At 72.2% G+C, this 55,147-nt stretch carries 58 protein-coding genes and 1 pseudogene (1 of these 59 cut by a window edge); 28 read left to right on the top strand and 31 right to left on the bottom strand.

All coding sequences use genetic code 11. The features are described from left to right. On the top strand, positions 1–799 hold the 3' portion of the coding sequence (locus tag L6E10_RS10640; RefSeq protein WP_236219245.1) for a glycoside hydrolase family 2 TIM barrel-domain containing protein. It extends 2,948 nt beyond the left edge of the window; the window shows 799 of its 3,747 coding nt (coding positions 2,949–3,747); its start codon lies off the left edge, out of view; the stop codon is at positions 797–799. Positions 800–894: 95 nt separating this feature from the next. Here L6E10_RS10640 and L6E10_RS10635 read toward each other — a convergent pair whose 3' ends face one another. From L6E10_RS10635 to L6E10_RS10615, 5 genes are all read right to left on the bottom strand, one after another. After that, a complete protein-coding gene (locus L6E10_RS10635) occupies positions 895–1,518 on the bottom strand; it encodes a DUF1345 domain-containing protein (protein WP_236219243.1) in 624 nt (207 codons plus the stop codon). Between the two features lie 141 nt (positions 1,519–1,659). After that, complete coding sequence (locus L6E10_RS10630; RefSeq protein WP_236219241.1) at positions 1,660–2,463, bottom strand: alpha/beta fold hydrolase; 804 nt, start codon at positions 2,461–2,463, stop codon at positions 1,660–1,662. Between the two features lie 9 nt (positions 2,464–2,472). Next, positions 2,473–3,345: an alpha/beta fold hydrolase gene (locus L6E10_RS10625; protein ID WP_236219239.1), complete on the bottom strand. Its 873-nt coding sequence runs from the start codon at positions 3,343–3,345 to the stop codon at positions 2,473–2,475. Positions 3,346–3,385: 40 nt separating this feature from the next. Next, positions 3,386–6,136: an AAA family ATPase gene (locus tag L6E10_RS10620; RefSeq protein ID WP_236219237.1), complete on the bottom strand. Its 2,751-nt coding sequence runs from the start codon at positions 6,134–6,136 to the stop codon at positions 3,386–3,388. A gap of 569 nt (positions 6,137–6,705) precedes the next feature. After that, the gene (locus L6E10_RS10615; protein ID WP_236219235.1) at positions 6,706–7,002 is read right to left on the bottom strand and encodes a hypothetical protein; all 297 of its coding nucleotides are present in this window, start codon (positions 7,000–7,002) and stop codon (positions 6,706–6,708) included. Between the two features lie 219 nt (positions 7,003–7,221). Here L6E10_RS10615 and L6E10_RS10610 point away from each other — a divergent pair, with 219 nt between their 5' ends. The 11 genes from L6E10_RS10610 to L6E10_RS10560 are packed head-to-tail and all read left to right on the top strand — an operon-like array spanning position 7,222 to position 18,530. Further along, the gene (locus L6E10_RS10610) at positions 7,222–8,472 is read left to right on the top strand and encodes an ATP-grasp domain-containing protein (RefSeq protein ID WP_236219233.1); all 1,251 of its coding nucleotides are present in this window, start codon (positions 7,222–7,224) and stop codon (positions 8,470–8,472) included. Continuing rightward, complete coding sequence (locus tag L6E10_RS10605) at positions 8,469–9,263, top strand: Rossmann-like domain-containing protein (RefSeq protein ID WP_236219231.1); 795 nt, start codon at positions 8,469–8,471, stop codon at positions 9,261–9,263. Before L6E10_RS10610 ends, L6E10_RS10605 begins: the two co-directional genes overlap by 4 nt. Further along, positions 9,260–10,318, top strand: a complete 1,059-nt coding sequence (locus L6E10_RS10600; RefSeq protein ID WP_374236298.1) for a PLP-dependent cysteine synthase family protein — start codon at positions 9,260–9,262, stop codon at positions 10,316–10,318. The genes L6E10_RS10605 and L6E10_RS10600 overlap by 4 nt, the downstream gene beginning before the upstream one ends. After that, positions 10,315–11,343: an enolase C-terminal domain-like protein gene (locus tag L6E10_RS10595; protein WP_236219229.1), complete on the top strand. Its 1,029-nt coding sequence runs from the start codon at positions 10,315–10,317 to the stop codon at positions 11,341–11,343. Before L6E10_RS10600 ends, L6E10_RS10595 begins: the two co-directional genes overlap by 4 nt. After that, complete coding sequence (locus L6E10_RS10590) at positions 11,340–12,512, top strand: MFS transporter (protein WP_236219227.1); 1,173 nt, start codon at positions 11,340–11,342, stop codon at positions 12,510–12,512. The genes L6E10_RS10595 and L6E10_RS10590 overlap by 4 nt, the downstream gene beginning before the upstream one ends. Then, positions 12,509–13,294, top strand: coding sequence for a trans-aconitate 2-methyltransferase (locus tag L6E10_RS10585; protein WP_236219225.1), 786 nt, complete (start codon positions 12,509–12,511; stop codon positions 13,292–13,294). Before L6E10_RS10590 ends, L6E10_RS10585 begins: the two co-directional genes overlap by 4 nt. 11 nt (positions 13,295–13,305) lie before the next feature. After that, complete coding sequence (locus L6E10_RS10580) at positions 13,306–14,832, top strand: ABC transporter substrate-binding protein (RefSeq protein ID WP_236219223.1); 1,527 nt, start codon at positions 13,306–13,308, stop codon at positions 14,830–14,832. Continuing rightward, on the top strand, positions 14,829–15,773 hold the full coding sequence (locus tag L6E10_RS10575; RefSeq protein ID WP_236219221.1) for an ABC transporter permease: 945 nt from the start codon (positions 14,829–14,831) through the stop codon (positions 15,771–15,773). The genes L6E10_RS10580 and L6E10_RS10575 overlap by 4 nt, the downstream gene beginning before the upstream one ends. Then, entirely contained in the window at positions 15,770–16,543 is a 774-nt protein-coding gene (locus tag L6E10_RS10570) for an ABC transporter permease (protein ID WP_236219219.1), read from the top strand. The genes L6E10_RS10575 and L6E10_RS10570 overlap by 4 nt, the downstream gene beginning before the upstream one ends. Continuing rightward, the gene (locus L6E10_RS10565) at positions 16,540–17,958 is read left to right on the top strand and encodes an ABC transporter ATP-binding protein (protein ID WP_236219217.1); all 1,419 of its coding nucleotides are present in this window, start codon (positions 16,540–16,542) and stop codon (positions 17,956–17,958) included. The genes L6E10_RS10570 and L6E10_RS10565 overlap by 4 nt, the downstream gene beginning before the upstream one ends. Next, the gene (locus L6E10_RS10560) at positions 17,955–18,530 is read left to right on the top strand and encodes a GNAT family N-acetyltransferase (protein ID WP_236219215.1); all 576 of its coding nucleotides are present in this window, start codon (positions 17,955–17,957) and stop codon (positions 18,528–18,530) included. The genes L6E10_RS10565 and L6E10_RS10560 overlap by 4 nt, the downstream gene beginning before the upstream one ends. Positions 18,531–18,573: 43 nt before the next feature. On the opposite strand, the gene L6E10_RS10555 is transcribed toward L6E10_RS10560, so the two are convergent. Beyond that, a complete protein-coding gene (locus tag L6E10_RS10555) occupies positions 18,574–18,933 on the bottom strand; it encodes a metalloregulator ArsR/SmtB family transcription factor (protein ID WP_236219213.1) in 360 nt (119 codons plus the stop codon). Between the two features lie 40 nt (positions 18,934–18,973). On the opposite strand from L6E10_RS10555, the gene L6E10_RS10550 reads away from it, so the two are divergent. After that, the gene (locus L6E10_RS10550; protein WP_374236292.1) at positions 18,974–20,848 is read left to right on the top strand and encodes a heavy metal translocating P-type ATPase; all 1,875 of its coding nucleotides are present in this window, start codon (positions 18,974–18,976) and stop codon (positions 20,846–20,848) included. 27 nt (positions 20,849–20,875) lie between these two features. Here L6E10_RS10550 and L6E10_RS10545 read toward each other — a convergent pair whose 3' ends face one another. Genes L6E10_RS10545 through L6E10_RS10535 form a run of 3 tightly spaced genes read right to left on the bottom strand, consistent with a single transcriptional unit; the run spans position 20,876 to position 23,641 of the window. Further along, on the bottom strand, positions 20,876–21,688 hold the full coding sequence (locus L6E10_RS10545) for a class I SAM-dependent methyltransferase (protein WP_236219211.1): 813 nt from the start codon (positions 21,686–21,688) through the stop codon (positions 20,876–20,878). Continuing rightward, the gene (locus L6E10_RS10540) at positions 21,681–22,505 is read right to left on the bottom strand and encodes a class I SAM-dependent methyltransferase (RefSeq protein WP_236219209.1); all 825 of its coding nucleotides are present in this window, start codon (positions 22,503–22,505) and stop codon (positions 21,681–21,683) included. Before L6E10_RS10540 ends, L6E10_RS10545 begins: the two co-directional genes overlap by 8 nt. Beyond that, positions 22,502–23,641: a GTP-binding protein gene (locus L6E10_RS10535; protein WP_236219207.1), complete on the bottom strand. Its 1,140-nt coding sequence runs from the start codon at positions 23,639–23,641 to the stop codon at positions 22,502–22,504. Before L6E10_RS10535 ends, L6E10_RS10540 begins: the two co-directional genes overlap by 4 nt. Before the next feature lie 80 nt (positions 23,642–23,721). Here L6E10_RS10535 and L6E10_RS10530 point away from each other — a divergent pair, with 80 nt between their 5' ends. From L6E10_RS10530 to L6E10_RS10515, 4 genes are read left to right on the top strand one after another with little or no spacing between them, the layout of a single operon-like run. Next, positions 23,722–24,720 carry an ABC transporter substrate-binding protein gene (locus L6E10_RS10530; protein ID WP_236219205.1) on the top strand — a complete coding sequence of 333 codons (999 nt, stop codon included), beginning with the start codon at positions 23,722–23,724 and terminating at the stop codon, positions 24,718–24,720. Next, on the top strand, positions 24,717–25,700 hold the full coding sequence (locus tag L6E10_RS10525; protein ID WP_236219202.1) for an iron ABC transporter permease: 984 nt from the start codon (positions 24,717–24,719) through the stop codon (positions 25,698–25,700). Before L6E10_RS10530 ends, L6E10_RS10525 begins: the two co-directional genes overlap by 4 nt. After that, positions 25,697–26,710, top strand: a complete 1,014-nt coding sequence (locus L6E10_RS10520; RefSeq protein ID WP_236219200.1) for an iron ABC transporter permease — start codon at positions 25,697–25,699, stop codon at positions 26,708–26,710. Before L6E10_RS10525 ends, L6E10_RS10520 begins: the two co-directional genes overlap by 4 nt. After that, on the top strand, positions 26,707–27,495 hold the full coding sequence (locus L6E10_RS10515) for an ABC transporter ATP-binding protein (protein WP_236219198.1): 789 nt from the start codon (positions 26,707–26,709) through the stop codon (positions 27,493–27,495). The genes L6E10_RS10520 and L6E10_RS10515 overlap by 4 nt, the downstream gene beginning before the upstream one ends. Before the next feature lie 3 nt (positions 27,496–27,498). On the opposite strand, the gene L6E10_RS10510 is transcribed toward L6E10_RS10515, so the two are convergent. Continuing rightward, a complete protein-coding gene (locus L6E10_RS10510; RefSeq protein WP_236219196.1) occupies positions 27,499–28,728 on the bottom strand; it encodes an MFS transporter in 1,230 nt (409 codons plus the stop codon). Between the two features lie 254 nt (positions 28,729–28,982). On the opposite strand from L6E10_RS10510, the gene L6E10_RS10505 reads away from it, so the two are divergent. From L6E10_RS10505 to L6E10_RS10495, 3 genes are all read left to right on the top strand, one after another. Then, positions 28,983–29,867: a universal stress protein gene (locus L6E10_RS10505; protein WP_236219193.1), complete on the top strand. Its 885-nt coding sequence runs from the start codon at positions 28,983–28,985 to the stop codon at positions 29,865–29,867. Positions 29,868–30,043: 176 nt separating this feature from the next. Beyond that, positions 30,044–31,063, top strand: a complete 1,020-nt coding sequence (locus L6E10_RS10500; RefSeq protein ID WP_236219191.1) for an NAD(P)/FAD-dependent oxidoreductase — start codon at positions 30,044–30,046, stop codon at positions 31,061–31,063. Next, positions 31,030–31,317, top strand: coding sequence for a DUF3040 domain-containing protein (locus tag L6E10_RS10495; RefSeq protein WP_236219190.1), 288 nt, complete (start codon positions 31,030–31,032; stop codon positions 31,315–31,317). The genes L6E10_RS10500 and L6E10_RS10495 overlap by 34 nt, the downstream gene beginning before the upstream one ends. Positions 31,318–31,323: 6 nt before the next feature. Here the strand turns inward: L6E10_RS10495 and L6E10_RS10490 are convergent. Both L6E10_RS10490 and L6E10_RS10485 read right to left on the bottom strand, forming a co-directional pair. Continuing rightward, positions 31,324–31,668: pseudogene (locus L6E10_RS10490) on the bottom strand (TrkA C-terminal domain-containing protein); the annotation flags it as partial. Then, complete coding sequence (locus L6E10_RS10485) at positions 31,578–31,820, bottom strand: hypothetical protein (protein WP_236219257.1); 243 nt, start codon at positions 31,818–31,820, stop codon at positions 31,578–31,580. The gene L6E10_RS10485 and the pseudogene L6E10_RS10490, both read right to left, overlap by 91 nt. Before the next feature lie 159 nt (positions 31,821–31,979). On the opposite strand from L6E10_RS10485, the gene L6E10_RS10480 reads away from it, so the two are divergent. The 3 genes from L6E10_RS10480 to L6E10_RS10470 are packed head-to-tail and all read left to right on the top strand — an operon-like array spanning position 31,980 to position 34,304. Continuing rightward, positions 31,980–32,588 (top strand): TetR/AcrR family transcriptional regulator, encoded by a 609-nt coding sequence (locus L6E10_RS10480; protein WP_236219188.1) that lies wholly within the window; start codon positions 31,980–31,982, stop codon positions 32,586–32,588. Continuing rightward, positions 32,585–33,835: a glycosyltransferase gene (locus tag L6E10_RS10475; protein ID WP_236219186.1), complete on the top strand. Its 1,251-nt coding sequence runs from the start codon at positions 32,585–32,587 to the stop codon at positions 33,833–33,835. Before L6E10_RS10480 ends, L6E10_RS10475 begins: the two co-directional genes overlap by 4 nt. Beyond that, entirely contained in the window at positions 33,822–34,304 is a 483-nt protein-coding gene (locus tag L6E10_RS10470) for a DUF6653 family protein (RefSeq protein WP_236219184.1), read from the top strand. Before L6E10_RS10475 ends, L6E10_RS10470 begins: the two co-directional genes overlap by 14 nt. A 138-nt stretch (positions 34,305–34,442) precedes the next feature. On the opposite strand, the gene L6E10_RS10465 is transcribed toward L6E10_RS10470, so the two are convergent. The 6 genes from L6E10_RS10465 to L6E10_RS10440 form a co-directional block, all read right to left on the bottom strand. Continuing rightward, positions 34,443–34,844, bottom strand: a complete 402-nt coding sequence (locus L6E10_RS10465; RefSeq protein WP_236219182.1) for an ATP-binding protein — start codon at positions 34,842–34,844, stop codon at positions 34,443–34,445. 142 nt (positions 34,845–34,986) lie between these two features. Continuing rightward, positions 34,987–36,585, bottom strand: a complete 1,599-nt coding sequence (locus L6E10_RS10460; RefSeq protein WP_236219180.1) for a SulP family inorganic anion transporter — start codon at positions 36,583–36,585, stop codon at positions 34,987–34,989. Then, positions 36,582–36,914: a helix-turn-helix transcriptional regulator gene (locus L6E10_RS10455; RefSeq protein ID WP_236219178.1), complete on the bottom strand. Its 333-nt coding sequence runs from the start codon at positions 36,912–36,914 to the stop codon at positions 36,582–36,584. Before L6E10_RS10455 ends, L6E10_RS10460 begins: the two co-directional genes overlap by 4 nt. Before the next feature lie 3 nt (positions 36,915–36,917). Further along, the gene (locus tag L6E10_RS10450; RefSeq protein ID WP_236219176.1) at positions 36,918–37,094 is read right to left on the bottom strand and encodes a hypothetical protein; all 177 of its coding nucleotides are present in this window, start codon (positions 37,092–37,094) and stop codon (positions 36,918–36,920) included. A gap of 97 nt (positions 37,095–37,191) precedes the next feature. Further along, positions 37,192–37,812 carry a CBS domain-containing protein gene (locus L6E10_RS10445; RefSeq protein ID WP_236219174.1) on the bottom strand — a complete coding sequence of 207 codons (621 nt, stop codon included), beginning with the start codon at positions 37,810–37,812 and terminating at the stop codon, positions 37,192–37,194. Positions 37,813–37,821: 9 nt separating this feature from the next. Further along, positions 37,822–38,508 (bottom strand): CBS domain-containing protein, encoded by a 687-nt coding sequence (locus tag L6E10_RS10440; protein WP_236219171.1) that lies wholly within the window; start codon positions 38,506–38,508, stop codon positions 37,822–37,824. A gap of 160 nt (positions 38,509–38,668) precedes the next feature. On the opposite strand from L6E10_RS10440, the gene L6E10_RS10435 reads away from it, so the two are divergent. The 3 genes from L6E10_RS10435 to L6E10_RS10425 all read left to right on the top strand — a co-directional run bounded on the left by L6E10_RS10435 (position 38,669) and on the right by L6E10_RS10425 (position 40,918). Beyond that, complete coding sequence (locus L6E10_RS10435; protein ID WP_236219169.1) at positions 38,669–39,088, top strand: universal stress protein; 420 nt, start codon at positions 38,669–38,671, stop codon at positions 39,086–39,088. A gap of 98 nt (positions 39,089–39,186) precedes the next feature. Beyond that, on the top strand, positions 39,187–40,278 hold the full coding sequence (locus L6E10_RS10430; protein ID WP_236219167.1) for a nitroreductase family protein: 1,092 nt from the start codon (positions 39,187–39,189) through the stop codon (positions 40,276–40,278). An 88-nt stretch (positions 40,279–40,366) separates the two neighbouring features. After that, a complete protein-coding gene (locus L6E10_RS10425) occupies positions 40,367–40,918 on the top strand; it encodes a DoxX family membrane protein (protein WP_236219165.1) in 552 nt (183 codons plus the stop codon). A gap of 375 nt (positions 40,919–41,293) precedes the next feature. Here the strand turns inward: L6E10_RS10425 and L6E10_RS10420 are convergent, their stop codons facing one another. The 7 genes from L6E10_RS10420 to L6E10_RS10390 form a co-directional block, all read right to left on the bottom strand. Further along, complete coding sequence (locus L6E10_RS10420; protein ID WP_236219163.1) at positions 41,294–41,434, bottom strand: hypothetical protein; 141 nt, start codon at positions 41,432–41,434, stop codon at positions 41,294–41,296. Continuing rightward, entirely contained in the window at positions 41,434–43,959 is a 2,526-nt protein-coding gene (locus L6E10_RS10415; RefSeq protein WP_236219161.1) for an HAD-IC family P-type ATPase, read from the bottom strand. The genes L6E10_RS10420 and L6E10_RS10415 overlap by 1 nt, the downstream gene beginning before the upstream one ends. Further along, positions 43,940–44,335 carry an HPP family protein gene (locus L6E10_RS10410; RefSeq protein ID WP_236219159.1) on the bottom strand — a complete coding sequence of 132 codons (396 nt, stop codon included), beginning with the start codon at positions 44,333–44,335 and terminating at the stop codon, positions 43,940–43,942. The genes L6E10_RS10415 and L6E10_RS10410 overlap by 20 nt, the downstream gene beginning before the upstream one ends. Beyond that, positions 44,332–44,781 carry a universal stress protein gene (locus tag L6E10_RS10405; protein WP_236219158.1) on the bottom strand — a complete coding sequence of 150 codons (450 nt, stop codon included), beginning with the start codon at positions 44,779–44,781 and terminating at the stop codon, positions 44,332–44,334. The genes L6E10_RS10410 and L6E10_RS10405 overlap by 4 nt, the downstream gene beginning before the upstream one ends. Positions 44,782–44,810: 29 nt before the next feature. Beyond that, positions 44,811–47,387, bottom strand: coding sequence for a bifunctional GNAT family N-acetyltransferase/acetate--CoA ligase family protein (locus L6E10_RS10400; protein WP_236219156.1), 2,577 nt, complete (start codon positions 47,385–47,387; stop codon positions 44,811–44,813). Next, on the bottom strand, positions 47,384–47,887 hold the full coding sequence (locus L6E10_RS10395; protein ID WP_236219154.1) for a universal stress protein: 504 nt from the start codon (positions 47,885–47,887) through the stop codon (positions 47,384–47,386). The genes L6E10_RS10400 and L6E10_RS10395 overlap by 4 nt, the downstream gene beginning before the upstream one ends. A 155-nt stretch (positions 47,888–48,042) precedes the next feature. Next, complete coding sequence (locus L6E10_RS10390; protein ID WP_236219152.1) at positions 48,043–48,240, bottom strand: DUF1918 domain-containing protein; 198 nt, start codon at positions 48,238–48,240, stop codon at positions 48,043–48,045. 147 nt (positions 48,241–48,387) lie between these two features. Between L6E10_RS10390 and L6E10_RS10385 the strand changes: the two genes are divergently transcribed. Continuing rightward, positions 48,388–48,837: a universal stress protein gene (locus L6E10_RS10385; RefSeq protein ID WP_236219150.1), complete on the top strand. Its 450-nt coding sequence runs from the start codon at positions 48,388–48,390 to the stop codon at positions 48,835–48,837. 61 nt (positions 48,838–48,898) lie between these two features. On the opposite strand, the gene L6E10_RS10380 is transcribed toward L6E10_RS10385, so the two are convergent. The 5 genes from L6E10_RS10380 to L6E10_RS10360 form a co-directional block, all read right to left on the bottom strand. Next, entirely contained in the window at positions 48,899–49,786 is an 888-nt protein-coding gene (locus L6E10_RS10380; RefSeq protein ID WP_236219148.1) for a patatin-like phospholipase family protein, read from the bottom strand. A gap of 131 nt (positions 49,787–49,917) precedes the next feature. After that, entirely contained in the window at positions 49,918–50,766 is an 849-nt protein-coding gene (locus L6E10_RS10375) for an SDR family oxidoreductase (protein ID WP_236219146.1), read from the bottom strand. 283 nt (positions 50,767–51,049) lie between these two features. Beyond that, positions 51,050–51,925, bottom strand: a complete 876-nt coding sequence (locus tag L6E10_RS10370; protein ID WP_236219144.1) for a universal stress protein — start codon at positions 51,923–51,925, stop codon at positions 51,050–51,052. Continuing rightward, complete coding sequence (locus L6E10_RS10365) at positions 51,922–52,488, bottom strand: HPP family protein (protein ID WP_236219142.1); 567 nt, start codon at positions 52,486–52,488, stop codon at positions 51,922–51,924. Before L6E10_RS10365 ends, L6E10_RS10370 begins: the two co-directional genes overlap by 4 nt. Positions 52,489–52,514: 26 nt before the next feature. Then, positions 52,515–53,207 (bottom strand): hypothetical protein, encoded by a 693-nt coding sequence (locus L6E10_RS10360; RefSeq protein WP_236219140.1) that lies wholly within the window; start codon positions 53,205–53,207, stop codon positions 52,515–52,517. Between the two features lie 260 nt (positions 53,208–53,467). On the opposite strand from L6E10_RS10360, the gene L6E10_RS10355 reads away from it, so the two are divergent. Beyond that, positions 53,468–54,124 carry a response regulator transcription factor gene (locus L6E10_RS10355; protein WP_308102766.1) on the top strand — a complete coding sequence of 219 codons (657 nt, stop codon included), beginning with the start codon at positions 53,468–53,470 and terminating at the stop codon, positions 54,122–54,124. Positions 54,125–54,128: 4 nt separating this feature from the next. Here L6E10_RS10355 and L6E10_RS10350 read toward each other — a convergent pair. Beyond that, the coding region (locus tag L6E10_RS10350) for a GAF domain-containing sensor histidine kinase (protein ID WP_236219137.1) at positions 54,129–55,147 on the bottom strand (1,019 nt) is incomplete at its 5' end.

Genomic DNA, 55,147 nt, shown 5'->3' with positions numbered 1-55,147 from the left:
GCCGCAGGAGAACGGCAACAAGACCGACGTCCGCTGGGTCGCCCTGGTCAACGGCAGCGGCCGCGGCCTGCTCGCGTGCGGCGACCAGCCGCTGGAGGTGAACGCGTCCCACTTCACCCCGGAGGACCTCTCGAAGGGCGTCCGGCACGACTACCAGCTGTCCCGGCGGCAGGACGTGGTGCTGCGGCTGAACCTGCGCCAGACCGGTGTCGGGGGCAACGACAGCTGGGGCGCGCACCCGCTCGACACCTACAAGCTGTTCCCCAACCGGGACTACACCTACACGTACCGGTTGAAGCCGTTGGCCGATCTCGGCCAAGCACTGGCGCTGGCCCGCAGACCGGTCGGCAGCGCGGGCGGCGGCACCGGTCCGGTGCAGACCGGTGTGGACTACCGGCTCGTCGCCCAGCACAGCGGCAAGCTGGTGGACATCAACGGCGGTTCCACCGCGGCGGGTGCCACCGCGATCCAGTGGTCCGCCACGGGTGGGCTGAACCAGGTGTTCGACTTCCTCGACGCCGGCGGCGGCCACTACCGGATCCGCGCGCGGCACAGCGGTCTCGTGCTCCAGGTCGCGAGTTCCGGCAGCGGTGCCGACATCACCCAGCAGCCCGACACCGGCTCGGCCGCCCAGCAGTGGCGGGTGGTCGACCACGGGCTGGGCGTGGTGGGCTTCGTCAACCGGCAGAGCGGGCTCGCCGTGGACGTCTGGGAGCAGTCGACGGCCGACGGTGCCCGGATCTCCCAGTGGGCGGCGGGATCCGGCCTCAACCAGCGGTTCGCGCTCCAGCGGCTGTGAGCCGGTCTTCGGGTGGGATGGACGCTCACGCATCCGTGAGCGTCCATGCCACGGTCACACAGGTTCAAGGCGCGGCCGTGTGACCACCGGTGTGCTCAGCCGCTGATCACGCCGATGGCGATGCCGAGCATCGCGGTGTTGTAGATGAACGAGAGCACGCCGTGCGCGAGGACCCGCAGTCGCATCCTGGAGGTGCGCGACTCGACGTCGGAGACCGCGAACGTGGTGCCGACGGTGAACGAGAAGTAGGCGAAGTCGATGAAGGTCGGGTGCTCGGTGCCGGGGAACACCAGCACCTTCTCGGGCAGGGCGCTGTAGTAGGCCTGCGCGTAGCGGTCGGCGTAGCCGAAGTGCAGGATCGCCCACGCCAGCAGCACGGCGAGCACACCCACGGCCTTGCCGAGCACCGCCGCCTGGGTGCCGTCCTCGATGAGCACGATGGTCAGGCCGGACGTGATCCCGACGAGGCTGGTGAACAGGGTGAACAGGGTGCCGCTGCGGCGGCCCAGCGCGGTCTTGACCCACGCGCCCCGGTCGTCGCCCGCCCGCTTGCTGCGGCTGAGGCGGATGACGCGGATCGCGAGGTAGACGACGGCGATGAGGTCCCACAACGCGATCCACCTGGTGTCGTCCACCTCCGCGAAGAAGATGGGGATGCCGAGCAGGGCGAGCGTGCCCTCCAGGATCCGGGACAGCACGATTGACAGCTTGAAGCGCATGACCTTCCTCGGTCGGGATAGCAGGGTTGGTCGGCGGGCGACGCGCACGGCCGGGCGCTCCCACCGGCACAGGGGGAAAGACGCCGCGGCTTGCCGGCCGCCCGGCCCCGTGACCGCGAGGTCGCGGGGCCGGGAGAGGGGTCAGCCCGCGGCGCGGCGGACGAGGTCGACGACCGCGTTCGGGTGCGAGACCGCCACGGCGTGCGACGCTCCCTCGACGGTCGTGGTGGCGCGTGAACCCGCCCGGGCGGCCATGAACTCCTGCGCCCGCAGGGGGATGTTCTTGTCGGCACCGGCCAGCAGGAACCACGAGGGGATGCCCGCCCAGGCCGGCGTGCCCGACGCCTCGTTCAGGGCGGCGTCCCGGATGGGGCGCTGGGTGGCGGCCATCAGGGCGGTCTGCCGCGCCGGGACGTCGGCCGCGAACTGCTGCCGGAAGAGCGAGGCCTTGATGTAGAGGTCCGTCGAGCCGTCGGGCAGCGGGACGGGTGCCAGCGTCTCCCCCAGTGTGCTGCCGGGGTACTTCGCGGCGAGCTGTGCCGCGGCCTCACCTCCGGCGGGGGCGAAGGCGGCCACGTACACCAGCGCCTTGACCTTCGGGGAACGTGCCTTCACGTTGGTGATGACGGCACCGCCGTAGGAGTGGCCGACGAGCACCACGGGCCCGTCGACGGCAGCCAGACGCGCGTCGAGCGCCTCGGCGTCGGAGGCGACTCCGCGCAGGGGGTTGGCCACGGCGATGGCGGTGAAGCCCTTGCGCTGCAACCGTTCGATGACGGGGTTCCAGCTCGCGCCGTCGGCGAAGGCGCCGTGGACGAGGACGATCGTGGGCTTCTGCCCCGCCGGCGGGTGGGCCACCGCGTTCGAGATGCCGAACAGGGCGAGGCCCGAGGCGGCGACGAGCACGGCCAGCAGAGCGGTGAAGCGGTGCGTGAATCTGTGCATTTGCGGGTCTCAGTCCGTGAGGAAGGCGAGCAGGGCGGCGTTGACCTCGGCCGCGTGCGTGAGCAGCAGGCCGTGGGGAGCGCCGTCGATCTCGACGTAGCGCGCGCCGGGCAGGCGGCGGCGGAACTCGCGGGCGGTGGCGTCGATCGGCAGGATGCGGTCGGCGGTGCCGTGCAGGATGAGCGACGGCACGTCGATGCGCTCCACGTCGGCCCGGAAGTCCGTCAGCCACGCCGGGACGCACGCGTACGCCGCCACCGGCGCCGAGGCGATGGCGGTGGCCCAGTTCGCCCGGAGCGCGGCCTCGCTCAGACGGGAGCCGAGCGTCTCGTCGGTGTTGAAGAAGTCGACGAAGAAGTTCTCGTACCAGGCGTAGCGGTCGGCCTCGGCCTGCGCGGCGATGCCGTCGAACACCGACTGCGGCACGCCGGCGGGGTTGTCGTCGGTCTGCAGCAGGAACGGCTGGAGCGCGCCGAGGAAGGCCGCCTTCGCCACCCGCTGCGAGCCGTAGGTGCCGAGGTAGCGGGCGACCTCGCCCGAGCCCATCGAGAAGCCGACGAGCACGACGTCGCTCAGGTCGAGCTGCGTCAGGACCTTGTCGAGGTCACCGGCGAAGGTGTCGTAGTCGTAGCCCGTCATGGTCTTGCTCGACCGGCCGAAGCCCCGGCGGTCGTAGGTGATGACGCGGTAGCCGGCCTTGACCAGCGCGTCGGTCTGCTTCTCCCACGACTGGCCGTCGAGCGGGTAGCCGTGGATCAGGACGACCGGCTGGCCCGAGCCGTGGTCCTCGTAGTACAGCTCGACGTCGGTCGAACCCTCGGTGCCGACGGTGATGGTTCCCATGGTGCCTTCCCGCCCGTCCGCCGTGTGCGAACCGGGCATGGCACGAAACCTAGGCAGCGGGCGGGTCCTGCCGCGTCCGTCAGCCGACGTCTTCGACGTACGTAGTCGTGCCGCGCAGCACCGCGCCGAGCTCGCCGCGGGAGGTCACGCCCAGCTTGGGGAACATGCGTTGCAGGTGCGTGCTCACCGTCCTGGGCGACACGTACAGCCGCTCGCCGATCTCCCGGTTGGTCAGCCCCTGCGCGGCGAGCTGGGCGACGTGCAGCTCGGTCGAGGTGAGCCGGTCGACGGCGACCGGGTCCTGCCGGGGCGAGGACGTGCCCGCCGCGCGCAGCTCCTGACGTGCCCGCTGCGACCAGGCCGAGGCGCCGAGCGCGTCGAAGACCTCGCACGCGGCCTGCAGCACGACGCGGGACTCCGCGGGCCGCCGGTGCCGCCGCAGCCACGCGCCCAGGGCGAGGTGCACCCGCGCCCGCTCGAACGGCCAGTCGACGGGGACGGCGCCGAGGGCCTCCCGGTACAGCCGCTCGGCGGTGTCCGGCGGGCTGAGCAGGGCACGGCCGAGGCGCAGCCCGCAGAGCAGGGCGGGTGAGGGGGTCTGCTCCGCGAGCGGGGCGAGTGCGCGCAGGACGTCCCGCGCCACTTCGGCGGACTCGCTGCGCACCGCCGCCTCGACCAGTTCGGCGACCCCGTAGAAGCGCAGCCAGGGGTGGAAGGCGGGATCGGCCGGCTCGAAGACGCGGAGCAGGTGCCCGAAGGCGTCGCCGTAGCGGCCCTGGCAGAGGGCTTCCTGTCCGCGGGCCATCTGCACGATGGCCAGCGCCGGGCGCGCACCGCCGGGCAGCGCGGTGCGTTCCGCCTCCGCTGCCCACTCCTGTGCGCGCGGATCACCGCAGACGGCGGCGACCTGTGCGCGGATGGCGTGCACCATGGCGTGCACGAGGGGCTGCCCGGTCTCGCGGGCCAGCTCGCCCGCCTCCTCGGCGGCGAGCTGAGCGGCACGCACGTCAGCGAGCCGCGCGGCGCCGCCCGCTTGGACGCACAGCGCTCTGGCGAGCATCGACAACCGGCCCCGTGCCCGCAGGGCGTCGAGCGACCTCGTGGCCAGCCGGCTCGCCAGGGCGGGAGCGCCCATCATCACCGCGGCACTGCCCAGGAGCTGGTCCCAGTCGGCGTCCTCGGACCACCGGTCCAGCTGATCGGCCAGGGACTCCAGGGCGGCCCGTCCGCGCTCGACCGGCGCGCAGTACGCCCGCAGTGCCACCACGCCGGCGTTGTGCGCGTCCACGGGCATCCGCTCGGCGGCGGCGGCGATCCGCCGGCGGGCGGCCGGTCCCGGCTCGCCCCAGAAGCAGTGCAGGACCGCTCCCCACAGCATGCGCAGGCCCAGTGCGGGCTCACCACTGGCGGCGACCTCCACGGCCAGCTCCGCCAGCTCGGCGGTCGCGGTGCCCTCGCCCTGCGCCGAACCCTCGACCAGGACGATGTCGACCCAGGCCGCGCGGCCCCGGTTCCGCACCGAGAGGTCGTGCGAGCGCGCCTGGACCAGCAGGTGGGACGCGGCCTCGCACTGGCCCGACTCCAGGGCGAGCTCGGCCGCGCGCAGCAGCCGGTCCGCACGCGCCGAGGGGTCCGCGGTCAGCTCAGCCGCCCGCCGCAGCGCGGCGAGGGCCGCGGCGACACCACCGCGCCGCAGAGCCCGGTCGGCGGTGCGGACCAGGTCCCGCGCCGCGTTCTCGTCGGGACCGGCGGTGGCGGCCGCGCGGTGCCACGCCCGCCGATCGGGCTGCCCCTCGAGCTGCGAGGTGAGAGCGGCGTGCGCGGCCTGCCGTTCCGCGGCGGTCGCCGCGTGGTGCAGCGCCGAACGGACCAGCGGGTGCCGGAACACCATCCCCCACGGCTCCAGCAGACCGGCGTCCACCGCCGGCTCGACAGCGGCGACGTCGACCGCCTTCCCGAGCATCCGGCCGGCGGCGGCGAGGCACTCGTCCATCGTGCCGTCGCCGTTGAGGGCGGCGAGGAGCAGAACCGCCCGCGTGTCCGCCGGAAGACGGGACACCCGCGCCGTGAAGGTCCGCTCGAGCCGCTCGGTCAGCGGCAGCGGCCCCGGGGTGAGCGCGTACGCCCCACCGACCGACCGCAGCGCGACCGGCAGCTCGGTCAACGCCAGCGGGTTCCCGGCCGCCTCCGCCAGCAGCCGCCGCCGGACCTGCTGCCCCAGGCCGGGGGCCACCGAGTCCAGCAGCTCCCCCGACACCTCGTCCGTCAGCGGGTCCAGGTGCAGCACCGGCAGCCCGGCACCGGACAGCCGGTCGTCGAGCCAGCGGGTGACGGCGACCAGCGCGAGGGGGTCGGACTCGATCCTCCGCGCGACGAACCCGAGCACGTCGAGGCTCGCCCGGTCGATCCAGTGGGCGTCCTCGACGACCACCAGCAACGGCGCCTTCACCGCCGCGTCCGACAACAGGGTCAGCGCCGCGAGGCCGACGAGGTAGAGGTCCGGCACGGTCTCGTCGGCGAGCCCGACGGCGGCGCGCAGCGCGGCGCGTTGCGGTGCGGGCAGGTCGTCGATCCCGTCTCGCAGCTGGTGCACCAGCTGGTGCAGGCCGGCGCAGGGCACGTGCTCCTCCGACTGCACCCCCACCGCCGTGACCACCCGCGTCCCGCGCTCCGCGGCCCGCGCCGCCGCCTCGGCGACCAGCGCCGACTTGCCGATCCCGGGCGAGCCGAGGACGACCACCGCGCCTCCCGACCCGGAGGCGGCCTGTTCGACGAGGGCAGCCAGCACACGGCGCTCGGTCTCACGACCCAGCAGGGCCCGTCGTTGCATGCAGAACTCTCTCTTCTCCACCGCCACCTGCCGCGCCCAGGACACGCAGAACCGGCTGATCCCCGCGTGACTCGCACGAGCCGGCCGGGGCCGGACAAGGGATGCGGGCCGCACAACGGCACGCGTGCCGCCTTGGCGAAAACCGGGGCTCCAGTGCCTGCGGGCCGTATTGGAGCACATCCGGAACCCCGGCCGAAACCGAGACCGTCCACGCCGGACCACCTCGGGGAGGAAGGGGCGACAGCGCCGACGGCGATGGCGAAGACGTCGCCGTCCGCAACGGTGCGCCCGTCGGCGAGAGTCGGCGTGAGGCCGGTGAAGCACACGGCCACGCGACCCCGTCCGTCCACTGCGGACACCCGGACGCCGACGTCGCCGGAGATGTCCTTCGGGCCCAAGGACTCGGTGTTCCAGCCCGCCCGGACGATGCCGGGGATTCGCGGGATGCCGCTTCCGGGCCGGCGGTCACGCCGAGTGCGTTGCACTACCTGGTCGCCAGCCCCTGATCAGCGATGGACGCCGTGGCCGCGCCCCACGCGCAACCGCGCGAGACGCGACCACGCCGTAGATCAGTGTTCGTCGTAGTGCCCGTCGTGGACGGCGTGGCGGTGACCGTCGTGCACGTAGTCGACGTGATCGCCGTGCGGAACGGCCACGTGGCCGCAGCCCTCGCCGTGGTCGTGCCCGTGGTCCGAGTGCGACTGGTGATCGCCGGGTTCGCACTCGTCGACGTGTCCGTCGTGCTCCCGGTGGAGGTGGCCGTCGTGCGCGTAGTCGACGTGATCACCGTGCGGGACGGCCACATGGCCGCACCCGTCGCCGTGAGCGTGGCCGTGGTCGGCGTGTTCGAGGTGTGCCGCGGTCATGATCGGCCTGCCTTTCGATGTCCAGGCCTTCGCTTCACCCGGACGTCCTAGCTCCGTCACTGAACGCAACAAACATTAGCCAGCGTGCATGAATGGCGCACCTCGAACACTCACCCGTCCGGCGCAGCCACTTCCCCGAGAGGCGGTAGTGACCACAGATCGACAATGATTACCATGTTCCTCAATTCCGCCGCGGGGTCGCGGCGGGGAGGAGGACTTGTGGCTCACCTGTTGATGATCGAGAGCTGGGTCGGCGCGATGAGCTCGCTGCTGCCCAGGGCGATCAACGAGTCAGGGCACCGCTTCACCTTCATGACCCGCGATCTGCACCACTACCTGCGCTCCGCCCCCGCGCACCCGCATCCGCTGCTGGCCGCCGACAACGTGCTCACCGCGGACACCAACGACGTGCCCGCCCTGCTCGACCACGTCGAGCGCCTGCACGCGGTGCTGCGCTTCGACGGCGTGATCTCCTCGTGCGACTACTACCTCCCCGCCACCGCGCGCGTCGCCGCGCACCTGGGCCTGCCCGGCCCCGACCCGGAGGCGGTGGAACGGGCCTGCCGCAAGGACCTCACCCGCACCGCGTTGGGTGCGGCCGGCGTACCGGGTCCGCGCTTCGCCCTCGCCGACGACTGGCCGGCACTCGCGAAGGCGGCGGCGGAACTGGGTTATCCCCTGGTGGTCAAACCGGTCGACCTGTGCGCCGGGATGTACGTGCGCAAGGTGACCGGCGAGTCGGAGCTGCGCGAGGCGTTCGCCGCGATGGAGGCCTTCCCGGTCAACGCGCGCAACCAGCCCAGGGTGCGGACCGTGCTGGTGGAGGAGCTCCTGACCGGCCCCGAGGTGAGCGTCGAAACGATCACCGTGGACGGCACCACGCACGTCGTCGGCGTCACCGACAAAAGCGTCGCCGGTGATCCGTGGTTCGTGGAGAGCGGGCACATGTTCCCCGCCGACCTGCCCACCGGCGACGCCGAGGCCGTCGCCGTCGCGGCCGTCGAAGCCCTGGGCCTGGACCGCTGTGTCGCGCACACCGAGGTCAAGCTGACACCCGACGGTCCCCGGATCGTCGAGGTCAACCCGCGCCCCGCGGGCAACCGGATCACGGAGCTGGTCCGGCGGGTCGCCGGCATCGACCTGCCCGCCGCCTACGCCCAGCTGGCCGTGGGCGAACGACCGGACCCGCGTCCCGCGGACACCGGTGTGCGCAGCGCCGCGATCTCCTTCCTCCTGCCACCGCGCTCCGGCCTGGTGTCCGCGGTCCGCGGCGTGGAGGTGCTCGACGCCGCGCCCGAGGTCGTGGACTGGACCGTCAAGGGGCCCGGTCACCGCGCGGGTGACCCGACCAGCAACAACAGCTACCTCGGCCACGTCGTCGTGACCGACCCGGCCGGTCTCGGCGCGCGGGCCCGCGCCGAGCAGCTCGTCGGCGGTCTGACGGTCGACTACGCCGAGGTGCCCGCGTGACCCTCGCCGAACTCGCCGAACTCGTCCGGGGTGGCGGGCTGGGTCCTGATCCCGCGTCGTGCGCCGTGAGCGTCGGGTTCACGACCCGGCAGGGCGCCCGGCACGCCACGCGCGGGCAGTCCTACCGCAACACCGTCGTCAGCCTCCGCGTGGAAGACGCGGTCGGCTCCTGCGCGGTGGAGCACGTCGTCGACGACGACGTGCACGGCTGCGTCGGTTCGACCGTGCTCGAGCTGCTCGACCACCCCAGTCCCGCGATCCGCACCGCCGCGCTCGACGCCTACCTGGCGCACGCCCGGCCGCACCACCTGTCCGCCACCAAGTCGATCTCCGTCGGCCCCGGCAGCTCCCTGGCCAAGTCCCTGGCCCGCGCCGAGGCCGTGATCGACCTCCTGGACCCGGCGCCGGGTGACCGGGTGCTGGTGGTCGGCGTGGTCAACTCGCTGCTGCACCACCTGCGCGAACGAGGCGCGACCTACGTGGCGTGCGACCTCAAGGGCGGCAGGACCGAATGGGACGAGCCGGTCACCACCGAGGCGGAGAGCGCGCTCGACGGCTGCACCCTCGTGCTCGCGTCGGGGATGACGGTCGGCAACGGCACGTTCGAACCGCTGCTGCGGCTCGCCGTCGCGGCAGGTACACCGATGGTGTTGTTCGCGCAGACGGCCGCCGCGGTGTTGCCGTGGTTCATCGGCAGCGGCGTGCGCGCCGTCTCGGCTGAGCCGTACCCGTTCTTCTGGCTCGACGGCGGTCCCACGACGATCCACCACTACACGGAGCGCCCGTCGTGATCCTCCCGCGCCAGAACCGGCACCTGCTCGACCTGCTCGGCCAGAGCCCGGTCACCCGCATCACCACGCCGCTGCCCCACCGGCACGGCGGGTTCTGGGCCAAGCTGGAGTGCCTCAGCGCCGGCGGCATGAAAGCCCGGCCCGCGGTGTCGATGCTGCGTGCCGCTCGTGACCGCGGCGAGCTGCGCCCCGGCGCGGTGGTCGTCGAGTCCACCAGCGGCACCCTCGGTCTCGGTCTCGCGTTCGCCTGCCAGGTCTTCGGCCACCCGGTCGTCCTGGTGGTGGACAGCGAGCTGGAACCGTCGATGCGGGCTCTGCTGCGGGCGCACGGGGCCCGGCTGGAGGTGGTCGACCGGCCGCACCCCGTGGGCGGCTGGCAGCAGGCGCGCCTGGACCGGCTCCAGGCCGTGCTGCGCGAGTTCCCCGACGCCTACTGGCCCGACCAGTACAACAACCCGGACAACCCGGCGGGCTACGCCGGGCTGGCCAGGGAGCTCGTGGAGCAGATCGATCCCGTCGACGTCCTGGTCTGCAGCGTGGGCACCGGCGGGCACAGCGCCGGTGTCGTCCGGGAACTGCGCCGGTACCGGCCGGGTGTGCGGCTGATCGGCGTGGACACCATCGGCTCCACGATCTTCGGCCAGCCCGCGCGCGCCAGGGTGATGCGCGGGCTGGGCAGCAGCATCCACCCCCGCAACGTCGCCTACGCCGAGTTCGACGAGGTCCACTGGCTCGGCCCGGTCGAGGTGGTGGACGCGTGCCGCCGGCTCGCCCGCGACGCCTTCGTCACCGGTGGCTGGAGCAGCGGCGCCGTCGCCCTGGTCGCCGCGTGGGCGGCCAGGGTCGAGCCCGGCGCCGTGGTGGCGACGATCTTCCCCGACGGGCCGCACCGCTACCTCGGCACGATCTTCGACGACGACTTCTGCACCGCCCGCGGCCTGCTCGGGACGGCCGCCGACCGGCCGGTGGAGATCGGTGACCCGCTCCGGGTGGAGGCGACGGGCTGGACGCGCTGCCGGTCGGTCGCCGCGCCGAGGGCCGTGGTGCTCGCATGAGGATCGGGTGGGAGGTCTACGGCCTCGAACTGGGAACGCCCCTGCGCATCTCCAGGTCCGTCATGGCACGACGCGACGCCGTGCGGGTCGTCCTGGAGCACGACGGGCGGCACGGCCACGGCGAAGTGGTGACCAGCACCTACTACCGGCTCGACGTCGAGGGGATCGTGCGCTGGCTGGACCGGCTGGGGCCGGTTCTCGCCGACGCCGGCGCACCGGACGCCGCCCTCGACGTCCTGCACGCCGACGAGACGGTTCCCGCCGGCGTGCGGGCCGCGGTCGACGCGGCGTTGCACGACCTGATCGGCCTGCGTCAGGACGTGCCGGCGCACGTGCTCGTCGGAACCCGGGACTGGCGGGCCACTCCGACCGCCTGCACGATCGGCATCACCACGCCGGACGACGCCGCCGCTCGGGCGTCGGCGCTGCGCGAGCGCGGGTTCTCCCTGCTCAAGGTCAAGGTGGGAGCCGATCCGGAGCGGGACGTGGCCAGCGTGGTCGCGGTCCGGGCCGCCGCACCGCAGGCCCGGCTGGTGCTCGACCCCAACGGCGGCTGGACCCCGGACGAGACGGTGCGCGTCGTGGAACGCCTCGGCGCCGCCGGTGTCGTGCTCGACGCGGTCGAGCAGCCGATCCCTCCCGGCACCCCGGACGCACTGGCCTGGATCCACGAACGGTGCCCGGCACCCCTGATCGCCGACGAGGACGCCGCCACGGCCGCCGACGTCCGCGAGCTCGCGGGCGCGGTGGACGGCGTCAACATCAAGCTCGCCAAGTGCGGCGGCCTCGTGCCGGCGCTGGACATCGTCTCGGCCGCCCGCGAGGGCGGGCTGGACGTGATGCTCGGCTGCCTGGTCGCCAGCTCGCTCGGCATCGCGCCCGCCGTCCACCTCGCGGGGCACGCCCGGTGGGCCGACCTGGACGGGCACCTGCTGCTCGCCGCGGATCCGTGGTCGGGCATCGGCGGTGAGGACGGCGTCCTCCGGCTCTCCGGGGCGCCGGGGCTGGGCGTGGTGCGGCGATGAGCCGGTTCGCACTTCCGGTGCGGCTGCTGCTGGTCAACCAGTTCGCCGTCAACACCGGCTTCTACCTGCTCATCCCCTACCTCGCCACGCACCTGGGCAGCCTCGGCATGTCCGCCGCGGTGATCGGCGTCGTCCTCGGTGTCCGGACGCTGAGCCAGCAGGGTCTGTTCCTGGTGGGCGGAACCGCGTCGGACCGGCTCGGCCCGCGCACGACCATCCTGGTCGGCTGCGGTCTGCGCGCGGTGGGCTTCGGGTTGTTCGCCATCGGCGAGTCGCTCGCGGTGGTGCTGGCCGCCTCCGTCCTCAGCGGACTGGCCGGAGCGCTGTTCAACCCCGCGGTGCGCGCGTACATCGCTTTGGAGGCGGGCAAAGCACGCACCGAGGCGTTCGCCCGGTTCAACGTCTACGCCCAGGCGGGCGCGCTGTGCGGGCCGGTGCTCGGCAGTGTGTTGCTGCTGTGGGACTTCCGGGTCTGCGCCGTGGTGGCGGCCGGGATCTTCGCGGCGCTGACCGTCGCCCAAGCCGTCGTGCTGCCCGCGCGGGCGGCCACGCGCAAGGGCGGGTCGATCCTCGGCGACTGGCGCGAGTGCCTGACGAACCGCCGGTTCGTCGCGTTCACCTGCGTGCTCAGCGGGATGTTCGTGCTGCAGAACCAGCTGTACCTGCTGCTGCCGATCCAGGCGCAGAAGGCCACCGGCTGGGCGGGCGTGGTCGCCGTGCTGTTCATCGCGTCCACGGTCGTCACCCTGCTGTTCCAGGTCCGCATCACCCGCCTCGTCTCCGACCGCGCGCGGGGTCCCGTGATCGCCGCCGGTCTCGCCGTCACGGGTGCGGGTTTCGCTGCTCCCGCGCTGTGGTCCGGCCTCGCGCCGGTGCTGGTGGCCACGCTCGCACTCGCCGTCGGCGTGATGATCGCGCATCCGCTGGTCTACGACCTGATCCCGTCGTTCGGCCCCGACAGCCTCGCCGGCACGCACTTCGGCGTGTTCTACCTCGGCTCCGGACTGGCGGCCGCCCTCGGCAACACCGCGATCGGGTGGGTGAGCGGGTTCGGCGACCGGCTCGCATCGCTGCTGTGCGTCGCGATCGGACTCATCAGCGCCGCAGGGGTGGCCTGGCTGCACCGGCGCGGCGCGCTCACCCCGCGGCAGCAGGAGGTCGCTCGATGAACCTGCTCACCGACAATCCCGAGCTGTACGAGCACCAGTTCCCCGACCCGGAGCACGTCGCCGCCAGGTTCGTGCACGACGTGGTGACCCGCTTCGGCGGCGGGCAGGACCTGCTCGACATCGGCTGCGGCACCGGTCGCGATGCGGGATGGCTGGCCCGCCACGGTTATCGCGTCGCCGGCCTCGACAGCTCCGAGAACATGCTCGCGCACGTCCGCGAGCACCACCCGGCGGTCGACGTGGCGCTGGCGGACATGCGGTCCTTCGACCTCGGCCGCAGCTTCGACGTCATCACCTGCCTCGACAGCGCGATGCTGTACTGCCACACCAACGCCGATCTCACCGCGTTCCTGCGACGGTGCCGCGAGCACCTGGTACCAGGCGGGTTGTTCGTCGCGGAGATGCGCAACGGCGCGTTCTTCCTGGGCAACACCGAACTCCTCGACGGCGTGCGCACCCGTTCGGTCACGTGGCGGGGCACCGAGTACACCTCGCACACCGAGCTGTGGATCGACCACGCCGGCCAGTTGCTACGACGCCGGCGCACCTGGGACTGGGCGGACCGCTCCGAACCGCTGGTGCAGCGGTCGGCCTGGCGGCTGCTCTTCCCCCAGGAGCTGCGGCACCTGCTCGACCTCGCCGGGTTCGAGGTGCTCGCGCTGTTCGACTCCCCCGGCCCGCGCACCGACCACCCCTGGACCGCCGACGCCGCGTTGAGCGGCGCGCTGTCCGGTGACCGCCTCCACGTCGTGGCCCGCCTCCGCCGAGACGGGTGCCAGTGAAAGGAACCAGCATGCCCCTGAACCGCCGCGGTTTCCTCGGCCTGACCTCCGGTCTGGCGGTCGTCACCCTCGCGGGGTGCGGCAGTGCCACGCCGGCCTCGTCCGCGCCCCGTGCCGGTGGCAGGCTCCGCGCCGCGTTCGCCGGCGGTGGCGCCAAGGAGGTCCTCGACCCGCACCTGGCCAACCTGTTCGTCGAAGCCGCGCGGTCCAAGGCGATGTTCGACAAGCTCGCCGACCTCGGCAACGACGTGTCGCCGCAGCCGCGGCTGGCGGAGAGGTGGGAGCCGAACGCCGACCTGACGCGCTGGCGGATCAGCCTGCGCCAGGCGGTGTTCCACGACGGCAGACCGGTGCGCGCCCAGGACGTGCTCGCCAGCTACGCGCGCATCCTCGACCCGAACCGCGCGTTCCGCGCCAAGTCGAGCCTCGCGCTGATCGACCTCGCGAACAGCCGCGCGGTCGACGACCGGACCGTGGAGTTCGCGCTGAAGCGGCCCTTCGGCGAGTTCCCCAACGCCCTCGCCGCCTTCGGCGCGTACATCGTGCCCGAGGGTGCCGACGACTTCACCAAACCGGTCGGGTCCGGGGCGTTCAGCTTCGTGTCGTTCGAACCGGGCAGGTCGGTGCTGCTCAAGCGCAACCCGGACTACTGGGAGGGCGCGCCGCTGCTCGACGAGCTCGAGTTCGTGATCGCCAACGAGGAGTCCGCGCGCACCAACGCGTTGCTCGGCGGTCAGGTCGAGTACGCGCACGACCTCACGCCGACCACCGCGCGCAGCAACGCCTCCGGCGACCGCATGACGATCCACCGCTCCCCCAACAGCGCCGTGCAGGCGTTCGCCATGAAGGTGGACCGGGCGCCGTTCGACAACCGCGACCTGCGAGAGGCGATGTTCCTGCTCGCCGACCGGCCGCAGCTGGTGGAGTCGGTGCTCGCGGGCAGCGGCCAGGTCGGCAACGACCTGTTCGGCAAGGACTACCGGCACTACGCCGGTGACCTCCCGCAGCGGCAGCGCGACCTGGACAAGGCGAAGTTCCTGATCCGCAAGGCCGGTGCGGAAGGCCTGACGGTCAAGCTCGACACCTCCACGGCCGCGGCCGGCATGGTGGAGGCCGCCACGGTGTTCGCCGACCAGGCCAAGGGGTCCGGGCTGACGATCGAAGTGGTGCAGGGCAACAAGGACAGCTACTGGGCCGACACGCTCAAGAACGGCTCGCTGTCGAGCTTCCGCTCCGGTGCCATGCCCATCGAGACCCATGTCGCGCAGCGCCTGCTCAGCGGGTCCGGCACGAACGTGACCAAGTGGGCCCGGCCCGAGTTCGACGCGCTGTACGAGAAGGCGGTGTCCACTTCGGACCCGGCCGCGCGCACCGAGGCGTACCGGGAGATGCAGCGCGTGCTGCACGCCGAGGGCGGCTACCTGATGTGGGGCTTCGCGGACTGGATCGTGGGCGCGAAGCCGAACGTCGGGGGCATCTCCACCGCCCCCGCCAACACGCTCGACTGGGCCCGCTTCGACAAGGTGTGGCTGGGGTGAGTCCCGCTTCCTACACGGCCCGGCGAGCCGCGCTCGGGCTGGTGCAGGTGCTCGCCGTGGTCACCCTCGTGTTCTTCCTGGTCGAGGCCCTGCCGGGAGACGCGGCGGTGGCTTTGGCCGGGGACAACCCGGACCCCGCGCGGATCGCGCAGATCCGCGCGGCCATGGGCCTGGACCGGCCGACCCCCGAACGGTTCGCGGAGTGGCTCGTCGGGCTGCCCCGGCTGGACTTCGGCGTCTCACTGGTGTCGGGACGGCCGGTCGCGGACTTCCTGGCCGGCGGCATCGGCCCGACGCTCGTGCTGGCGGCGCTCACCCTGGTGCTGCTGGTCCCGATCTCGGTGCTGGTCGGTGTGCTGGCCGCGTTGCGCGAGGGCAGCCCGCTGGACCGGGCGCTGACGTCGATCAGCGTCGCGCTGCACTCGATCCCGGAGTTCGCGCTCGCCGTGGTGCTGATCGCGGTGTTCGGCGTGCAACTGGCCTGGCTGCCGCCGACGGCGGTGGGCGCGGACCTGTTCGCCCAGCCCGCCGTTCTGGTGCTGCCGCTGGTGGTGCTGCTGGCCAGGCCGATCTGCTCGATCAGCCGCCTGGTCCGCGCGGGGATGGTCGACGCGCTGGCGTCGGACTACGTGCGCCACGCCCGCCGCCTCGGGATCGGCGAGACGCGGGTGCGGTTCGCCCACGCGCTGCCGAACGCGCTCGCGCCCGCGGTGCAGCAGGTCGCGCGGACCACGGACTGGTTGCTGGGCGGCGTGATCGTCGTCGAGGCGGTGTTCGTCATCCCCGGCCTCGGCACCGTCCTGGTGGACTCCGTGGCCGCGCGCGACCTCCCGGTCGTGCAGGGCCTGGCCGTGGTCTTCGCCGTCACCACGGTGGCCGTGAACCTGCTGGCCGACCTGGTGGCGTTCCGGCTCGCTCCGCGCGCGGAGGTGGTCGCGTGAAGCGGGCGGGCATCGGCGGACTGTTGATCGCGGTGCCGCTCGCGTTGGCGCTGCTGGGACCGCTGTTCGTGCCGGACCGGCAGACCCGCGGCGCTCCCTTCGTGCCGTTCGGGTTCCTGGGCACGGACTTCGTGGGCCGCGACGCCTGGTACCAGGTGCTCGCCGGTGGCCAGACGGTGGTGCTGGTGGCGTTGACCGCGACCGTGCTCTCCTACCTGGCCGGCGTGCCCTACGGCGTTCTGGCGGCCACCACGCGGCTGCGGCTGGTCGACGAGGCGTTGATGCGGCCACTGGACGTGCTGCTGGCGGTGCCGTCGCTGCTGGTGCTGATCCTCGTGGCCGCGATCGCCGGACAAGGCCTGCCGGTGCTGATCGGCGTGGTCACGCTCGTCAACTTCCCCGACGTCGCCCGCCTCTCGCGGGCGGCGGCACTCGAGATCTCCGGACGACCCGCCCTGGAGGCGATGCGCATGCAGGGCGAGTCGTGGTGGCAGACCTCGATCATCTACACAGGACGGTCGATGCTGCGCACACTCGCCGCCGACGTGGGCGTCCGGCTCACCGCGGCGCTGTACCTGGTGGCCTCGGCCAGCTTCCTGGGCGTCGGCGTGCCACCCGACGCGGCCGACTGGGCCGTGATGGTGGACCGCAACCGGGGTGGGTTGTTCCTGCAGCCGTTGACCGTGGTGGTGCCCGCGCTGCTGATCGTCGCGCTGTCCGTCGGGCTGAACCTGGTGTTCGACCGCGCCCTGAAGCGGGTGCGCACGTGACCCCGGTCGTGCACGTCGAGGACCTGCGCGCCGAGGCGAACGGTCACGTGCTGCTCGACGGTGTCAGCTTCGCGCTGTCCGCCGGGCGGGTGCTCGCCCTGGTCGGCGCCTCGGGCAGCGGCAAGACCACGACCGGGCTCGCCCTGCTGGGCGAACACGGTCCGGGAGTGTCGGTGAGCGGACGCGTGGAGGTGAACGGACGCGTCGGGTTCGTGCCGCAGCAACCGGCCTCCGCGCTCAACCCGGTGCGCCGCCTGGACGCCGTCTTCCGCGAGATCGCCGCACTGCACGAAGGCAGCCCCGGCGAGCTGCTCGAGACGGCTCTGCGCCGGGCGCGCGTACCGGCCGACCTGCTGCGCCGCTACCCGCACCAGCTCTCCGGGGGCCAGCAGCAGCGCGTCGTGCTCGCCCAGGCGCTGGTGGGCGACCCGGCGGTGCTGGTGGCCGACGAACCCACCACCGGGCAGGACGCCCTGACCCGTGCCGAGGTCGTCGACGAGCTCGCCGCCGTGGTCGCGCAGGGCGTGGCACTGGTGCTGCTGACCCACGACGTGGAGGTGGTGCGAGCGCTCGCCGACGAGATCGTGGTGCTGCGAGCGGGTCGCGTCGTGGAAGCCGGGCCCGCGCGGGAGCTCCTGACCGATCCCCGCGAGGACTACACCCGCGCGTTGCTCGACGCCGCGCCGCAGGAGTTCGCCGGGGTTCCCGAGCGGGCGCCCCGCCTGCGGGTGCGCGGCCTGACCGCCCGGCACCGCACCACCACCGTCCTGCACGACGTGCACCTCGACGTCGGCGAACGCCTGGCGGTCGTCGGACGCTCCGGCAGCGGCAAGACCACCCTCGGCCGCTGCCTGGCCGGCCTGCACCAGCAGGCCACCGGTGAGGTGCTGCTGCACGACCGGCCACTGGCGCGGTCGCTGCGCCGGCGCCCCCGGAACGCGCTCGCCGCCGTCCAGTACGTCTTCCAGGACGCGCGGGGGTCGTTCGACGAGCACCGCCCGGTGCTCGACCAGGTCGCCAGGACCGCGGTCCGGCTGCGCGGAGTGCGGACCTCGCAGGCCCGTGCCGCGGCACTCGCCGCGCTGGAACGAGTCGGCCTGCACGAGGAGGCGGTGCTGCGTCGTCCGCGCGGTCTGTCCGGCGGCGAACTCCAACGAGCCGCGCTCGTGCGCGCCCTGCTCGCCGAACCCGAGGTGCTCGTGTGCGACGAGATCACCTCGGGCCTGGACGCGGTCACCCGCGCCGGGCTGCTCGACCTGCTCGCGAGCGTGCCGTGCGCGCTCGTGCTGATCAGCCACGACCTCGACGTCGTGGCCCGCCTCGCCGACCGGGTGGTCGTGTTGCACGAGGGACGCGTCGTCATGGACGGTCCGGTCGCGACGACCCTGGACGGCGCGAAAGAGAGGATGAAGTGAACACGCACCACCAAGCAGCGGACGCCTATGAGGTCCGGTTGGCGACGCACGCCGACCTGCCGGGAGCCCGCAGCGTCATGCTCGACACCTTCTACCGCGAGTTCGGCTACGGCTACAGCCCCCAGTGGCACGCCGACGTGATCGACCTCGCCGCGACGTACCTGGAGACTCCGCGGCACGCGTTGTTCGTCGCGGTCCGCGGCGACGAGGTCGTGGGCACCACGGCCGTGCGAGCGCAGGGGCCGGCGAGCCCGCCCCACCCGGCGTGGATCGCCGAGCGCTACTCCGGTGACCGGACGGCACAGCTCTTCCGCGTGTACGTCCGGGCCGGGCACCGGCGCCGTGGTCTGGCGCGTGCCCTGGTCGACGCCGCGGTCGGGTTCGTCGCCGAAACCCCCGGCTACGAACAGATCTACCTGCACACCGACACCCGCGTCGCCGGTGCGGAGGGGTTCTGGCGCTCGGTCGCGAAGGAGGTGTGCGACGCCCGCGACGGCGACCCGGACCGCAGCCAGACCGTGCACTTCGAGATCCCGATCCCGGCCCTGGCCGTGACGGCCGACCCGAGATGACGTGACGGTCGGGGGCGGTCCCGCTCGGCCGTCCCCGGCCCTCTCAGGCGGTGTCGACGTCGTCGGTGGCACCGAGGCCGAGGTGTTCGATGTGGTAGACGGCTTCGTCGAGCAGCATCGCGACGTGGTTGTCGTACAGGCTGTAGACCACGCTGCGGCCCTGGCGCGTACCGGTCACGAGCCCGAGCGCGCGGAGCAGCCGCAGTTGGTGCGACACCGCGGACTGCTCCATCTCCACCGCTTCGGCGAGCTCACCGACGGGGCAGGCCCCGTGCCGCAGACGGGTCAGGATGCGCAGACGGCTCGGCGTCGCGAGCGCCTGCAGGGTGGCCGCCACCGTCGCCGCCGACTCCGCGTCCAGCTGTGCCGGTGGTGTGGCCCTGCCCTCGACTCCGTGACCCATGACAGCATCCTACTCAGTGAACACATGAAGAGGTCTTCAGATGTTCCTGTATGGTGCTCGCGTGACTTCGACGCTTGCCGTGACCGCGCCGCACCACACACCCCCACGACACCGGTCCGTTCTCGCGATCGGCGAGGTCCGCTGGGCCGCCGTCGCCACAGTGCTGTTCCTCGCGGGCCTCGGGACCAAGCTCGCCGGTGGGCCGTCCTGGAGCTGGTGGCTCCTGCTGCTCGGTTGCTACGCCACCGGCGGCTGGGAACCCGCGCTCGCCGGGCTGAGGGCGCTGCGCGAGCGGACGCTCGACGTCGACCTGCTGATGATCGTCGCGGCGATCGGCGCTGCCTCGATCGGCCAGGTCGTCGACGGTGGCCTGCTGATCGTCATCTTCGCCACCTCCGGCGCGCTGGAGGCCGTGCTCACCCAGCGGACGGCCGACTCGGTGCGCGGGCTGCTCGACCTGGCACCCCAGCGCGCCACCCTGGTGCCGGCCGGGAACCGCGAGCAGGAGGTCGACGCGGCGGACCTGCGGGTGGGCGACGAGATCCTCGTGCGACCGGGCGAGCGGATCAGCGGTGACGGCGTGGTCGTCGACGGCCGCAGCGAGGCCGACCAGTCGTCGATCACCGGCGAGTCGCTGCCCGCGCCGAAGCAGCCCGGGTCGGAGGTGTTCGCGGGGTCGCTCAACGGCACCGGCGGGCTGCGCGTGCGGATCACCCGTGCGGCCAGGGACACGGTGATCGCCCGGATCGTGGCGATGGTCGAGCAGGCCTCGGCGACGAAGGCCAAGACGCAGTTGTTCATCGAGAAGGTCGAGCAGCGCTACTCGCTCGGCATGGTGACCGTGACGCTCGCGTTGTTCGCTGTGCCGTTGCTCTTCGGCGCGGCGCTGGAACCGACGCTGCTCCGCGCGATGACCTTCATGATCGTCGCCTCACCGTGCGCCCTGGTGCTGGCCACCATGCCCCCGCTGCTGGCAGCCGTCGCCAACGCCGGAAAACGCGGTGTGCTGGTCAAATCCGCGGTGGCGATGGAACAGCTGAGCACCGTGGACACCGTGGCGCTGGACAAGACCGGCACCCTCACCGAAGGCACGCCCCAGGTCGTCGGCGACGTCGACGACGACGTGCTCGCCACCGCCGCGGCGGCCGAGCAGCTCAGCGAGCACCCGATCGGCCGCGCGATCGTCGAAGCCGCACGGCGACGCCACCTGGCCGTGCCACCCGCCGAGGGCTTCCGGGCGACACCAGGCGTCGGCGTGACGGCACGTGTCGGGCAGCGGACCGTCTCGGTGCACCGGGCCGACTCCTCACCCAACGGCAACACCGCGGTCGTCGTCACCGCCGGCCGGCACCGGATCGGCGTCATCGAACTGGCCGACCGGGTCCGCCCGTCCAGCGAGCCCGCCGTCCGCGGGCTCACCGTCCTCACCGGACGGAGCCCGGTGCTGCTGACCGGGGACAACCACCCGGCCGCGCACCGCGTCGCCGACGAGGTCGGTATCACCGACGTGCGCGCCGAACTGCTGCCGCAGGACAAGGTGCGCGCGGTCAGCGAGCTCCAGGGCAAGGTGCTCTTCGTCGGCGACGGCGTCAACGACGCCCCCGCGCTCGCGACAGCGCACAGCGCGATCGCCATGGGACGCCGGGGATCCGCGCTGACCGTGGACACCGCCGACGTCGTGGTCGTGGGTGACGACCTGACCGTCGTGCCGTCGGTCGTGGCACTGGCCCGCCGGGCGAGGCGGGTCGTGATCGCCAACCTCGTCATCGCCGGCGCGTTCATCGTGGTCCTGTCCGCGTGGGACCTGTTCGGCACGCTGCCGCTCCCGCTCGGCGTCGCCGGGCACGAGGGGTCGACGGTGCTGGTCGCGCTCAACGGGATGCGGCTGCTGAGCGCGCGGGCCTGGAAGCCGTGACCGAGGCGGCCGGCCTCCCCGCGGCGCTCACCGCTCCGAACGACGGCCGCTGCCGATCAGCGTGGTGGCGTCGAGCTCCTGCAGACCGGCCTGTCCCAGCGACGCCAGGTAGTGCTCGCGCACATCCGGGACCAGCTCGGCGGGCACCTTCGCGAGCGCTCCCCGGAACCCGGATCCGACGACCACCAGCCACGCCACCTCCGGGGTCATCGTCAGCGCCAGCTCGTGCACGGTGACCTCGACGTCGGCCAGCCCGCGTCCGGTCAGCCAGGCGGCGTAGGTGTCCGCCTGGTTGACCTCGTCGATCAGGTGCGGCGGGCGGGACGCCGGTACCGGCGTGTTCGTGACCTCGGCGATCGCGAGGCCGAGGTGGCGGCCCGCCGCGACCATCGACTCCCCGCGCCAGATGGTGAACACCACCCGCCCACCGGGCCGGGCCCGGCTGATCAGGTGCTCGGTCCCGGCGGTCATGTCCGGGAAGAAGAAGATGCCCAGCGCCGACTGCACCACGTCGTAGCCCTCCCCCGGCCACGTCGTCACATCGGCCTGGTGCGCGTGCAGCTGAGGCAGGCCGGTCGACAGCCGGCGCAGCTCGTCCACCATCGGACCGGACAGGTCGACGGCGTCGACGTGCCCGTCCGCCCCGACGAGCCGCGCCGACGGGATCGCCGAGGCACCGGTGCCGCAGCAGGCGTCGAGGACGCGCTCACCGGGCTTCGGATCGGCCACGGCGAGCGCCGCCGTGGCGATCGGCTCCCAGAGGTGGCGGCCCAGCGCCGTGAAGTCGGCCGCCGCGGCGTCGAACGCGCCGCGGATCTCGGTCTGCCGGTCCTCAGCCATGATCTCCCCTTTTCACTCCGATGTGGACGGTCCTGGCGGTGAGCAGCGCCACGTCGTCCCGCGCCCCCAGCCAAGCCGATGACGAGCGGTCGAGCAACGCCGCCCACGCCCGCAGGTCGTCCTCACCCAGGAAGACCCGCGCCCGCCCGACCCGCGCGGCGAGTTCCGCGAGCACGACCTCCCGCACGCCGGGCCCGAGCGGTGCGGGCAGGTCCAGCAGGACGCTGCGGCTGGTGACCTGCTCGAGCCCGGCGGTCCTCATCAGCTCCGGCCACCCGCGCGCCTCGCGCACGACACCGGGCCTGCCCTCGAACCACGCCGTGAACCACTCGTTGTGCGCGGCGTCCAGCCTGCTCTCCAGGCCGGGCCTGCCGGCACCGACGTCCCACGGCAGGCACCGCGCCGGCAGACCACCCTCGCCGAGCGCGAGCACACCACCGGGTGCGAGCAGGTCCGCCAGCCCGGACACCGCGTCCTGCCACGACAACGCGTGGTGCACGCAGGCACCCGACCAGATCAGCGACACCGGTTCGGGCAGCGGAACCGGGCCGTCGTCGAGCTCGTGCAGGACCGTGCGGACGCGGTCGCCCAGCCCCGCTCGCGCGGCGCGGTCGCGGACCATCTCGAGCATCGCCTCGTCGTTGTCCACGGCGTACACCCGGAGCGCGCGCTCGGCCAGGCGGACCGTGCTCGTCCCGGCTCCAGGCCCCACGTCGGCCACCACGCCGGCGATCGGCAAGGAGTCCAGCAGCGCGAGCTCGGCCGGCGCGAACACCGCTTCCGCCGCGGCCGGGTCGGTGGTCGACGGGCCGGTCATCCGGCGTGCTCGTGCAGGTCGGCGAGGTCCCACAGCGGCAGCGGATCGTCGAGCGCGCGCCACTGCTCCGGCCCGGCCGCGAACTCCTCCTCGGTCAGCAAGGCGGGCTCGAGCCGCCGGCGCGGTTCGTCGAGGTCGAGGCCGACGCCGATGAAGACGAGCTCCTGACGGCCCTGCGGGCCCTCCAGCAGCTGCCCCGGTTCCAGGGTGAGGTTCGGACCCGCCTGCGACCACACCGCCAGGACGTCGGGGCGGCTCGCGATGTGGCAGAACCCCTTGCTGCGCAACACTCCCTCCCAGCCGGCCAACGCCGCCGCCAACCGGGCCGGGTGGAAGGGCCGCGAGGCCCGGAAGGCGACCGAGCGGATGCCGTACTCCTCGGTCTCCGGGACGTGGCCGGTGCCCGCGAGCTCCTGGGCCCAGCCAGGTGCCTGCGCGGCGGTGATCGGGTCGTAGCGCCCGGTGTCGAGCACCTCGGCCAGGTCGACGACGCCGTGCCGGGTGTGCAGCAGCCGGGCGACGGGGTTGAGCCTGCGCAGCACGGCGTCGAGCGTCGCGAGCTGCTCCTCGGTCACCAGGTCCGTCTTGTTGACCACCAGCAGGTCCGCGAACTCGACCTGGTCGACCAGCAGGTCCGAGATCGTGCGCTCGTCCCCCTCCGCCGCGGCGATGTCGCGTTCGGCCAGCTGCTCACCGGTGGTCAGCTCGCGCAGGAACCCCGCCGCGTCCACGACGGTGACCATCGTGTCGAGCCGGGCGTGGTCGGACAGGCTGGTGCCGTCCTCGAACGTCCAGTCGAAGGTCGCGGCCACCGGCATCGGCTCGGAGATGCCCGTGGACTCGATCAGGATCGTGTCGAACCGGCCCGAGCGCGCCAGCTCGCCGACGCTGTCGAGCAGGTCCTCCCGCAACGTGCAGCAGATGCAGCCGTTGGTCAGCTCGACCAGCCGTTCCTCGGTGCGGTCCAGGCTGCCCTGACCGGCGACCAGCGCGGCATCGATGTTGATCTCGCTCATGTCGTTGACGATCACCGCCACCCGCCGCCCCTCCCGGTTGGCGAGCACGTGGTTGAGCAACGTCGTCTTCCCGGAACCCAGGAAACCGGACAGGACGGTGACAGGTGTGCGTCCAAGCATCTGCACATGATAATCATCTTCATAGCCGGGTGCGAGCAGCCCCGGCCGGGTGATCACTCGTCCTCGGTGAAAGGCGCGCCATGTCCCGTTCCGGCCGAACAGCCGTCCTACTCGTCATCGCCGCGGCGGTGTCGGCGTGTTCCGCGCCACTCGCGAGCGAGGGCGGAACCCCGCCAGGAGGTGCCGGCCGGCCTTCGATCGACCGTGCGGCGCCACCGCTGGAGCCGTCGCTGACCATCACCGATCCGCAGGGGCGGACGCTCACCCTCGCCAAGCGGCCCGAGCGGATCGTGTGCCTGAACGGGTTGTGCGACGACATCGTGACCACGCTCGGACTCACGCCGGTCGGGACGAGCAACCCTGCGCTGATCAAGCATCCGGCACTGCTCGGCGACCAGGCCGGTGCCGCTGTCGCCGTGGTGCCGGGCACGTTCGGGAGCGAGGACGTCGAGGCGATCGCCGCGATGCGGCCGGACCTCGTGATCGGGCTGCCCGGCGTGCACGACCCGCTGGAGGAGGCCGTGGAGCGCTTCGCTCCGCTGTGGACGGCGGACCCGGCGACGTGGGAGCAGTCCGTCGGCTACCTGCGTTCCCTGGGAGCGCTCACCGGCCGGGTGGAGCAGGCCCGTGGCGCCGAGGAACAGTTCCGCGGCAAGCTCGCCGACGCCGTGGAGCGGACCCGCGGCACCGGGCAGGCGAGCAAGAAGGTCGTGCTGATGTACGGCAGCACGGACGCGATCGGTGTCGACACGACCGCGTCCCTCAAGGGTGACCTGCTCTCCCGGTTGTTCGACTACCCGTTCCCCGGCAAGGGTGGCGACATCGCCACCGCGAGCAGCTACAGCGTGGAGGAACTGCTGGCCCGCCAGCCGGACGTGGTCTTCGTGTACTCCCTGCTGTTCTCCGCGAAAGACCGGACGCTCAGCGCGCAACTGGCCGACAACGCGGTGTGGCAGCAGATCCCGGCCGTGAAGCGGCAACAGGTGCACGAGATGCACGCGAAGCTCTGGGGGTCCGGTCGCGGTACCCGCAGCATGGGGGCGATCATCGACGAGGCGCTGGAGAAGGTTCCCGCGTGACGACTCGCGTGGCGGCAGCAGCCGCTGCCGGTCTGGTGATCGCCGTGGCGGCGCTCATGCTGGGGCAGCCGTTCGTCGGCGTGAACCGGCTCCTGCCCGCCCTGTCCGCGACGGAGGGCCTGGAGCACGTCGTCGTCACGCGGGTGCGGGCGCCCCGGCTGGTGCTCGGCGCCATCGCCGGGGCGTGCCTCGGCGCGGCGGGCATGCTCCTGCAGGAGGCGCTGCGCAACCCGTTGGCGGTGCCGGAACTGCTGGGGGTGTCCAGCGGCGCCGGTGCCGCTGTCGGCCTCTGCGTCGCCCTCGGGATCTCCGTGCCGGGTGCTCCGGTGGTGCCGGCACTGCTCGGCGCCGCCGTGGGCGGAGGTGCGACGCTGCTCGCCGTCCGGGGTGCGGCCAGTCCGGCGGCGGTCCTGCTGATCGGTGCGGCGGTGAGCGCCGCGTGCCAGGCGCTCATGATCGCCGCGGGTGCCCTGGTGGACTCCCGCGAGCAGGGCGTGCTGGTGCGCTACCTGCTCGGCTCGCTCACCGGGAGCTCCTGGCAGGCGGTGGTTCCGGCGGCGGCGGGCATGGTCGTGGCGATGCTCGCCGCGGTGGCGGTCCTGCCCGCGGTCACCCTCCTGCGGCTGGGCGACGACACGGCGTCGGCGCTGGGGCTGCGCGCCGGCGCGGCACGCATGGTCGTGCTGGCGGTGGCGTCGCTGCTCGTGGCGGTCGTGGCCGGGCCGTGCGGCCCCATCGCGTGGGTCGGGTTCTTCGCCGTCCGCATCGCCGGGGCCTGGCGGCCCAACACCGGTGCACTGCAACGGCTGGCGTGGTCCGCGGTGCTCGGCGCGCTCCTGGTGGTCGTCGCCGACGTGGCCGCCCGGACCGTGCTGCATCCCGTGGAACTACCGGTCGGAGGTTTGACCGCACTCGTCGCCGCGGTCCTCGGCGCGGTCATGTTGCTGCGCGGTGGCCGTACGACGCGGAGTTCGTCATGAGCCGCCGGAGAAGCACGGCGTTGATGCTGCTCATACCCGTGGTGGCGGCATGTGCGCTGGCACAGCTCTCGGTCGGCTCGTCACTGTCTCCCGTGGAGACGGCCGTCGCGTTGTTCGCCGCCGAAGGCCATGAGTATGCCGTGGTCGTCGGACTGCGGCTGCCCAGAGTGCTGGTCGCGTTGTGCGCTGGCGCCTGTTTGGGCGTGGCGGGCGCACTTCTCCAATGCGTGTTGCGCAATCCACTCGCGGCGCCGGAGATCACCGGTGTCGGGTCCGGTGCGGTGCTGGGCGCGGTCAGCGCGTCCGCGGTGGGGGGCGTCGCGGCCACCGCCGGCTTCATGGCCGCCGCCGCGCTCGTCGGCGGAGTGGTCGGCGGCGGGGTCCTGTGGGTGCTCGCCACCCGGTTCGGCGGGGACGCGATGCGGCTCGCCGTCGTCGGAGTGGTCGTCTCCGCCGTGCTGGCCGGGCTGACGCTGGTCCTGCTCACCGCGCGGCCCCAGCTCGCCGGCGCGGTGACGCGGTGGCTGCTCGGATCCCTGGCCGGCCGGACGTGGGAACACCTGGCGCCGCTGTGGCCGGTGCTGGTCGTGGTGCTCGTCGCCGCCACCGCGATCGCCGGAGTCCTCGACGTGCTGGCGGTGGACGACGACCACGCGCTGGCGGTGGGGCTGGCCGTCACGCCGTGGCGGAACACGGCACTGGCGCTGGCGGCACTGGCCACCTCGGCGGCGGTGGCCGCGGTGGGCGCCACGGCGTTCATCGGTCTGCTCGCGCCCCATGCCGCCCGCAGGCTCGCCGGCGCGGCACACCGCCACCTGGTTCCGGCGTCCGCACTCGTCGGCGCGGGCGTCCTCGCGCTCGCGGACGCCGTTGCCCAGCTGGTCACCGCCGCCGCCGGACGAGCAGAAGCAGGTCTTCCCGCGGGCGCCGTCACCGCGCTCGCGGGCGCGGCGGTGCTGATCGCACTGGCACGCCGCGGTTCGACGTCCATCACAGGAGGATCCGCGTGAGTGAGCTGTGCGCCGAAGGTGTGTGGGCCGGGTTCGGCAGCGAGGTGGTCCTGCGGGGCGTGGACGTCGAGGCGCGCCGCGGCGAGTGGCTCACCCTGCTCGGCTGCAACGGCAGCGGCAAGACGACGATGCTGCGCGTCCTGGCCGGCCTGCACAGCCCGGACCGGGGCCGGGTGCTCGTCGACGACGATCCGCTCGCCCACCTGACCCGCCGCGCGGTCGCCCGGCGCATCGCCCTGCTGCCCCAGACGATGCCGCCGGTGAGCGGCCTGACCGTGCGCCAGCTGGTGCGCCAAGGCCGTTACGCCGCAAGAGGCCCGCTCGGGATGCTGACCGAGGCGGACGACGACGAGGTCCGCGCGGCCTTGCGCGACACCGGGACGCACGACTGGGCCGACGTCCCGGTGGACCAGCTCTCCGGCGGACAACGCCAGCGCGTGCGGCTCGCCCTCGCACTGGCGCAGGACGCGCCCGTGCTGCTGCTGGACGAACCGACGACCTACCTCGACGTCCGGCACCAGCTGGAAGTCCTCGACCTCGTCCGCCGCCTCCAGCGCGAACGATCGCTCACCGTCGTCGCGGTCCTGCACGACCTCACCCAGGCCGTCCGCTACTCCGACCGCGTCGTGGCGCTGCTCCACGGACGTGTGCACGCGGAGGGCGTCCCGCACGAGGTCGTGGACACCGCGCTGCTGCGCGACGTCTACGGGGTGCGCGGCCGCGTCTGGCGAGACGAGATCAGCGGCCTCGTCTGCACCTTCGACGGAGTGTCCGAAGCAGACTGAAGCTCAAGCCGCCCGGCGCAGCACGGGCGTCACCCACGCGAGCACCACACCCGACAACAGCACCAGCACACCAGCCGCCAGACCACCGCGCGGATCACCGGTCGCGACGGACACGGCCCCCGCCAGCGCCGCACCGACCGGTTGCCCGACACCCCAGGCCAGCATCCGCGCGGTGGTGTTCACCCGTGACTGCAGCTCCTCCGGACACACCTGCTGCCGGTAGGTGATGCCGTTGAGGACCACCGTGGCGTGCGCGGCACCCCAGTACACCAACGCCACGCACACCAGCAGCCAATGCGGGCTCGCGAGGACGAGAACACCACCGAGCAGGGAAAGCGGCAAGGCCGTCAACGCGAGCCGCGCACCGCCCCAGCGCGCGGTCAGCTCCGGCACCAACCGGGACGCGATGAGCGCCCCCACACCCCAGCAGCTGAACAACGCGGCCAGCCGGGCGTCACCGCGGGGCGCCACCTGCAACACCCGGTCGGCGAACGGCACCAGCACCGCCACCCACGCACCGCTCGCCACCGAATGCGTGGCGCCGACCAGGGTCAGGGTGCGGATGGTCGGTTCACGCCACAGGAACCTCAGCCCTTCCCGCACATCCGCGACGAGGTCACCGGCACCGCGCACAGGACGCGGGCTCGCCATGCTGCTCACGATGCTGCGCAGCAACAACGCCGACCCGACCGCCGTCAACGCGTTCACCGCCAGAAGCGCCGCCGGTGCCACGACAGCGACCACCAGACCGGTCAGGCCCGGCACCACGAGCTCGACCAGCGTGGTGCGCCCGAACAGGGTCGAGTAAGCGGCCGTCAACCGATCCTTGCCCACCAACGCCGGCAGGGCGCCGAAGTTCGCCGCGTCGAAGAACACGAACGCCGTTTGCGTCGCGAACGCCACCACCACGACGTGCGGCGCGGACAGCACCCCCGCCCACCACGCGAGCGGAACGCTCAGCAGCACCGCGGCGACCCCGACGTCGAGCGCCACCATCATCGCCCGGCGGTCCAGCCGATCCGCCAGCGCGCCCGCGAGCAACCCGAAGACCAGGTACGGCAGCGCCTCCGCCGCCGCGACCGCCGACGTCCACCCCGCGGACCCGGTCAGCTGGTAGACCAGCACCGGCAACGCCACCGCCGACACCACCGCGCCCGCGACGGACAACACCCGTGCCGTCAGATAACGGCTGAAATCACGCTCGGAGGCGTGCAACTCCCCAGTGCTCGTCACGGCAACAGCATATGACTTTCATGTTCATCTTCGTCCACGTTGTCGCCCATCGCCGGAACTCCGCTGCACCACGGCGGTGACCGGGACCCGAGCAGAAAGTCCCGGCCGCCGGCGGGAACTCGGTCCCTGGTGAGCCCTCCGCCCGGCGGCCATGATCAGAACAGCTCGAACGAACCGGCGCCCGGTGCCGACGCACCGAGCACGACCTGTGGTCGTGGCCGTCCGACGGCCCGACGAAGCAAGGAGAGATACCCATGGCGGATGTGGCGAAGCGGCCCGTGGTGGTCGGCGTGGACGGATCGGCGTCGGCCGCGCAGGCAGTGCGCTGGGCGGCCCGCGAAGCCGTCCGCCGCGATGCGCCACTGGTGCTCGTGCACACGACCGCGGCCGTTCCCGCCGCGGCGCCCCACGCGGTGGCGCTGGGCGCCTACCGGGACGCGCTGACCGAGCAGGGCCACCGGTGGCTCGCCGAAGCGTCCGCCACGGCCCTCGAAGCCGCACCCGAGGCCGAGGTGAGCACCGAGCTGACCGGGGGCTGGGCCGCCGAACAGCTGATCGGGCGCTCGGCCTCGGCCGAGCTGGTGGTGCTCGGCTCCCGGGGACTGGGCGGCTTCACCGGCCTCGTGGTCGGATCGATCGCGGTGGCCGTGACCACCCACGGGCACTGCCCCGTCGTGGTCGTACGCGGACCGGACGCGCGGACCGAACCCCGTCAGGACGGCCCGGTCGTGGTCGGCGTCGACGGATCACCGGCCAGCCGAGCGGCGATCTCCTTCGCCTTCCGGGCCGCGGCCTCCCTCGACGTGCCCCTCGTGGCCGTGCACGCCTGGAGCGACCTGCCCACGGACGTCTGGGACCTGATCGCCGACTGGCAGACCATCCAGGAACAGGAGTCCAAGGCGCTGAACGAGCGGCTGGCCGACCACCTGGCCCAGTACCCCGGCGTGACCGTCGAGCAGGTCGTCACCCGCGACCGCCCGGCCCACACCCTGCTGGCGCAGGCCGAGAACGCCCAGCTGGTCGTCGCCGGGTCCCGCGGCCGCGGAGGATTCCGGGGCCTGCTCCTCGGATCCACCAGCCAGGCCCTCATCCACCACGCCCCCTGCCCGGTGGCCATCGTCCCCTCACCCCGCCCGTGACCGCGGCTGCCCGACCGCGCCACCGACGGAGCTGACCGCTTCCGGGTTCCGGTCACCCCGGCACCCGCTCGGCCCGGTCAGCGGCTTTTGTGAACCGTCTCCGTGGCCTACTCTGGGCCCCGGTGTGCCGGGAAGCCTGGTCGGCGTGACGTGTCCCCCGTTGGGAAGGATCGGTCATGCCCACCAGAAGAGCTCTTGTCGTCGGCGCAGGCGTCGCCGGGCTGGCCACCGCGTTGCGGTTGCGCCGCAGCGATTGGGAGATCGTCCTCGTCGAACGCGCGTCCCGGTTCACCGACGACGGATTCCCCTGCGCCTTGCAGGGGCCCGGATGGGAAGCAGCTTCCAGGCTGGGCCTGATGAAAGCGCTCGACGCGCGCAGCCAGCCCCGGTGCGACACCGTGGTGGTCGGCCGGACGGGCGCCCCGTTCGCCCTGTGCGCGAAACCGTCGAGCAAGGTGCCAGTCCTTCGCCGCGGTGACGTCGTCCGTGTCCTTCGCGAGGCGGTCGGCGATGTCGAGGTGCGGTGCACCGACGTGCTGGGCCTCGCAGAGGACGACTGCGGCGTCACCGTCGAGTTCGGCGATGGCGAAGCGGACTGGTTCGACCTGGTCGTGGGCGCGGACGGTGCGGACTCCGCGATTCGGGCCTCGGTGTACGGGCACCGGTGGCGGTACCGGCAGGGCTTCAGCATGGCGACGGGCTTGCTGGGAGCCGGCCCCGGGAACGCGGTGCGCATGGAGCTCGTGAAGCGCTCGGTGCGCGTGCATCCCTTGCGCGACGGGAACTCGGCGGTGTTGTTCACCTGGCGTGGTGACGTCGGCTCGGATTTGCACGACGTTTTCGGCGACGTGCCGGGAGTTCCACCGGGGCTGCTGTCGCAAGTGGACGACTCGCTCTTGAGCCGGCGCACGGGATCGCAGGCCCACTTGAAGCAGTGGGCGTCGAGACAGGTTGTGCTCGTCGGTGACGGCGCGTGGTGCTCCGGCCACTTCTGCGAGCAAGGCGCGTCGCTCTCGATCGCGGGTGCGGAGTTGCTGGGGGACGCGCTCGACATCTTCACCGGCACGGCGGAAGCACTGGCGTGGTGGGAGGGGCAGTTCCGTCCGGTTGTCCGGCATGCGCGGCGGCAGGGCGTCGTGCTTCGAGAGAGCGAGGTGGCCCAGTGGATCTCCCCGAGGACGAGCAACGTCAGCTGAAGCAGATCGAGGAACAACTCGCCGAGGAGGACCCGGCGTTCGTCGCGCGGCTGAACCGCAAGCCGCTTCCTCACCACCGGTTGTCGCAGCGCGCCTTGTTCGTCGTCCTGTTGCTGCTCACCTACGTGGCCGGTTTGACGCTGCTGGTCGGAGGTGTCGCACTGGGTTCGGTCGCCTTGATCGTGCTGGGCGTCGCGGTGACGGCGGTCTACCCGGTGCTCGTCACCGTCAGAGGTGTGCGCGGCAAGCGGTGACCGTGCTCAGGACAGGTCGGCCACCCGTTCGACGTCCGCGGTCCGCCCGGCGAGGATGAGCACGTCGCCTCGGTTCACGACGGTGTCCGCGGTCGCGTAGGTGAAGCCCTCCCCGGGGCGTTTCACGCCGACCACCGTGACGCCGTACTTGGTCCTCAGGCGGCTCAGCTCCAGGGGCAGGCCGGCCGCCTCCTCAGGCGCGTGGGTCTTGACCAGTGCGTAGTCGTCTTCGAACTCGATGTAGTCCAGCATCCTGCCGGTCACCAGGTGGGCGACCCGCTCCCCCATCTCGTGCTCGGGCAGCACGACGTGGTGCGCGCCCATGCGCTCGAGGATGCGTCCGTGCTGTTGGACGGGATGTCGACCAGCCCGAGGCCACCTTGGCCGATCAGGGCGCCGGCGACCAGGAACATCAGGGCCGTCGACAGGATGGTGCGGGCGGCGGGGCCGGACAGCGAGACGCTGATCAGCAAGACCGCACCGAACGCCAGAACCAGCGCCATCAGGAAGCTCCGCCCACGTCAGCGAGGCCCGCCACGGGTTCGTGACGAGCGTTGCCGACCAGACTTCCCGGCGCACCGCGCGCAAAGATGCCGCAAAGATCCTCGCAAAGCAAACCGGCCGGCTGGACAGCGACTGAACACTTGTTCAATACTTGGAACATGCGTTCAGCTTCCGATCTGACGGCCAGAGCCCGCATCCGCGATGCCGCGCTCGCCCGGTTCGGCGTCGACGGCCTGGCGGGGACCTCGGTCCGCGCGGTAGCCGCGGACGCCGGGGTGTCCCCCGCGCTCGTGGTGCACCACTTCGGTTCCAAGGAAGGACTTCGTCAGGCATGCGACGACTACGTGCTCGAGTCGATCCGCCGCGGTGACGAGACCGCCTCCGAGGCTTTGGCCGAGGTGTTGCAGGCCGCGACACCGGTCCGGCGCTACCTGGCGCGCGCGTTGCTCGACGACACCCCGGCGGCGGGTGCGCTGTTCGCCGAGATCGTCGAGCGCACGCAGGCCTGGCTCGCGGCCGGCGAGGCCGAGGGCTGGGTCCGCGGTTCGCAGGACGCGCGGGCGCGAGCGGTCACCTACGTCTCGTGGTTGCTGGCACCGCTGGTGCTCGGCGACCACGTCGGACGGCTGCTGGGCGGCGACCCGGCCGAGACCGCGACCGCGGTGCGCGGTGCGCGAGCCGGTCTGGAGATGCTGACCAACGGCCTGTTCTCCGACGACCGCTGGCTCACCGCGTTCTCCGAGATCAACGACAGGAGCAGGCCGTGAGAGCGTTGCTGGTCACGCATGGGACGCGTGGTGACGTACAACCGTTGCTGGCACTCGCGGTGGCTCTGCGCAAGGCGGGCCATGAAGCGCTGCTCGCGGCTCCCGCCTCCTTCGCCGGCAGTGCCGTCTCGCACGGCGTGGAGTTCGCACCGCTGGACGAGGGACCGAACAGGCTGCTGCAGGACCCCGCGATGCTGCAGGCGGTCGAGGGTGGCTACCGGGGTGTGCGCGGCAAGCTGACGGCGATCTCGACGATCCGGCGCATCAAGCCGTTGATGGCAGACGTACTGCGCGATGTCGGCGAGGTCGCCCGGTCCTCCGGCGCCGATCTGCTGGTGCACACACCGAGTCTGCCCGCACAGCACGCGGCGGAGGTGCTCGGCGTTCCCGCCGTCCTGGCCACGCTGCAGCCCGGCTGGGTGCCGACGTCGGAGTTCCCCTGCCCCATGGTGCCGCTGCCGAGGCTCCCCCGTTTCCTCAACCGGTCGACCTATCTGACGGTGTCGGCGGTCATGCGTTCCTACAGCGGCGTGTCCAACGCCTGGCGCGTCGAGCAACTCGGCCTCGCCCGAGGTCCCGGACCACGTCACGCCCTGGTGTTGCAGGCGTTCAGCTCCGCGGTCACGCCGATCGATCCCGCATGGCCCGCAACCGTGCGCACCACGGGTTTCTGGTTCCTGCCGCGCGATCCGGCGTGGACCCCGGACCCGGCACTGCAGGCGTTCCTGGACGCGGGGCCGCCACCGGTCTACCTCGGCTTCGGCAGCATGGCGGGACGCGACGCCCAGCGCACCGGAGACATCGTCGCCGAGGCGGTGCAGGCAGCGGGAGTGCGCGCGATCGTGGCCACCGGCTGGGGCGGGCTCGCCGCACGCTCCTCCCACGACCTGCTCGTCATCGACCAAGCCCCGCACGACTGGTTGTTCGGCAAGGTGGCGGCGGTCGTGCACCACGGCGGAGGAGGGACGACCGCCGCAGCGCTGGCCGCGGGGGTGCCCCAGGTCGTGTGCCCGTTCGTCGCCGACCAACCCCACTGGGCACAACGGATGCACGCCCTGGGCGTTGCGCCACGACCACAACGCCCTACGAAGATGAGCGCCGCTTCGCTCGCCGAAGCGATCTCACAGGCCGTGGGCGACCCCCGGCTCCGGCAACGCGCCGCAGAGCTCGGTGGGCGGATGCGCGGGGAGAACGGTGCCGGCAACGCTGTCCGCGACCTGGAGGAGCTCCACAATGGACGCCGCTGACCGCGTATCCAAGGCTTTCGGCATGACGGACGAGGTGTGGCAACGGCACGCCAACCCGTGGAGCGTCTGGACGCGGTTCGCCGCCATCCCGTTGCTGCTCCTCGCCATCTGGAGCCGCACCTGGATCGGCTGGTGGAGTCTCCTGGCCGTCGCCGCCGTGGTCGTCTGGCTCTTCGTCAACCCGCGGGCGTTCCCGCCGGTACGAGAGCCGCGCGGCTGGACCGCGCGCGGCATCTACGGGGAGCGCGTCTGGGTCCAGCACCGCGATCTGGTGACGCCGGACCACCGGGCGGTGCTGCGCCTGCTGGTCACCCTGGGTGTCATCGGGTTCGCCATGATCATCTGGGGCTTGATCGCCCTCCAGGTGTGGCCCACGCTCTTCGGCGCCACGGTGGTCGTGCTCGCACAGCTCTGGCGAATCGACCGCTTCGGCTGGCTGTGGGAGCGCCACGAGGCTCAGCGGTCCTGATCCCACGCGATCGCGCCATCGCCCTCGACGAGCGGCGTTCACGAAGACTCCCGGGTGTCGGCGTCGTTCAGTCACACGCCGACCAGGCTTCCCGGCACACCTGGCGGAGAGCCTACAGCCACACCACGCCGAAACCGGCTACCCGGTGCAGTCGACGACTGCCCAGACGGTCTTGCCCCCGGGCAGGGGACGCACACCCCAGTGCACGGACACCCTGTCGACCACGACGATGCCCCGTCCCCGGCTACCGCCCAGACGGGAGTGGCCGCGCACGGGCAGTGCCGACGAGGAGTCGTCCACCTCGACGCTCACCCTGCAGGGTTGCATGTGGTGCGCGACCCGCAGCTGTCCGGGGCCGGGCGCGTGGTCGTACACGTTGCTCACGAGCTCGGTGACGATGAGCTGGACGTCGTAGAGGTGGTCCTCGCCGAGGCCGTCGAGCGCGTCGACGAGCCACCTGCGCACCGCGCCGACGGTGGTCGAGGCGTCGGCGGGCAGGTCGAGCGCCAGTGGTCCGGCACCCTCTTCGACGGTGGTCACCACTGCCTCCGCGTGGCGTGGATCCGGTCATACCGGACGGAAAGCTGAACGCTCACCGTACCTGGCGCCACGTCCGGGGACCGAACAGATGACAGGGGACGAATTCCACCCACGGCGGCGGTCCGGGCAGGGCGACAGCGCGTCATGGCAACGTTCCGTTCCGTCGCAGGTGGTTTCGCGCGTACTCGATGGCTTCGGGTGTGCTCGGGAACATCCGCACGCCGTGGATCTCCAACTGCCGGCGGTGCTCTTCGCGCACGCCGGAAAGCAGCACGGTGACGCCCCGGTGCTCCAGCCTCTCGACGGCGTCCCGCAGCACCAGGGCTCCGGTTCCGTCCAGGGTGGACACGTGCGACAGGCGCAGGACCACCACGGAGACCGCCGAGATCTCGGTGAGCTCCAGCAGGAACCGGTGTGCCGCCGCGAAGAACAGCGGTCCGTCCAGCCGGTAGGCGACGATGTGCTCGGAGAGCAGCTCCCGCTCCTCCTCGCTGTGATCGCCCGTTTCCAGCGGTTCGACGTCGATCCGCGCGGATCTGGCGACGGCTCGCAGCGCGAGCGCTCCCGCCACGACGAGACCGACGATCACGGCGGTGACGAGGTCCAGCGCCAGGGTCGCGACCGCGGTGAGGGCGAGCACTACCGCGTCGGACCGGTTCGCGCGCATCAGCACCCGCACCGACCCCACCTCGACCATCCTCACCGCGGTGGCGAGCAGGACGCCGGCCAGCACGGCCAACGGGATGCGCCCGACCAGCGGAGCCGCGGCCAGCATGATCACGGCGAGCGTCAGCGCGTGCACCAGTGACGCCAGTCGTGACGTCGCACCCGAACGGACGTTGACCGCGGTCCTCGCGATCGCCGCGGTGGCGGGCACACCGCCGAACAGCGGCGTGACGACGTTCGCGATGCCCTGCCCGAACAGCTCGCGATCCGGGTCGTGCCGCTGGTTCACGCTCATGCCGTCGGCGACCGTGGCGGACAGCAGGCTCTCCAGCGCGGCCAGTGCCGCCACCGCCACCGCGGACGGCAGCAACGACCACACAGCGCCCGGGTCCAGGAAGGACAGCGACGGCGCGGGCAGCAACGCCGGCAGTGCTCCGATCCGGGCCACCGGCATCGACCAGATCTCCGCCACCGCCGTGCCCGCCGCCACGGCCAGCAGCGAGAACGGGACCGCCGGCTTCCAGCGCGCGCCCGCGAGCATCACCACGACCACACCGGCCGCGAGCAGCACGGCCGGCCAGGCGGGACCGGTCCCGAACGCGCGCACCGCGTTCACCACCACGTTGTGCCCGTCCGGGGCCGGCACGCCGAGAGCCGCGGGAACCTGCTGCAGCGCGATCACCGCGGCAATGCCGATGGTGAAGCCCTCGATGACGGGCGCGGGCACGTACCGCATGTACCGCCCGGCCCGGGCCACCGCCAGGCAGAGCAGCAGCACACCCGCGAGCAGACCGACCGTCAGCACACCGCCGGGCCCTAACCTCGCGACGATCGGCACCAGCACGACCGTCATCGCACCGGTCGGCCCGGACACCTGCAGGCTCGAACCCCCGAACACCGCCGCCAGCGCGCCCGCCACGACCGCCGTCGCCAGACCGGCCGCCGCGCCGAGCCCGGACGCGACACCGAACCCGAGCGCCAGGGGCAGGGCCACGACGGCGACCGTGACGCCCGCGACCACGTCCCGGGGCGTCGCGGCCGACCAGTCCGCCTTCGCGGGCAGGAAGGTTCTCACGCCGAGTCCTCGCGCAACTGCGCGAGCAACTCGTTCTGCCCCACCAGGAGCTCGGTCAGGATCCGCCTGGCCGCCTTCATCAGGTCGGCCACGTCGGCGCCCGCGAGCGCGTACACCACCGTCGGCCCTTCACGGGTCGCCGTCACGATGCCGGACCTGCGCAACACGGCCAGCTGGGCGGAGAGGTTGGACGCCTCCACGTCGATCTCGGCGAGCAGGTCGCGCACGGCCTTCGGGCCGTCCTGCAACAACTCCAGCACCCGGATGCGCACGGGATGACCGAGCATGCGGAAGAACTCGGCCTTCGCCTGGTACAGGGGAACCGGCACCGCTCACTCCTTCCCTGGTGCGTCGACCACCACGCCGTGCTCGCCCGCCAGGCGCCGCAGGTCGGCGAGATCGGCGCGGTGCACCTCGGCGCCGTAGTCGTCCTGCTGCTCCTCCGCGTGACGCACCGCCTGCTCCGCCTGCCCGAGCCGGATGAGCAGGCTGTCCTCGAACTCGCTCACGGAACCACAACCTGTCCAATTGAAGAATTCTTCAATTCGACACTCTACAACGCCGGCACCTGTGAACTGGAGAGATGCTCCCGCCACTCTTGTGTCGTCAGCCGCCGGCGGGCACGGGTTCGGTCGTGAACTCCACGTCGGTCACACCGGCGGTCGCGCGGACGAGCACGTCGACAACGTGGCGCTCGGTGGCGCTGTTGCCCTTGTCCACGATCGACACCTTGCCGCCGGTGACCTCGACCTGCCACCGCCGCGTGCCACCGACCATGCCAAGCCGGTTGCGGATCTCGGCCTCGACCACCCAGTCCGCGCGGGTGATGGTGCGGAGCATGTCCCTGCGGGTCACGATGCCCGCGAGGTGTCCCTCGTGCACGACCGGCACGCTGCGCACGTTGTGCTCGAGCATCAGTTCCGCGACCTCGGTGAGGTCGGTGCCCGGGGTCACCGTCACCACGGGCTTCGTCATCACCAGGGCGACCACCTCCGCGGGCGCCTGCCTGGCTTCGACGGGGTGGCCGTGGACGAGCCACCTCGGGTCCTGGGGCAAGCGGTCGCGGAGCAGCTCGGCTTCGCCGACGACGCCCACGACGGCACCGAAGGCGTCGACCACGGGCAGGGCGGTGAAGCCGCGCTCGGCGAGCAGGCGGGCCGCGTCACGCGCCGGGGTGTCCGGTCCGACGACCACGACGTCGGTGGTCATCACGTCTCGAGTCCTCATGTCGCTCCTTCAGCCGAAGATCTCGGTTTGGCGGGGGTGCGTGGTGTCGTTCCAGCCGCACCGCAACTGGCTGTGCACGTCCACCACGCCGGGCAAGGCCCGCACGAGGTGTTCGGCGATGTCGACTTCGCTCCGGCGCTCCAACCGGCCGTCGAGCGTCACTACGCCGGCGGACACGTCGACGGTGACGGTGGCGGGGTCCACCCACAGCGTCCGGCCGAAGATCTCGTCGCGGATGGTCGTGCGCAGCTCGTCGTCCTCGCGCAGGAAGAGCTTGAGCAGGTCGCGGCGGGACAGCACCCCGACGAGCGCGCCGTCGGAGTCCACGACGAAGAGCCTGCGCACACCCGCCGCGGCCAGTTCCCGTGCCGCCGCGCTCGCGGCGAGGTCGGAGGTAATGGTCTTCACCGGCGAGGTCATCACGTCACGGGCGGTCACGCCACCCGCCTGTTCCCACCGGTGCTTCGTCACACGGCCGGCGAACACACCGGGTGCGTCTTCGGTGCCGCCGCGGAACTCCTCCTTCGGCACCAGGTCCGCTTCGGACACGACGCCGACGGGGTGACCGCCGTCGAGCACGGGCACCGCGCTGATCTTGTTGTCCTCCAGCAGCCGCACGAGGTCCTTGAAGGAGCTCCCGACGTCCGCGGCGATCACCTCACGTGTCATCAGCGAGGCGACTGTCGGTTCACGCATGACACCCTCCGGCGATCTTCGGTTCCTGTGCTTCCCAGCCTTCTCGGCGCGACGAGCACCGCCCACCTGCCAAGGGCGCGGGTGGACCGGGCGTTCCGGCCTCCCGAGGCAGGACCGAAGGACCCTGCGCCGCGGCGAGGACCATCAGCACTCTGAGGTCATGAGCGAAAAGCCACGCATCGTCGTCGGAATCGACAGGTCACCCGTCGCGCGGGCCGCGCTGGCCTGGGCGGTACGGGAAGCCAAGCGCACCAACGCCTCCGTCCTCGCGGTCAGCGTCTGCCAGCTGAGCTTCGAGGCGACGCACAAAGAGGACCTGCGGGTGGCCCTCGAGTCGCTCGGGCCGGACGCCGACGGCGTCGAGGTGGAGCTGCGGACACCGCACGGTGCCGCGGGACCGGTCCTGGTGGAGCTGTCCGAGCACGCGTCGTGCCTCGTGGTCGGCGGAGCCGGCCATCTCAAGCGAGAGGTGCTGGTTCTCAGCTCGGTCACCACCTACTGCCTGCGTCACGCCCACTGCCCCGTCGTGGTGGTGCCGGTCGACGGCGAGCGGCACGCCGGTCCTCTGATGCTGCGGTGAGTGACGCCGGTCCCGGCCGGTCCGGGACGTAGGCCCCTCATCAGCGGCCGCCGGTGCTGCGAGTTTCGGGACAGGACTTCTACGTGGAGGTGAGCGGAATGGACCGCGGCAAGCCCGACGAGGCGACGGTGCGAGCGGCGGTGGCGATCGCCGGACGCGCGCCGTCGGTGCACAACACCCAGCCGTGGCGCTGGGAGGTGGGTGCGCACAGCCTGCACCTGTACGCCGACCGTTCCCGCGCGCTGCCCGCGACCGATCCACTGGGCGCCGACCTGGTCGTCAGCTGCGGGGCGGCGTTGCACCACCTGCGGGTGGGGCTGGCGGCGCTCGGCTGGCGGGCGAAGGTGCACCGCCTGCCGAACCCGGCCCAGCCCGATCACCTGGCCGCGGTGGAGTTCGAGCCGATGGAGCCGCGCGAGCCGCACGTGGCGCTCGCCGCCGCGATCCCCCGCCGGCGTACCGACCGGCGGGCCTTCTCCTCGTGGCCCGCGCCCGAGGAGCTGCTCGACCAGCTGGTCGTGACCGCCCGCGCGGAGGGGGTGGACGCCCACGTCATCACCGGCAAGGCGCGCGACGAGCTGCTGATCGCCATCGAGAAGGCCGCCGACGTCCAAGGCTCCGACGCCGCGTACCGCGCCGAGATCCGCGAGTGGAGTGGCGTGTACCCCGGTGCGTCCGCCGGTGTCCCCGCCGCGAACATCCCGGCGGGCTCCCACCGGTACGGGGACCTGCGGATGCGCGAGTTCGCCCCGGGCTCGCTGGTGCAGGAAGGGCGCAGCGTGCTCGGCGAGGACGCGGGATCGCTGGTCCTGCTCAGCACGTCGTCCGACGACGACCTCTCCCGGCTGCGGGCCGGCGAGGCGATGAGCGCCGTCCTGCTGGAAGCCACCTCCGCGGGGCTGGCGACCTGTCCGTTGAGCCAGCCGCTGGAGGTCCTGGAGACGAGGGATCTGGTGCGCGACGAGGTGCTCGGCGGCTCGACCTGCCCGCAGCTCGTGCTCCGCGTGGGCTGGGCCGCGTTCAACGCCGACCCGCTCCCGGCCACACCCCGCCGCCCCGTCGTCGACCTCCTCCGAAAGCAGGAGCAGCAGCAGGCAGCCGCATCCGCGACTTCGCCGCGCTCGGCCAAGCCGCCGGCAGGCGGCACGGGAGGACGCGCACGTCGTCCGGAACCCCTTGCGCGGTCGTGACGTCCCGGCTGGATCGGGACCAAGGGCCGCGTTCGCGGGCGGTGTCGCCAACAAGACTCGAGGTAGAAGAACTTCCTGGGAGGTAATGATGTCCGCTGTTCACGCTCCTGCTCGTACCCAAGCCGAAACGGGCGCGATGGCCCTCGCGGTGCTGCGCATCGCGACCGGGCTGTTGTTCCTCTGGGCGTTCGTCGACAAGGCGTTCGGTCTCGGCTATGCCACGCAGCCGAAGAACGCGTGGTTCGAGGGCGGATCGCCCACCAAGGGTTTCCTGAGCCGGGTCGCGGTCGGGCCGTTCGAGCCGGTGTTCCACGACATCGCCGGTGCCTGGTGGGCGGACGTGCTGTTCATGGCCGGTCTGCTCGCGATCGGCGTGGCGCTGGTGCTCGGCATCGGCCTGCGGATCGCCGCCGCCGGTGGCGCGGTGATGATGCTGCTGATGTGGGCCGCCGAATGGCCGCCGGCGCAGCACACCTCGGGCGGCGAGCCCACGATGTCGACCAACCCGGTCATCGACTACCACGTCGTCTACGCCCTGGTGCTGATCGCGCTGGCCGCGACGGCCTCCGGAGCCACCCGGGGCCTGGCCCGCCGGTGGAACACCCTGCCGGTGGTCAAGGCCAACCCCTGGCTGCGGTGAGGACGGCGGAAGGGGCGAGGGTGCCGCAACACGCGGCACCCTCGCCTTTTGTCGCGCCGGGAGTCATATGGCGCGGTGCGCTTGCCCGGCTGATTGCCCTGGCGCCGCCGTGGAACCGACAACGTTCGAGCGTCCTACCAGGCACCACGGCGCCGATGATCGCGATGAACGCGGCTCCTTGGTTCGTCATGGGCGGCTCGGCTGGCTCACCGCTGAGATGATCCGCCCACATCCGCAGCGTCGTGCCGGCCTTGGGCCGCAAGGCGCTCGAACGACGCCTTCCCGCACAACTCCGTCAGGCATGTGCCAGGTCCGACGGCATCGGCCTTCTCTCCGAGCAGATTGCCGCGGCCACGGGGAGGGCAGCCAGCGCCGTCACGAAACCCAGCGCGAGCACCGCGCCCTCGATCCGGTCGCCGGCGGTGGCGAGCGGATCGTCACCGGGAAAGCTTCAGCGACCTTGGTCTCGTCGAGCGTCGAACCGCTTGCGGGAACGGCGTTGCCGAGCGTCGCCATCAGCTCCCCTTCGTGCGGCGCTGCCGCCACTTCTCCAGCTCCACGACGACGTACGCCGCCGCGCTCAGCACGAAGACCACCAGCCAGGGTTGCCATCCGAGCGGCGCGGTGTGGAACAGCGAGTTCATGAACGGCACGTAGGTCAGCAGCAGCTGCAAGCCCGCGGTCAGCGCGATGCCCACCCACAGCCAGCGGTTCGGTCCGGTGCTCGGCCGCCACTTCTCCAGCGAGCGGCAGTTGACCAGGTAGGCGATCTGCGCGCCGACGAACACGTTCACGGCCACCGTGCGCGCGACGTCCAGCGTGGCGCCCGAGGCCAGCTGCCAGCGGAACGCGCCGAACGAGCACGCGAGCAGGATCGCCGAGACGAACACGATGCGGCCCACGAGACGCCGGGTCAGCAGCGGCAGCGACGGCGGCAGCGGTGGGCGGCTCATCACGTCCGCCTCGCGCGGTTCGAACGCGAGCGTCAGTCCCAGCGCGACAGCGGTGGTCATGTTGATCCACAGGATCTGCACCGGCAGGATCGGCAGGGCCGCGCCGAGCAGGATCGCGGTGAGGATCACCAGGCCCTCGGCCATGTTGGTGGGCAGGGTCCAGATGATGAACTTGCGCAGGTTGTCGAAGACCGCGCGCCCCTCCTCGACGGCGGCGCGGATCGACGCGAAGTTGTCGTCGGTCAGCACCATGTCGGCGGCCTGCTTGGCCACCTCGGTGCCGCCTTTGCCCATCGCCACACCGATGTCCGCGCGGCGCAACGCGGGGGCGTCGTTGACGCCGTCGCCGGTCATCGCGACGACCTCACCACCGGCCTGGATCTTCTTGACCAGCCTCAGTTTCTCCTCGGGAGCGACGCGGGCGTGGACGTCGGTGATGCCGAACTCCGCCGCGATGGCACGGGCGGTGGCCGGGTGGTCGCCGGTGATCATCTTGACCTCGACGCCCGCCGCCTGGCAGGCGCGCACCGCTTCGACCGCCTCCGGTCGCGCCGGGTCGTGCATCGCGACCAGTCCGAGCAGCTTCACCTTGCCGCGCAAGGCTTCTTCGGACAGCTCGACGCCTGCCGCGCGACCGATGGCCAGCACCCGCAGCCCGGAAGCGGACAGCTCTTCGGCCTCAGCGTGGTGGTCGAGCCCGGCGAGGGCGAGGACGCGTTCGACCGCGCCCTTGACGTAGACGACGTCGCCCGCGTGCCGCGTCGCCATGAACATCCGCTCCGAGCTGAACGGCAGCACGTCCACCCGTTGCGGCACGTCGGTGTGGTCCAGGCCGGCTTTGCGCGCCGCCACGACGAGCGCGGCCTCGGTCGGGTCCCCGACGGGGAGCCAGCGTCCGCCGTCCTCGACGATCCGCGCGTCGTTGCACGCGAGGCCTGCCAGCAGGCACTCACGCACACCGGGGGTCGGTTCGGGCGTGATGACCCCGGCGGGCTCGTACCCGATGCCCGACAGCTCATGGCGCGTTCGTCCCACCACGACCGCGTTGACGGTCATCGCGTTGGCTGTCAGCGTTCCCGTCTTGTCGGTGCAGATGACCGTGGTGCTGCCCAGCGTCTCCACGGCGGGCAACCTGCGGATGATCGCGTTGCGCTTGGCCATCCGCGCCACCCCGATGGCCAGCGTCACCGTGACGGCGGCGGGCAGGCCCTCCGGGATCGCACCGACCGCGAGTGCGACGGCGGCGGTCACCATCTCCGCGAGCGGTTCGCCGCGCAACACGCCGACCACGACGCTGAAGGCCGCGAGCCCGAGGATGACCACGGTCAGGATCTGGCTGAAGCGGGCGAGCTTGCGGGTCAACGGGGTCTGCACGGTGGTGGTCGTGCTGACCAGCCGGTGCACCCGGCCGATCTCGGTGTCCGCGGCGGTCGCGACCACGACACCGCGCCCTCCCCCGGCGGTGACCAGCGTGCCGGAGTAGGCCATGTTGACCCGGTCGGCCAGCGCGGTGTCCGGCGGCAGCGCCACCGGGCTCTTGGCCACCGCAACCGACTCGCCGGTCAGCGCCGACTCGTCGACGCGCAGCTCGGTGGTGGTGACCAGCCGGAGGTCCGCCCCGACCTGGTCTCCGGCCTCCAGCACGACCAGGTCGCCCGGCACGAGCTCGGCGGACGGCACCCGTGCGGTGAGTCCGTCGCGCACGACGGTCACCTCGGTGCGCACCATCGCCGTCAACGCGTCCAGGGCGCGTTCTGCCCGCGCCTCCTGGATGAAGCCGATGACGGCGTTGACCACGACGACCCCGAACACCACCGAGGCGTCCACGACCTCGCCCAGCGCGGCGGTGATCCCGGCGGCCACCAGCAGCACGTAGATGAGCGGGTGGTGCAGCTGTCCGAGCAGCCGCACCACCCAGCTCGGCCCGCGCTGGGCCGGGAGCTCGTTCGGACCGAGGGCGGCCAAGCGGTCCCGCCACTGGGCGGTGGACAGGCCCGTGGTCTCGTCGGACTCCGCGATGAGGACGACCTCGGCCACCGGAAGCCCGTGGTGGACGACGTCCTCGCGGTCAGCGGTGCTCAGCGGCATGGCCCACTCGCAGGTTCGGGTCGTCGTGGCTGAGGGCGCGCAGGACGTCGAGGCGGGTGACCATGCCGAGGAGCCGGCCGTTCTCGAGGACCGGCACGCTGATCACCTCGTACCGGGTCATCGCCTCGAACAGAGCCCCCAGGTCGAAGTCCGGTCCGACCGCCAGCGCCGGCTGCACCATGACGCGGTGGACCTGGGGCGCCTCGTCGTCACGGTGGCGGCACCCGGCTTTGGTCACCACGCCGAGGAAGAAGTTCCCGTCGACGACGGGCAGCACCGTCAGGCCGAAGTCGTCCATCAGTCCCTCGGCGTGGCGGGCGAAGTCGCGCGGTCCGACCGTGACGAGCGGGCGGGCCATCGTGTCGGCGGCCTTCATCGCGCGGTCCGCGCGAGTTCGCGGTCGTCGACCGGGATGACGACGATCGGCGCCTGTGCGTGCCGCACGACGTGCATGCTCGTCGAGCCGAGGACGATCTGGCGGATCCGGTGCCCGGTGTGCGAGGCGACGACCAGCATCGCGGCGCCCTCCGAGGCCTTCTCGAGCGTCTCGGCCGCGTCGCCGCGCAGGCTCCTGCGGACGATCTCGGGCATCTGCTCGCGCTTCTCCGACGCGGTCCGCACCGCCTTCTCGATCAGCGCCTCCGATTCGGCCCGCATGCGCTGTTCGGTGGTCTCGGTCCAGTCGGTCAGCGCTTCGAAGGTCCAGGCGTGCACGACGTGCAACGGGCATCCGCGCACGACCGCCTCGTCCAGTGCCCATTCCAGTGCTTGGTCCGAGGCGGGCGTTCCGTCGATGCCCACCACGATCGGCCTGGTGCTCATGGTTGTTCTCCCTCGGTCTCTGGTTCCGGTCAGGTGGTGCGCAGGCGGCGCAGGAACGGGTCGGTGTGCCGGGCCGGTGCGACGCGCACCCGCGCGTCGACGACCACGCATCCGTTCTCGGTCAGCACCAGGGGGTTGATGTCGAGCTCGACGACCTCGGGCAGTGCGCCGGCGAGTTCGGCGACGCGGAGCAGCACGTCCCGGACGGCGCCCTCGTCGGTGCCGGCGAGGACGTGGCCCGCGGTCCGGAAGCCGTGCAGCAGGTCGTCGGCGTCCGCTGTGGTCAGTGGAGCGAGAGCAGCGGCGCGGTCGTCGAGCAGGTCGGTGTCGACGCCACCGAGCCCGGTGACCACGAGCGGCCCGAACTTCTCGTCGGTGACGACACCGATCAGCAGCTCCCGGCCTCGTGCCGCCATGGGCTGCACGAACACGCCGCGCAGCCGGTCGCCGAAGCGTTCGCGGAACGCCCGGAAGGCTTCCGCCACACCGGCCGCGTCGGCGACGCCGAGCTCCACGCCGCCTCCCTTGCTCTTGTGCAGCAGGTCGTCGGCGACGGCCTTGAGCGCGACCGGCGCGTCGTACGCCTGCTGTGCCGCGACCGCGTGCTCGGCGGTGGTGGTGAGCGTTCCGCCCAGCACCGGCAGCCCGAACGCGGTCAGCAGCGCCACCACCTCGTCCGGAGGCAGCCAGCCGTCTTCGCCCGCCACGATCGCCTTCGCGGCGTCGAGGTCGATCCGGCCCGGGCGGGGGAACTCCCTCGGGCGAGCCAGCCAGTCCGCGCGCTCGACCAGCCGTGCCAGCGCGGCGGCGGCACGGGCGGGCTCCGCGTAGCAGGGCACGTCACCCGCGAGGCGTTCGGTTCCGCCGGTGCGGACCGCGAGGACCGGTTTGCCGTCGAGGCCGTGCACGCCGCCGGTGGGGTCGCCCAGCGCGGTCGGCACGGTCACGGTGATCACGGCGTCGACCGCGGGGTCCGCGCCGATGACGTCGAGGCAGCGCGCGAAGGTCTCCTCGTCGACGACCGCGGTGGTGTCGACCGGGTTGTGCACGCTCGCCGTCCGCGGCACGAGCCGCGCCAGCGCCTTGCGGGTCTCGTCGGCGAGCACGGCCATCCGCAGGCCTTGCTGCACGCAGGCGTCCGCGGCCAGCACGCCGAGTCCACCGGCGTTGCCGAGCACCGCCACGGATCGGCCGGCGGGCAGCGGCTGCCAGCTCAGGGCCATCGCGGTGTCGGTCAGTTCCGGCACGCTGCCGACCGCGATCACGCCCGCCTGCCGGAACAACGCGTCCCTGGTGACGGCGGGGGTCGCGGTCGAGGCCGTGTGCGAGGCCGCGGCACGGCGGCCCGCCTCGCTGGTGGCCGCGCGGATCGCGAGGACCGGCTTGGTGGTGGCGACCCGGCGGGCGACGCGGGCGAACTTGCGCGGGTTGCCGAAGGACTCGAGGTAGAGCGCGATGATCCGGGTGTCCTGGTCGTTCTCCCACCACATCAGCAGGTCGTTGCTGCTGATGTCGAGCTTGTCGCCGGTGGAGACCAGGTTCGACAGGCCGAGGCCGACCCTGCACAGTTCCTCCTGGACCCCGATCGCCACACCGCCGGACTGGGTGACCAGCCCGATGTGGCCCGGGAGGGTGCTGTGCGCGGCGAACGTGGCGTTCATCCGCACCGCCGGCGCGCTCGTCGACACACCGAGGCAGTTCGGTCCCACCAGGCGCATGCCGTGCCTGCGCACCGCCTTCAGCAGCTCTTCGGCGTCGACACCGGACGAGATGACGACCAGGGCTCGCGCGCCGCGCCGGCCGCACTCGTCGGCGACGGCGGGAACGGCCTTCGCCGGCACGCACAGCACCACGAGCTCCGGTGCTTGCGGCAACTCGCTCACCGAGGCGTAGCAGTCGACACCGGCCACCGACTTCGCGTGCGGGTTGACCGCGTACAGGTCACCGGTGAAGCTGCTCCGCACCAGGTTGCTCAGCACCGCGTGGCCCACCGAACTCGCCGACCGGCCCGCGCCGGCCACGGCGATCGAGCCCGGCCGCAGCACGTGGGTCAGGCTCGCGACGTCGGCACGTGCTTCCCGGTCGCCCACGGCGTCGAGGTAGTGGTCACCGGGTTCCAGGACGAGCTCGACGTGGACGACCTCGCCGTCGGGCACGATCGAGGTGACCAGCCCCAGGTCGGTGAAGACCCGCAGCATGCGGCCGTTGATCGTGAGCACCTCGGCGGTGAACCGGCGCACACCGCGGCCGCGCGCCAGCGAGGCGAGGTGTTCGAGCAGCAAGGTGCCCACGCCGTGGGCCTGCTCGATGTGCGACACCACGAGCGCGACCTCGGCGAAGTCGGTCTCGCGCACCACCACGTAGCTCGCCGCGCCCAGCAGCCGGTTCTCGCGGAACGCGCCGAGGACCACGTGCCGCGGCGCGTCCGGCGAGACCATCTGCTCGACGAAGTCCTCCAGCTGCCGGGGCGAGGTGCTGAAGAACCTCAGGTACCGGTCCTCGACCGGCAGGCCCCGGTGCAGCTCCAGCAGCGCCGGCACGTCCTGCGCTCCCAGTTCGCGCACCTCGACGACCGAACCGTCGGTCAGCAACGCCGCCGCGTTCACAGCAGCGGTCCCGGGGTCAGCGGGAGCACCGGCTCCGCGACCGGGTGTGCCTGTGCGACCTCCGCCTCGCGGACGACCACCACCGGGCACGACGCGTGGTGCACGCAGTAGGCGCTGACCGATCCGATGACCGCCTCGACGAGCCTGCTGTGCCCCCGGTTGCCGACGACGAGCAGCGCGGCGTCCTGCGACGCCTTGGACAGCACGTCGCGGGCATCGCCTTCGACCAGGACCCGGCGGATGTCGACACCGTCGAACCCCTCCACCGACCGGTCGAGGACGCTCTGCGCCGCCGCCTTCATCGCCTGCGGTGACACCTCGGCGAAGACCTCCGCGGGCAGTGGCCCGATCATGACGCCGTAGTCCGCGTGCCACGCCGTGACGGCGTCGACGCCGCACCCGCGCCTGCCGGCGTCCTCGACGGCCCAGCGCAACGCGGCCAGGGAGGCCGGTGATCCGTCCACTCCGACCACCACGGGCCGGGACTCGCTCTCGCTCATGCACTCGAGCCTCGCGGACCCCGTCGCCGCCGGTGAGTGGCCGCGGGCCCGCAGCGTCCGGGACCTTCGTCCTCGGCTCACCAGGCCTCACCCGGGACCACGGTCACCGGACGGCGCCACGCGAGCAGTAACGTCGCGACGGCGGTGTCCACGGGTCACCCCGTGCGCAGCCGCGCAGCCTCTTCCTCGGCCGTGACGACGTGCGTCTCCGGGCCGGGGAACACCAGGGCCTCGTGCTCGGTGTCCAGCCACCGCACGAGGTACGGAGGCCTGCCGTCCTCGTGCTTGACCGCCGTGACCTGACCGCGCCGGCCGCTGGACTCCACCAGCCAGTCGCCCCTCTTCACCCTCATCACGTCCTCCGTTCGACCGGGTGCGGTCGAGGGTCCGCCACGCGCGCGTGCGCCAGCAGGGCGCTTGGGCTCGCACGGCTCATGACGTTCGTCCCTGCCGACGTCCGCTCCCGAACCGCACGCTGGTCCCGAGTGATGGGAGCAGCCATGAGGACACACGTGATCCTGGTCGGCGTCGACGGTTCGGCGGAGTCACGTGCGGCACTGCGCTGGGCCATCGCGGAAGCGGCACACCGCGGCGCGCGCGTGGAGGCGATGCTGGCCTACCACCGCGAACCGGCAGTCGTGCCGGCCGCGCCGATGGGCCTCAACCCCTATGGCGAGATGCCCCGACGACACCCCGCCCGCGAACTCCACGAGGCAGTGCGGCAGGTGCGCGCCACGGTGCCGCACGCGCCTGACATCGCCGAGTGCGTCGTCATCGGCGACGCGGCCGACCACCTGACCCAGGCCTCGAAGCACGCCGAGTTGCTGGTCATCGGCACGCGGGGCCGCGGAGCGGTGCGCGAGTTCCTCTCCCACGGCGTCGCCGCGCACTGCCTTCGCCACGCCGAGTGCCCGGTCGTGGTCGTTCCGCCGAGGTCCGAGTCGCCCTGACCGGGCACACCCCGATCCGCTGCCGGCGACATCCCCGCTGAGTTCACCCGGACCTCGGCGGTCAGCCGGTCCAGGTGGCGCGGATCCGGTCGAGCTCGGCGCGTGCCTGCCGGATCCCGGCGGTGTAGGCGTCGCCCACCCGTGTCGGATCCATGACGTTGGCGCCACCGCCGCTGATCTCGAGGAACTCCGGTCCCGGCTCGATCAGCGCCACGGACCGAGCCCGCCGGCGAACCCGGTCCACACCCGCTCGGACAGCGGCGTTCGTGACCGAGGCCGTGGCATCGTCGCCGTCGGCAGAGCCGAGGGGAAAGCAGGAGATGGCGACGATCCGGTCGTGGCCGGCGCCGAGGTCGGCGTTGAGCGGGTCGCGCAAGCCGCCGTCGAGGTAGCGGCGGCCGTTGATCGTCACCGGTGGGAGGGTGAGCGGTACCGCTGTGCTCGACGCCACGGCGCGTTGCAGCGGGACACCGCTCGTGGCGTCCCAAACTCGTCGTTCTCCGGTGGCGATGTCGATGGCGGCGCAGGAGAACGCGGCCGGCCAGCGCTGACCCGCCAGTTGAGGGAACAGTCCCAAGAACGTGTCCTCGTCCAGCGTCTCGGTCTCGGTCGCCAGCTGGCCGAGCAACCGCAGGCCCGCCTCCGGTGTCTCGCTCGCGGTCGCCTTCGCCATGGCGTCGGCCAGGCCCGCGGGATCGATCTCGCGGGAACCGGAGCCGAGAGCCGCGCCGAAGGCGGCGACGGTCTGCAGTGCTCCAGCGAGTTCGAGCCCCAGCGCCAGGTGGGCGGCGACCAACGACCCCGAAGAGGTTCCCGCCAACAGATCCGCGTGACCGAAGTCGACACCGCCGTCGGCGAGCCCGGTCACCAGGCCCACTTCCCACCCCATGCCCAACGCGCCGCCTCCGCCGAGCACGAGAGCGCGGGTTTCGGATCGTTCGCCATTCATGACAGATTCACCATCACCATTCTGGTTTCCGTGAAGGCATCCCAGGCCGGGGAACCATGCTCCCCTGCCGATGCCGGACTGCTCGAAGCCGCCGAACGGCACGGTGCCGTCGGTCATGGCCGTGTAGGTGTTCAGGCGGAGCCGGTGCGGCCCGCGACGGCCAGCACCACGCGGCGCCGGCTCAAGAACCGGCCGGCGTTGGCCATCAGCCGGTTGCGTGTTCCGGATATGACGCTGGGCGGGGGTGTGCGGCGGTCCAGTGCGCGCAGGGCGGTGGCGACGACCTGCTGCGGTGTCTGGAAACTACCGCCGCTGCTGGCTTCGGGAGAGCTGATGGCGTCGAAGAACTCGGTGCGCGTGAGGCCGGGCGACAGGGCGAGCACCCGCAGCCCGCTGCCGAGCGACTCCTGCCAGAGCCCTTCGGTGAAACTGAGCACGAAGGCCTTGGAGGCCGCGTAGACGGCCATGTTCGGGATCGGCTGGTGCGCGGCCAGGCTGGCGACGTTGACCAGGACACCGGTGCCGGCCGCCCGCAGTTCGTCGATGAAGGCCCGGCTCACGTCGACGACCGAGCTGATGTTGACCGCGAGCATCTCCTGCAGGCGTTCGGGGTCCTCCGAGTGGAACGCGCCGTAGGTCCCGAAGCCGGCGTTGTTGACCAGGCTGGTCACCCGCAGACCCCTCCGGGCGACCTCGTCCGCGAGCGCCGGCCCGGCACCGGGCACGCTCAAATCGGCGGCGATGGCGGTGGCCTCGATGCCATGAGCGGCGGTCAGCTCCTCCGCCAGTCGTTCGAGGCGGTCGAGCCTGCGGGCGACGAGCACGAGGTTCGAGCCGCGCTCGGCGAGCGCGTGGGCGAAGGCGAGGCCGATGCCCGAGCTGGCGCCGGAGATCAGGCTGGTCTGGGCGCGGTAGTCGACGGCGGTCACAGGCTTGTCCCTGTCGAGCAACGATGAACCATGCCCGTCATAGTACGCCATCCTGTCAGTGTGTGACAGCTGGGCATTTACTGTCCGGCCGTCGCTGTCGGCGTCCTGGCCTGTCTCGACTTCGCGACCGAGATCAGGGTGCGACGCAAGGGCGAAGGCGATCCGACGCGGATCTTCGACGAGGCGGTGGCCGCTCTCCGGGGCACAACCCGTGGTCCACCCGTTCAGTGACGAGGTGCCTGGGGACGCACGAAAGGTGTTCAGTTCGGTTCGCAAGGACCGACCTGAACACCCTTCTGACCGCACTCCACGTCAAAGGCGAGGACTTGCTCGTCTAGTCCGGGCGGACGATCGCCAACGGGCACGGCGCGTTGTAGACGAGTGCCTGACTCGTCGAGCCGAGCAACATGCCGGCGAACCCGCCGTGCCCGTGGCTACCCACCACCACGAGCTGCGCTTCAGCTCCGTAGCGCATCAACGCTCGCACCGGTCGATCGCGCACGACCACGGGGTGCACCTGCACGTCCGGGTACTTCTCCTGCCACCCCGCCAGCCGCTGCGCCAGCAACCTGCGCTCCTCGGCCTCCACCTGGCCCCAGTCCACGGTGAACCGCGAGGCGCTGTAAGCGCTTTCCACCATGAAGTCCTGCCAGCACATCACCGCGGTCAGCCGGGTGCCGCGCATCGATGCCGTCTCGAAGGCGAACGCCAGTGCGGCCTCACTCGTCGGCGACCCGTCGACGCCCACCACGACAGGGCCGTCCGGCACCGCCGTGCCGCGCACCACGACCACCGGGCTCTGCCCGTGCGCCGCCAACGCCAGGGCCGTGGAACCGACGATCATGCCGGTCACCGTGCCGAGCCCCTGGGAGCCGACCACCACCAGACGGGCGGACTGGGACTCCTCGACGAGCAGCGCGGTGGCGCCGCAGCACACGATGTCCGTCGTCACCTCGACGTCCGGCGCCGCCGCCCGCGCGGCCGCCGTGGCCACCTGCAGCTTGTCCCAGCCCAGGTTCTCAAGGGCGTGGCGGATCTCGTTGCCGGTGAGGACGACCTCGGGATAGCCGCGGGTCGGCAGCACGTAGGCGTGCACCAGCCGCAACGGCATCTTGTGCCGCGCGCACTCCTGCGCTGCCCACGTCACCGCCGACAGTGCCGAGGTGGAGCCGTCGACACCGGCGACGATCGGGGCGGATGGGGCCTTCATCGTCGTCCTCCAGTCAGAACGCGGGCGCGCAGCACTCCCGGTACCGCGTCGGCCAGTGCCACGAGAACCCGTTCGGTGTCCTCGTCGGTGGTCGCGGTGCCGATCACGGCTTCACCTCCGTGCACCGTGACCGTCCACTTGCGACCTCCGCCGTACATGTCCAGCACGCGCTGGACCTCTGCGGCGACCGTCGTGTCGGCCCTGGCGATCACCCGCACCAGATCGCGACGGGTCACCACGCCGATCACGGTCGAGCCGTCGACGATCGGGACGCACCGCCTGCGGTCGTCGACCATGACGCGGGCCAGCGCCTCGGCGGGTGCGGCGGCGTCCATCGCGACAGCGGGCGAGGTCATCACGTCGGCGACGACGGCACCGCCGTCCTCGAGGTACCTGCCGCGCACCAGGTCGGCCTCGGTCACGATGCCGACCAGGCGTTCGTCCTCGTCCACTACGGGAAGTGCGGTGAAGCCGTGCGAGACCATCAACGCGGCCACGCCCTTGAGCGGGACGGCCGGCGTGACGGTGATCGCCGGGCTGGTCATGACGTCGCGAGCACGCATAGCGGAACTCCCTTCCGGCTTCGACACTAGGAATCGGCACGGCCGCAGGACGCTGTCCTTGGTCCCGTCCCCGCCGGGCCCTTGGCACCGACGACGGCCAGCGCCTGCGGGAATCCGGCGAGCTCGTGCCGTTCGACCAGGCCGGCCCGCCACTCGCGCCGGTGCACCAGGTGGACGACCGGTCGCACCGCCACGCCGGTGCTGCGGCCCGCCAGCACCGCAGCCTGCACCGCGGCACCACCCCGGACGTGGTCCGGACGGCGATCGCCGGTGGTGATCACGACGAGCTCGTGTTCGCCCAGCGCGCGCAGCTCCGTTCCCGCCCAGTGGCTGGCCCATCCCAGCGCACGGGCATCGCCCGTGCCGGTGGCCTCGGCGAGGCGGATCGCCCGGTGCAGGTCGAGGTCCTGCGGATCCGCCGGTTCGCGGCGGTCCGCGCGGACGACGGCGAGCAGGCCCGGACTCGCCTGATCGGTCGGGAACACGACGTGCGGGTGCCAGCCCGCGTGCCGGACGGCGAGCACGACGTGTTCCAGAGCGGCGCCGCACGACAGCAACCGGTCGAAGCCGAGCGGATCGTGCTCGGACGTGTGCCCCCTCGCGAAGAGGTAGACCGACCGGTTGTGCAGCTCCAGCGACCACGGCCGGTCCTCGCTGTACACGGGCGCCTCGCCGGCCGCCTCGACGATTCCCGCGGCCTCTGCTGGGTTCCATCGCATGCCTTGACGATTCCGCCGCGGGGTGCCGTGCGGGCAGAGCGGACGTGCCCCTCCGCGACGGGCACTTGGACCCTCCGCAGAGGTCCGCGCACACCGGCTCCCCAACCCTCATACTGGACGGGCAGCTGATCGGGTGGCGAGGAGTTCGGCCGGGTGCGCAGGACCCCCGCTTCCCGGGAACAGGGTCTTTGGTCCCTGGGTGCGGCCGCTCGCCACAAGAGATCGTGATCGCGGAACGGTTGAGGAGAGGGTGGTCGCAAGTGGTGTCGCGAGTCTTCCTGGTGGACGACCACGAGGTCGTCCGGGTCGGCATCAGGGAGCTGCTCAGCGCCTCCCCCGACCTGGAGGTCGTGGGCGAGGCGGGCTCGGTCACCGAGGCGCTCACCCTGGTCCCGGCGGTCAACCCGGACGTCGCGGTGCTCGACGTCCGGCTGCCCGACGGCAACGGCATCGAGCTGTGCCGCGAGCTGCGCTCACGGCTGCCCGAGCTGAACGTCCTGATGCTCACCTCGTTCACCGACGACGAGGCGCTGTTCGACGCGATCATGGCCGGCGCGTCGGGGTTCGTGCTCAAGCGCATCCTCGGCACCGACCTGACCACCGCGGTGAAGACCGTCGCGGCCGGGCAGTCGCTGCTCGACGCCCGCTCCACCGCCGCGTTGCTCAACCGCATCCGCCGCGAACGCGAGCAGGGCGACCCCGTCCGGGCGCTCACCGAGCAGGAACGGACCGTGTTCGACTACATCGGCGACGGCCTGACCAACCGGCAGATCGCCGAGAAGATGTTCCTCGCGGAGAAGACCGTGAAGAACTACGTCTCGCACCTGCTGGCCAAGCTCGGCCTGGAACGCCGCACCCAGGCCGCCGTGCTCGCCTCACAGCTGCGCAAGCCCACCCACGACAACGAGACCGGCTGAGCGGTCAGTCCAGCGGCACCCGCCACGTCACGCGGGTGCCGCCGCCCGGCTCGCCGCCGACGGTGAGCACGCCGTTCAGCGCGGTCGCACGCTGCTCGAGGTTGCGCAGGCCGCTGCGCGCGACCTCGGCCGGCATGCCCAGGCCGTTGTCCACCATGGAGATGATCAGGGAATCGCCCGCCTCGACGGTCAGCGTCAGCTCCGTCGCGCGCGAGTGGCGCAGCGCGTTGCTGACGGTCTCGCGCACCACGGCCTCGGCGTGTTCCCCGATGTAGTCGGGCACCAGGCTGTCGATGGTGCCCGACATCCGCACCGCGGGCGTCAGCTCGGCACCCTCGGTGAGCTCGGCGACGATGTCCAGCAGACGCCTGCGCAAGCCCGTGTCACCGGAGTCCGCCTGCAGGTCGAAGATCGACGTGCGGATCTCCAGCACCGTCTGGTCCAGCTGGTTCACCGCCTTCTGCACCCGCCTGCGGACCTCCGGGTGGGTCACCCACGTGAGCGACCCCTGCAGGCTCATGCCGGTCGCGAACAGGCGCTGGATCACGTGGTCGTGCAGGTCGCGTGCGATCCGGTCGCGGTCCTCGAGCACGTCGACCATGCGCCGGGCGTTCTGGTTCTCGGCGAACTCGATCGCCACCACGGCCTGGTCGGCGAACGACGCCAGCAACGGCATCAGGTCCGCCCCGAACGCGGCCGAGTCCTTGTCCCGGACCGAGAGCAGGACACCGGTCACCGTCGTGCCCGCCCGCAGCGGTACCACCACGGTGGGACCAGCCCGGCCGGCGAGGTGGCCGAGTTGCTCGCCCGCCTCCTCGAGCATCACCGGTGCCGCGGTCTCCAACACCTCCGCGAACACCGGCGCGTCGGCGGCGAACCGGTCCGAACCGGACTCGGCGCCCGCATGCGCCGCCATGCGCAGTTCGCCGCCCTCGAGCAGCAGGACCGCGGACCAGGACGCTCCCGCCAGTTCGACCGCGCGCTGCACGATCAACCGCAGCGCGTCCTCGGCGGTCGCGCCGG

The sequence above is a fragment of the Lentzea sp. CC55 genome, assembly GCF_021056325.1.
Lineage (GTDB): Bacteria > Actinomycetota > Actinomycetes > Mycobacteriales > Pseudonocardiaceae > Lentzea > Lentzea jiangxiensis.
Note: the sequence above shows the minus strand (reverse complement) of the source record. Positions and strands in the feature narration are given on the sequence as shown.

What these genes read in the sequence shown, in the direction of transcription:
- L6E10_RS10365 (WP_236219142.1), bottom strand. Translation starts at nt 52,488, where the DNA reads ATGCGTGCTCGCGACGTCATGACCAGCCCGGCGATCACCGTCACGCCG.
- L6E10_RS10420 (WP_236219163.1), bottom strand. Translation starts at nt 41,434, where the DNA reads ATGGCGACGCTCGGCAACGCCGTTCCCGCAAGCGGTTCGACGCTCGAC.
- L6E10_RS10535 (WP_236219207.1), bottom strand. Translation starts at nt 23,641, where the DNA reads ATGCTTGGACGCACACCTGTCACCGTCCTGTCCGGTTTCCTGGGTTCC.
- L6E10_RS10430 (WP_236219167.1), top strand. Translation starts at nt 39,187, where the DNA reads ATGGACCGCGGCAAGCCCGACGAGGCGACGGTGCGAGCGGCGGTGGCG.
- L6E10_RS10505 (WP_236219193.1), top strand. Translation starts at nt 28,983, where the DNA reads ATGGCGGATGTGGCGAAGCGGCCCGTGGTGGTCGGCGTGGACGGATCG.
- L6E10_RS10410 (WP_236219159.1), bottom strand. Translation starts at nt 44,335, where the DNA reads ATGAAGGCCGCCGACACGATGGCCCGCCCGCTCGTCACGGTCGGACCG.
- L6E10_RS10550 (WP_374236292.1), top strand. Translation starts at nt 18,974, where the DNA reads ATGTTCCTGTATGGTGCTCGCGTGACTTCGACGCTTGCCGTGACCGCG.
- L6E10_RS10625 (WP_236219239.1), bottom strand. Translation starts at nt 3,345, where the DNA reads ATGCCCGGTTCGCACACGGCGGACGGGCGGGAAGGCACCATGGGAACC.
- L6E10_RS10370 (WP_236219144.1), bottom strand. Translation starts at nt 51,925, where the DNA reads ATGAAGGCCCCATCCGCCCCGATCGTCGCCGGTGTCGACGGCTCCACC.
- L6E10_RS10630 (WP_236219241.1), bottom strand. Translation starts at nt 2,463, where the DNA reads ATGCACAGATTCACGCACCGCTTCACCGCTCTGCTGGCCGTGCTCGTC.
- L6E10_RS10470 (WP_236219184.1), top strand. Translation starts at nt 33,822, where the DNA reads ATGGACGCCGCTGACCGCGTATCCAAGGCTTTCGGCATGACGGACGAG.
- L6E10_RS10540 (WP_236219209.1), bottom strand. Translation starts at nt 22,505, where the DNA reads ATGACCGGCCCGTCGACCACCGACCCGGCCGCGGCGGAAGCGGTGTTC.
- L6E10_RS10595 (WP_236219229.1), top strand. Translation starts at nt 10,315, where the DNA reads ATGAGGATCGGGTGGGAGGTCTACGGCCTCGAACTGGGAACGCCCCTG.
- L6E10_RS10415 (WP_236219161.1), bottom strand. Translation starts at nt 43,959, where the DNA reads ATGCCGCTGAGCACCGCTGACCGCGAGGACGTCGTCCACCACGGGCTT.
- L6E10_RS10580 (WP_236219223.1), top strand. Translation starts at nt 13,306, where the DNA reads ATGCCCCTGAACCGCCGCGGTTTCCTCGGCCTGACCTCCGGTCTGGCG.
- L6E10_RS10375 (WP_236219146.1), bottom strand. Translation starts at nt 50,766, where the DNA reads ATGGCGTACTATGACGGGCATGGTTCATCGTTGCTCGACAGGGACAAG.
- L6E10_RS10405 (WP_236219158.1), bottom strand. Translation starts at nt 44,781, where the DNA reads ATGAGCACCAGGCCGATCGTGGTGGGCATCGACGGAACGCCCGCCTCG.
- L6E10_RS10530 (WP_236219205.1), top strand. Translation starts at nt 23,722, where the DNA reads ATGTCCCGTTCCGGCCGAACAGCCGTCCTACTCGTCATCGCCGCGGCG.
- L6E10_RS10635 (WP_236219243.1), bottom strand. Translation starts at nt 1,518, where the DNA reads ATGCGCTTCAAGCTGTCAATCGTGCTGTCCCGGATCCTGGAGGGCACG.
- L6E10_RS10380 (WP_236219148.1), bottom strand. Translation starts at nt 49,786, where the DNA reads ATGAATGGCGAACGATCCGAAACCCGCGCTCTCGTGCTCGGCGGAGGC.
- L6E10_RS10360 (WP_236219140.1), bottom strand. Translation starts at nt 53,207, where the DNA reads ATGCGATGGAACCCAGCAGAGGCCGCGGGAATCGTCGAGGCGGCCGGC.
- L6E10_RS10385 (WP_236219150.1), top strand. Translation starts at nt 48,388, where the DNA reads ATGAGGACACACGTGATCCTGGTCGGCGTCGACGGTTCGGCGGAGTCA.
- L6E10_RS10555 (WP_236219213.1), bottom strand. Translation starts at nt 18,933, where the DNA reads ATGGGTCACGGAGTCGAGGGCAGGGCCACACCACCGGCACAGCTGGAC.
- L6E10_RS10480 (WP_236219188.1), top strand. Translation starts at nt 31,980, where the DNA reads ATGCGTTCAGCTTCCGATCTGACGGCCAGAGCCCGCATCCGCGATGCC.
- L6E10_RS10395 (WP_236219154.1), bottom strand. Translation starts at nt 47,887, where the DNA reads ATGAGCGAGAGCGAGTCCCGGCCCGTGGTGGTCGGAGTGGACGGATCA.
- L6E10_RS10445 (WP_236219174.1), bottom strand. Translation starts at nt 37,812, where the DNA reads ATGAGGACTCGAGACGTGATGACCACCGACGTCGTGGTCGTCGGACCG.
- L6E10_RS10485 (WP_236219257.1), bottom strand. Translation starts at nt 31,820, where the DNA reads ATGGCGCTGGTTCTGGCGTTCGGTGCGGTCTTGCTGATCAGCGTCTCG.
- L6E10_RS10500 (WP_236219191.1), top strand. Translation starts at nt 30,044, where the DNA reads ATGCCCACCAGAAGAGCTCTTGTCGTCGGCGCAGGCGTCGCCGGGCTG.
- L6E10_RS10425 (WP_236219165.1), top strand. Translation starts at nt 40,367, where the DNA reads ATGTCCGCTGTTCACGCTCCTGCTCGTACCCAAGCCGAAACGGGCGCG.
- L6E10_RS10440 (WP_236219171.1), bottom strand. Translation starts at nt 38,508, where the DNA reads ATGCGTGAACCGACAGTCGCCTCGCTGATGACACGTGAGGTGATCGCC.
- L6E10_RS10545 (WP_236219211.1), bottom strand. Translation starts at nt 21,688, where the DNA reads ATGGCTGAGGACCGGCAGACCGAGATCCGCGGCGCGTTCGACGCCGCG.
- L6E10_RS10520 (WP_236219200.1), top strand. Translation starts at nt 25,697, where the DNA reads ATGAGCCGCCGGAGAAGCACGGCGTTGATGCTGCTCATACCCGTGGTG.
- L6E10_RS10390 (WP_236219152.1), bottom strand. Translation starts at nt 48,240, where the DNA reads ATGAGGGTGAAGAGGGGCGACTGGCTGGTGGAGTCCAGCGGCCGGCGC.
- L6E10_RS10590 (WP_236219227.1), top strand. Translation starts at nt 11,340, where the DNA reads ATGAGCCGGTTCGCACTTCCGGTGCGGCTGCTGCTGGTCAACCAGTTC.
- L6E10_RS10585 (WP_236219225.1), top strand. Translation starts at nt 12,509, where the DNA reads ATGAACCTGCTCACCGACAATCCCGAGCTGTACGAGCACCAGTTCCCC.
- L6E10_RS10615 (WP_236219235.1), bottom strand. Translation starts at nt 7,002, where the DNA reads ATGACCGCGGCACACCTCGAACACGCCGACCACGGCCACGCTCACGGC.
- L6E10_RS10620 (WP_236219237.1), bottom strand. Translation starts at nt 6,136, where the DNA reads ATGCAACGACGGGCCCTGCTGGGTCGTGAGACCGAGCGCCGTGTGCTG.
- L6E10_RS10435 (WP_236219169.1), top strand. Translation starts at nt 38,669, where the DNA reads ATGAGCGAAAAGCCACGCATCGTCGTCGGAATCGACAGGTCACCCGTC.